Annotated in this window: 59 protein-coding genes, 1 tRNA gene and 1 pseudogene (2 of these 61 only partly in view); 38 read left to right on the top strand and 23 right to left on the bottom strand. The window is 46.9% G+C overall.

Going from position 1 to position 57251, the window contains the following annotated elements:
• Window positions 1-1528, top strand: partial view of a DUF11 domain-containing protein gene (locus tag CZ360_RS01575; protein WP_077532443.1) — the 3' portion only. It extends 566 nt beyond the left edge of the window; the window shows 1528 of its 2094 coding nt (coding positions 567-2094); its start codon lies off the left edge, out of view; it ends in the stop codon at window positions 1526-1528.
• A gap of 186 nt (window positions 1529-1714) precedes the next feature.
• On the opposite strand, the gene CZ360_RS01570 is transcribed toward CZ360_RS01575, so the two are convergent.
• The 8 genes from CZ360_RS01570 to CZ360_RS01535 form a co-directional block, all read right to left on the bottom strand.
• Window positions 1715-2098 carry a zinc ribbon domain-containing protein gene (locus CZ360_RS01570; protein ID WP_077532442.1) on the bottom strand — a complete coding sequence of 128 codons (384 nt, stop codon included), beginning with the start codon at window positions 2096-2098 and terminating at the stop codon, window positions 1715-1717.
• A 21-nt stretch (window positions 2099-2119) separates the two neighbouring features.
• Window positions 2120-2605 carry a hypothetical protein gene (locus CZ360_RS01565; RefSeq protein ID WP_077532441.1) on the bottom strand — a complete coding sequence of 162 codons (486 nt, stop codon included), beginning with the start codon at window positions 2603-2605 and terminating at the stop codon, window positions 2120-2122.
• A 19-nt stretch (window positions 2606-2624) separates the two neighbouring features.
• Window positions 2625-2942: a hypothetical protein gene (locus tag CZ360_RS01560; protein ID WP_077532440.1), complete on the bottom strand. Its 318-nt coding sequence runs from the start codon at window positions 2940-2942 to the stop codon at window positions 2625-2627.
• A 69-nt stretch (window positions 2943-3011) separates the two neighbouring features.
• Window positions 3012-3890: a zinc ribbon domain-containing protein gene (locus CZ360_RS01555; protein WP_077532439.1), complete on the bottom strand. Its 879-nt coding sequence runs from the start codon at window positions 3888-3890 to the stop codon at window positions 3012-3014.
• Between the two features lie 33 nt (window positions 3891-3923).
• Window positions 3924-4511, bottom strand: coding sequence for a hypothetical protein (locus CZ360_RS01550; RefSeq protein ID WP_143530114.1), 588 nt, complete (start codon window positions 4509-4511; stop codon window positions 3924-3926).
• 36 nt (window positions 4512-4547) lie between these two features.
• On the bottom strand, window positions 4548-8099 hold the full coding sequence (locus tag CZ360_RS01545) for a lipase family protein (RefSeq protein WP_077532437.1): 3552 nt from the start codon (window positions 8097-8099) through the stop codon (window positions 4548-4550).
• A 73-nt stretch (window positions 8100-8172) separates the two neighbouring features.
• A complete protein-coding gene (locus tag CZ360_RS01540; RefSeq protein ID WP_143530113.1) occupies window positions 8173-8430 on the bottom strand; it encodes a hypothetical protein in 258 nt (85 codons plus the stop codon).
• Between the two features lie 21 nt (window positions 8431-8451).
• The gene (locus CZ360_RS01535) at window positions 8452-10779 is read right to left on the bottom strand and encodes a zinc ribbon domain-containing protein (RefSeq protein ID WP_077532435.1); all 2328 of its coding nucleotides are present in this window, start codon (window positions 10777-10779) and stop codon (window positions 8452-8454) included.
• A gap of 271 nt (window positions 10780-11050) precedes the next feature.
• Here CZ360_RS01535 and CZ360_RS01530 point away from each other — a divergent pair, with 271 nt between their 5' ends.
• The 5 genes from CZ360_RS01530 to CZ360_RS14215 all read left to right on the top strand — a co-directional run bounded on the left by CZ360_RS01530 (window position 11051) and on the right by CZ360_RS14215 (window position 15577).
• Window positions 11051-11743: a lipoprotein gene (locus CZ360_RS01530; RefSeq protein WP_077532434.1), complete on the top strand. Its 693-nt coding sequence runs from the start codon at window positions 11051-11053 to the stop codon at window positions 11741-11743.
• Between the two features lie 232 nt (window positions 11744-11975).
• A complete protein-coding gene (locus tag CZ360_RS01525; RefSeq protein ID WP_077532433.1) occupies window positions 11976-13616 on the top strand; it encodes a hypothetical protein in 1641 nt (546 codons plus the stop codon).
• The gene (locus CZ360_RS01520; RefSeq protein ID WP_077532432.1) at window positions 13613-14644 is read left to right on the top strand and encodes a sensor histidine kinase; all 1032 of its coding nucleotides are present in this window, start codon (window positions 13613-13615) and stop codon (window positions 14642-14644) included. Before CZ360_RS01525 ends, CZ360_RS01520 begins: the two co-directional genes overlap by 4 nt.
• On the top strand, window positions 14641-15264 hold the full coding sequence (locus tag CZ360_RS01515; protein WP_077532431.1) for a response regulator transcription factor: 624 nt from the start codon (window positions 14641-14643) through the stop codon (window positions 15262-15264). Before CZ360_RS01520 ends, CZ360_RS01515 begins: the two co-directional genes overlap by 4 nt.
• 70 nt (window positions 15265-15334) lie before the next feature.
• The gene (locus CZ360_RS14215) at window positions 15335-15577 is read left to right on the top strand and encodes a hypothetical protein (protein WP_229407959.1); all 243 of its coding nucleotides are present in this window, start codon (window positions 15335-15337) and stop codon (window positions 15575-15577) included.
• Between the two features lie 607 nt (window positions 15578-16184).
• Here CZ360_RS14215 and CZ360_RS14415 read toward each other — a convergent pair.
• The 5 genes from CZ360_RS14415 to CZ360_RS01490 all read right to left on the bottom strand — a co-directional run bounded on the left by CZ360_RS14415 (window position 16185) and on the right by CZ360_RS01490 (window position 19602).
• Window positions 16185-16628 carry a hypothetical protein gene (locus CZ360_RS14415; protein WP_456085444.1) on the bottom strand — a complete coding sequence of 148 codons (444 nt, stop codon included), beginning with the start codon at window positions 16626-16628 and terminating at the stop codon, window positions 16185-16187.
• A 12-nt stretch (window positions 16629-16640) separates the two neighbouring features.
• Window positions 16641-17411, bottom strand: a complete 771-nt coding sequence (locus CZ360_RS01505; protein WP_077532430.1) for a R.Pab1 family restriction endonuclease — start codon at window positions 17409-17411, stop codon at window positions 16641-16643.
• Window positions 17412-17418: 7 nt separating this feature from the next.
• A complete protein-coding gene (locus tag CZ360_RS01500) occupies window positions 17419-18552 on the bottom strand; it encodes an Eco57I restriction-modification methylase domain-containing protein (protein WP_077532429.1) in 1134 nt (377 codons plus the stop codon).
• Window positions 18553-18627: 75 nt separating this feature from the next.
• A tRNA-Pro gene (locus CZ360_RS01495) sits at window positions 18628-18703 on the bottom strand.
• Window positions 18704-19062: 359 nt separating this feature from the next.
• Entirely contained in the window at window positions 19063-19602 is a 540-nt protein-coding gene (locus CZ360_RS01490; RefSeq protein ID WP_077532428.1) for a helix-turn-helix domain-containing protein, read from the bottom strand.
• 159 nt (window positions 19603-19761) lie between these two features.
• Here CZ360_RS01490 and CZ360_RS01485 point away from each other — a divergent pair, with 159 nt between their 5' ends.
• Entirely contained in the window at window positions 19762-19944 is a 183-nt protein-coding gene (locus CZ360_RS01485) for a helix-turn-helix domain-containing protein (protein WP_324612695.1), read from the top strand.
• On the top strand, window positions 19937-20827 hold the full coding sequence (locus CZ360_RS01480; RefSeq protein ID WP_077532426.1) for a LysR family transcriptional regulator: 891 nt from the start codon (window positions 19937-19939) through the stop codon (window positions 20825-20827). Before CZ360_RS01485 ends, CZ360_RS01480 begins: the two co-directional genes overlap by 8 nt.
• 62 nt (window positions 20828-20889) lie before the next feature.
• On the opposite strand, the gene CZ360_RS01475 is transcribed toward CZ360_RS01480, so the two are convergent.
• On the bottom strand, window positions 20890-21432 hold the full coding sequence (locus CZ360_RS01475) for a TetR/AcrR family transcriptional regulator (protein ID WP_077532425.1): 543 nt from the start codon (window positions 21430-21432) through the stop codon (window positions 20890-20892).
• Between the two features lie 125 nt (window positions 21433-21557).
• Between CZ360_RS01475 and CZ360_RS01470 the strand changes: the two genes are divergently transcribed.
• From CZ360_RS01470 to CZ360_RS01445, 5 genes are all read left to right on the top strand, one after another.
• A complete protein-coding gene (locus CZ360_RS01470) occupies window positions 21558-21926 on the top strand; it encodes a hypothetical protein (protein ID WP_077532424.1) in 369 nt (122 codons plus the stop codon).
• A 6-nt stretch (window positions 21927-21932) separates the two neighbouring features.
• Window positions 21933-22580, top strand: coding sequence for a hypothetical protein (locus CZ360_RS01465; RefSeq protein ID WP_077532423.1), 648 nt, complete (start codon window positions 21933-21935; stop codon window positions 22578-22580).
• A 1-nt stretch (window position 22581) separates the two neighbouring features.
• The gene (locus CZ360_RS01460) at window positions 22582-22797 is read left to right on the top strand and encodes a hypothetical protein (RefSeq protein WP_077532422.1); all 216 of its coding nucleotides are present in this window, start codon (window positions 22582-22584) and stop codon (window positions 22795-22797) included.
• A 287-nt stretch (window positions 22798-23084) separates the two neighbouring features.
• Window positions 23085-24074, top strand: coding sequence for an aldo/keto reductase (locus CZ360_RS01455; RefSeq protein ID WP_077532421.1), 990 nt, complete (start codon window positions 23085-23087; stop codon window positions 24072-24074).
• A 348-nt stretch (window positions 24075-24422) separates the two neighbouring features.
• The gene (locus CZ360_RS01445; protein ID WP_077532420.1) at window positions 24423-24881 is read left to right on the top strand and encodes a helix-turn-helix transcriptional regulator; all 459 of its coding nucleotides are present in this window, start codon (window positions 24423-24425) and stop codon (window positions 24879-24881) included.
• A gap of 218 nt (window positions 24882-25099) precedes the next feature.
• On the opposite strand, the gene CZ360_RS01440 is transcribed toward CZ360_RS01445, so the two are convergent.
• Together CZ360_RS01440 and CZ360_RS01435 are read right to left on the bottom strand one after the other, a co-directional pair.
• Window positions 25100-25612: an OB-fold protein gene (locus tag CZ360_RS01440; protein ID WP_077532419.1), complete on the bottom strand. Its 513-nt coding sequence runs from the start codon at window positions 25610-25612 to the stop codon at window positions 25100-25102.
• Window positions 25613-25762: 150 nt separating this feature from the next.
• Complete coding sequence (locus tag CZ360_RS01435) at window positions 25763-26887, bottom strand: serine/threonine protein kinase (protein ID WP_159438069.1); 1125 nt, start codon at window positions 26885-26887, stop codon at window positions 25763-25765.
• 101 nt (window positions 26888-26988) lie between these two features.
• On the opposite strand from CZ360_RS01435, the gene CZ360_RS01430 reads away from it, so the two are divergent.
• The 16 genes and pseudogenes from CZ360_RS01430 (at window position 26989) to CZ360_RS01365 (ending at window position 43000) form a co-directional block, all read left to right on the top strand.
• Window positions 26989-27411, top strand: a complete 423-nt coding sequence (locus CZ360_RS01430) for a hypothetical protein (RefSeq protein ID WP_077532417.1) — start codon at window positions 26989-26991, stop codon at window positions 27409-27411.
• Between the two features lie 216 nt (window positions 27412-27627).
• Window positions 27628-27777, top strand: coding sequence for a hypothetical protein (locus CZ360_RS13950; protein ID WP_159438068.1), 150 nt, complete (start codon window positions 27628-27630; stop codon window positions 27775-27777).
• Between the two features lie 69 nt (window positions 27778-27846).
• Window positions 27847-28020 carry a hypothetical protein gene (locus CZ360_RS13945; RefSeq protein WP_159438067.1) on the top strand — a complete coding sequence of 58 codons (174 nt, stop codon included), beginning with the start codon at window positions 27847-27849 and terminating at the stop codon, window positions 28018-28020.
• Between the two features lie 26 nt (window positions 28021-28046).
• On the top strand, window positions 28047-28319 hold the full coding sequence (locus tag CZ360_RS01425; protein WP_077532416.1) for an EsaB/YukD family protein: 273 nt from the start codon (window positions 28047-28049) through the stop codon (window positions 28317-28319).
• A 2-nt stretch (window positions 28320-28321) separates the two neighbouring features.
• Entirely contained in the window at window positions 28322-29512 is a 1191-nt protein-coding gene (locus CZ360_RS01420) for a HesA/MoeB/ThiF family protein (protein WP_077532893.1), read from the top strand.
• 15 nt (window positions 29513-29527) lie between these two features.
• Window positions 29528-31276 carry an FHA domain-containing protein gene (locus CZ360_RS01415; RefSeq protein WP_077532415.1) on the top strand — a complete coding sequence of 583 codons (1749 nt, stop codon included), beginning with the start codon at window positions 29528-29530 and terminating at the stop codon, window positions 31274-31276.
• A gap of 19 nt (window positions 31277-31295) precedes the next feature.
• On the top strand, window positions 31296-32213 hold the full coding sequence (locus CZ360_RS01410) for a S1C family serine protease (RefSeq protein WP_159438066.1): 918 nt from the start codon (window positions 31296-31298) through the stop codon (window positions 32211-32213).
• A 30-nt stretch (window positions 32214-32243) separates the two neighbouring features.
• Window positions 32244-33101 carry an RING finger protein gene (locus tag CZ360_RS01405; RefSeq protein ID WP_143530112.1) on the top strand — a complete coding sequence of 286 codons (858 nt, stop codon included), beginning with the start codon at window positions 32244-32246 and terminating at the stop codon, window positions 33099-33101.
• Window positions 33098-34249, top strand: coding sequence for a LysM peptidoglycan-binding domain-containing protein (locus CZ360_RS01400; RefSeq protein WP_229407958.1), 1152 nt, complete (start codon window positions 33098-33100; stop codon window positions 34247-34249). Before CZ360_RS01405 ends, CZ360_RS01400 begins: the two co-directional genes overlap by 4 nt.
• 5 nt (window positions 34250-34254) lie before the next feature.
• Window positions 34255-34689 (top strand): NUDIX hydrolase, encoded by a 435-nt coding sequence (locus CZ360_RS01395; protein WP_077532412.1) that lies wholly within the window; start codon window positions 34255-34257, stop codon window positions 34687-34689.
• Window positions 34690-34851: 162 nt separating this feature from the next.
• Window positions 34852-35019: pseudogene (locus CZ360_RS01390) on the top strand (NAD(P)H-dependent glycerol-3-phosphate dehydrogenase); the annotation flags it as partial.
• Window positions 35020-35074: 55 nt separating this feature from the next.
• Window positions 35075-36190, top strand: a complete 1116-nt coding sequence (gene fliB / locus CZ360_RS01385; RefSeq protein WP_077532410.1) for a flagellin lysine-N-methylase — start codon at window positions 35075-35077, stop codon at window positions 36188-36190.
• Between the two features lie 112 nt (window positions 36191-36302).
• Window positions 36303-37466 (top strand): FprA family A-type flavoprotein, encoded by a 1164-nt coding sequence (locus CZ360_RS01380; RefSeq protein ID WP_077532409.1) that lies wholly within the window; start codon window positions 36303-36305, stop codon window positions 37464-37466.
• A gap of 288 nt (window positions 37467-37754) precedes the next feature.
• Window positions 37755-38456: an SAM-dependent methyltransferase gene (locus CZ360_RS01375; protein WP_229407957.1), complete on the top strand. Its 702-nt coding sequence runs from the start codon at window positions 37755-37757 to the stop codon at window positions 38454-38456.
• A 242-nt stretch (window positions 38457-38698) separates the two neighbouring features.
• Window positions 38699-41671, top strand: a complete 2973-nt coding sequence (locus CZ360_RS01370) for an acyl-CoA dehydratase activase (protein WP_077532408.1) — start codon at window positions 38699-38701, stop codon at window positions 41669-41671.
• On the top strand, window positions 41672-43000 hold the full coding sequence (locus CZ360_RS01365) for a 2-hydroxyacyl-CoA dehydratase (protein ID WP_077532407.1): 1329 nt from the start codon (window positions 41672-41674) through the stop codon (window positions 42998-43000).
• A gap of 20 nt (window positions 43001-43020) precedes the next feature.
• Here the strand turns inward: CZ360_RS01365 and CZ360_RS01360 are convergent, their stop codons facing one another.
• The gene (locus CZ360_RS01360) at window positions 43021-43242 is read right to left on the bottom strand and encodes a helix-turn-helix domain-containing protein (protein WP_077532406.1); all 222 of its coding nucleotides are present in this window, start codon (window positions 43240-43242) and stop codon (window positions 43021-43023) included.
• A gap of 159 nt (window positions 43243-43401) precedes the next feature.
• On the opposite strand from CZ360_RS01360, the gene CZ360_RS01355 reads away from it, so the two are divergent.
• Window positions 43402-44286, top strand: a complete 885-nt coding sequence (locus tag CZ360_RS01355) for an aldose 1-epimerase family protein (RefSeq protein ID WP_077532405.1) — start codon at window positions 43402-43404, stop codon at window positions 44284-44286.
• Here CZ360_RS01355 and CZ360_RS01350 read toward each other — a convergent pair.
• On the bottom strand, window positions 44281-44790 hold the full coding sequence (locus tag CZ360_RS01350) for an SLOG family protein (RefSeq protein ID WP_077532404.1): 510 nt from the start codon (window positions 44788-44790) through the stop codon (window positions 44281-44283). The two genes, CZ360_RS01355 and CZ360_RS01350, sit on opposite strands and share 6 nt — an antisense overlap.
• Window positions 44791-44834: 44 nt before the next feature.
• Here CZ360_RS01350 and alr point away from each other — a divergent pair, with 44 nt between their 5' ends.
• The 5 genes from alr (at window position 44835) to CZ360_RS01325 (ending at window position 52127) form a co-directional block, all read left to right on the top strand.
• Complete coding sequence (gene alr / locus CZ360_RS01345) at window positions 44835-46010, top strand: alanine racemase (RefSeq protein WP_077532403.1); 1176 nt, start codon at window positions 44835-44837, stop codon at window positions 46008-46010.
• Window positions 46011-46155: 145 nt separating this feature from the next.
• Window positions 46156-46419 carry a hypothetical protein gene (locus tag CZ360_RS01340; RefSeq protein ID WP_077532402.1) on the top strand — a complete coding sequence of 88 codons (264 nt, stop codon included), beginning with the start codon at window positions 46156-46158 and terminating at the stop codon, window positions 46417-46419.
• 29 nt (window positions 46420-46448) lie between these two features.
• A complete protein-coding gene (locus tag CZ360_RS01335) occupies window positions 46449-47423 on the top strand; it encodes a D-2-hydroxyacid dehydrogenase (RefSeq protein WP_077532401.1) in 975 nt (324 codons plus the stop codon).
• Window positions 47424-47494: 71 nt separating this feature from the next.
• Window positions 47495-49717, top strand: a complete 2223-nt coding sequence (locus CZ360_RS01330) for an AMP-binding protein (RefSeq protein WP_229407980.1) — start codon at window positions 47495-47497, stop codon at window positions 49715-49717.
• Between the two features lie 277 nt (window positions 49718-49994).
• Entirely contained in the window at window positions 49995-52127 is a 2133-nt protein-coding gene (locus CZ360_RS01325; RefSeq protein WP_077532400.1) for a sodium-translocating pyrophosphatase, read from the top strand.
• A gap of 96 nt (window positions 52128-52223) precedes the next feature.
• Here CZ360_RS01325 and CZ360_RS01320 read toward each other — a convergent pair whose 3' ends face one another.
• From CZ360_RS01320 to CZ360_RS01310, 3 genes are read right to left on the bottom strand one after another with little or no spacing between them, the layout of a single operon-like run.
• Window positions 52224-52430, bottom strand: coding sequence for a DUF6199 family natural product biosynthesis protein (locus CZ360_RS01320; protein WP_143530111.1), 207 nt, complete (start codon window positions 52428-52430; stop codon window positions 52224-52226).
• 37 nt (window positions 52431-52467) lie between these two features.
• Complete coding sequence (locus CZ360_RS01315; RefSeq protein ID WP_077532888.1) at window positions 52468-52839, bottom strand: VOC family protein; 372 nt, start codon at window positions 52837-52839, stop codon at window positions 52468-52470.
• Between the two features lie 44 nt (window positions 52840-52883).
• The gene (locus tag CZ360_RS01310) at window positions 52884-53426 is read right to left on the bottom strand and encodes a hypothetical protein (RefSeq protein WP_077532399.1); all 543 of its coding nucleotides are present in this window, start codon (window positions 53424-53426) and stop codon (window positions 52884-52886) included.
• Window positions 53427-53625: 199 nt separating this feature from the next.
• On the opposite strand from CZ360_RS01310, the gene CZ360_RS01305 reads away from it, so the two are divergent.
• The 3 genes from CZ360_RS01305 to CZ360_RS01295 all read left to right on the top strand — a co-directional run bounded on the left by CZ360_RS01305 (window position 53626) and on the right by CZ360_RS01295 (window position 55601).
• Window positions 53626-53967 carry a phage holin family protein gene (locus CZ360_RS01305; protein WP_159438065.1) on the top strand — a complete coding sequence of 114 codons (342 nt, stop codon included), beginning with the start codon at window positions 53626-53628 and terminating at the stop codon, window positions 53965-53967.
• A gap of 190 nt (window positions 53968-54157) precedes the next feature.
• Window positions 54158-55036 (top strand): M23 family metallopeptidase, encoded by an 879-nt coding sequence (locus CZ360_RS01300; protein WP_229407956.1) that lies wholly within the window; start codon window positions 54158-54160, stop codon window positions 55034-55036.
• Window positions 55029-55601, top strand: coding sequence for a zinc metalloprotease (locus CZ360_RS01295; RefSeq protein ID WP_077532396.1), 573 nt, complete (start codon window positions 55029-55031; stop codon window positions 55599-55601). Before CZ360_RS01300 ends, CZ360_RS01295 begins: the two co-directional genes overlap by 8 nt.
• A 31-nt stretch (window positions 55602-55632) precedes the next feature.
• On the opposite strand, the gene CZ360_RS01290 is transcribed toward CZ360_RS01295, so the two are convergent.
• Together CZ360_RS01290 and CZ360_RS01285 are read right to left on the bottom strand one after the other, a co-directional pair.
• Entirely contained in the window at window positions 55633-56901 is a 1269-nt protein-coding gene (locus CZ360_RS01290) for a replication-associated recombination protein A (RefSeq protein ID WP_077532395.1), read from the bottom strand.
• A 19-nt stretch (window positions 56902-56920) separates the two neighbouring features.
• On the bottom strand, window positions 56921-57251 hold the 3' end of the coding sequence (locus CZ360_RS01285; RefSeq protein ID WP_077532394.1) for an alpha/beta hydrolase. Its footprint extends 467 nt past the window's final position; only the last 331 of its 798 coding nucleotides appear in the window; its start codon lies beyond the right edge, outside the window; its stop codon occupies window positions 56921-56923.

Genomic DNA, 57251 nt, shown 5'->3' with positions numbered 1-57251 from the left:
TTTGAGTAAGATAATTGGGCGGGACGAAATTGTGCAATCTATCTGCGACAAGCTAAAAAAGGAGCGGAAACACATACAGCTACGTGGTATGGGCGGTATCGGAAAATCTGAAATCCTTCGCAAAGTTTATAGTTGGTTTCTCGAAAACCCCGGAGAGCACTTTTACGCCCACATAGCGTACCTTTACTACTCGGGAAAATTCAAATCAGACCTCGATAGCGCAATTGACTACCCTGGGAAAGAAACCAGCGCCAATCCCATTGAATATCTGAAACATTTGGCAAACACATCTAAGGTTCTGCTGTTTATCGACGATGTCCGAAATCAGAAACCGGATAAAAGTGAAATCTATGAGGAAGACGCTTCATTTGAAGAAATAGTTGGATCGAATATTTCCATCTTATTTGCCTCGCGAATTATGCGCATGGATTTTTTGCTTATAAGCGTAAAGCCTCTTCCCATAGAATCATGCATTGATATTTTCTTGCGGGAATACAATGCCAATATTGATGACGATGTCATGACAGCAGTTGATACTGAATGTTGTGTTGCCGAAGCCTTAACCGCAGAGGACAAAGAGCGACTCGTTCAAATAATTGATGGACGCGCCGGACGCAATACGCTGGTTATTAACCGCTTGGGCGCATTGGCGCGAGACTACGGTTGGACGATTACGCAATTAGAAAAAGAGCTCATTGATAGAAACTTTAATATTCGACAAGGCCTGTCTGAGAACAACGCAGAGTATATTGATGAGCAAACATTGCAAGATGAGCTAAATAAACTCTATGACTATAACGAGATTAAAGATGCCGCAGAGCGCAGTATCTTAGAGGGCTTCACGCTATTAGCGGATGTTCCTACGGATATCGCTACCTGCGCCAAATGGTTTAGCCGAGATGCCGAAATTGACGAGGATCGCTGTCGCATTGCGCTAATGCGCTTAATGCGCCGTAGTTGGTTACTGAGCGCAAAATCAAAACAGAATGAGGCCATCATTGATAATTATTCTATGCATAACATTGTACGTGCGGCGATCAAAGCCCAAGTTGAAGTAGATAGAGAGGAGCATCAGGATTTAGTGATGAAAGTTTGGACGAATTTAACAATGGAAGTACGGAAGAAAGATGAGAGCGAACCGAAATGGGCGGATAAAGTATACGCAGTGCCGGGCGAATGTGTTCGTTTCCGCATTGGCATCAGGAATATGAGCTCGGAGATGTTTAGAAATCTGACCCTCCGCAACATTTTACCAACCGGCTTATCCTATATAAACGGAAGTACCCAGATATATAACGCAAAACACCCCCAAGGAGTAACGCTCAGCGACAATATTATCACAGATATGGGTGTTAATATTGGAGACTATGCGCCGGGTGCTAATGCGTGGATTTATTTCGATGCTACTGCATCTGAAATACCAAGCAGTAAAAATGTAATATACCGGAATATCATTCAAGCGTGCGGCGGCTATGGCGCAAAGGAGCAATCGGCAGATGTCATTATGGATACATATGAGGCGCTTTAAAGGACGAGTTTCTTAACCCTCTTTTGGGCTATGAACAAGAAAAATCCTCAGCACCATTGCAGGTGTTGAGGATTTTTCCGTTGCAGAGAATTTTTGTTTTTATTACTATGTCGGCGAACCGAATTAGGCCAAGATTGCAACAGAAAAAGCCACATTGCTGCGGCCTTTTCTGTTCGGGTTTCGTATTCAGTTCTTTTTCAGTTCTGCTCCGCATTTTGTGCAGAAAGCGCTGCCGGGTTTTACCGCAGCGCCACATTTGGTGCAGAAAGAAGCCGTCTGTCCCTGAGCGGAAACTACCTGGATATCGGCAGGGTTACCGGGCTGAGGCGAAACAGGCTGCGGGGGCGGAGTCTGGTTGGACTGGACAGCCGGGGGATTCTGCCCGGGAACGCCCAGCCGCTCCGCCAGGCTTTGGTTGCCCGTAGCGCGGGTACCCGGCTCAATCTGCCGCAGCTTGTTTTCAATGGCATCTGTTCCCTTGTAGACCACCTTTGCGATGATATACCGGATCAGATATATAAGCGCTACAACACCAACGGCGCATATAATAAGCAACAGATTTTTATTCATGGTTCTTTCCTCCTGGTTCCATTAGAAAAAGCTGGGGTTGGTTTTTACTTTGATGGGGATGTTCTGGACCTGGGCACCTGGGTCAATGGAAAGGAACATTTTCTCGATTGCGGTAATCAAAATGTTCATAGGGATGTGCTCCTGCACCATACCCCGGTAGGTTTTCCAATTGGTGAAATGGAAATACCACACGTTCTGGTCGCCCACATCGTTCTTCCGATACATTTCAGCCTTCCAGTTGCTTCCGGTAAAGAAGAATGCCTGATTTGTATCATTCCTTTGAACGGATACGCCGCTTCCTCTTAAATCAGCATCCTGGATACCCTGCAGAACACGGGCAAAATCTGCACCCCGCAGGGTGAACTCCTCCGCCTGCTCCGTGATGACATACTTACGTTTTACGATTCTTCCTTCATCCAAAAGCTGGTTGTTGACCTTTCCTTGGCGAAGTCCAAAGAACAGGCCAATGGCAACCGCTCCAACGGAAAGTAAAATTGCAAACCACATAATCAATTCCTCCTAAATTTTATTTTTCAAATTCTGTGCCGCCGATGTTGATCACATTTCCCGACTGCGAAAAGGATTGCTCCCAAGTGTATTCCTGACCAAACAGGGAATACGTGATGATGATTTGATCACCCTCGATCCGATATGTGCCGCTGGCATTGACGCCGAAAGCAGACATGGTCACCTGGTCTCCGTCAAAGGTAAACGATTGGGAAATAAGACCCTGAGAGCGATATGTGCCATCGAGCTTTGAGCCTCCGCAGGCGGTCAATATAGTGGCACATAGGACAACCGCCAGTAGTACGGATAATAGACGTAATTTTACATTTGTTCTCATAATTTTCCCTCCTGATTTTTTGTAAAAGTCTTTTTGTTTGTCACTATAAAAAAGCGATGCGCCCGGTTATCATACCGGATCGTTTTTTAGTCTTGCGCCGCATTTCGTGCAGAACATGGAATGGCTGTCCATAGCAGCGCCGCACTGTGTGCAGTAAATTGTTTCCCTCGCAAAAGACGGAGTCTGTGCCTCCTCCGGTATAGCGGAAGGCTGCTCCTGCGGCAGTACGGTTGTTTGAGGCTGTTCGGGCGAATAATACATCATTTGTGGATTGAGGGTATTTGCACTTCTGTTGACGCTCTGCACGAAGGTATGATTTTGCGGGGCATTTTTTCGATAAAGCATGAAAACCTGTATGGCAAAAACGGCAATAAAACCAATCCATGCCAAACCGTACAGGGCAAGCTTAAAGCTTGTCCGCAGAGCGAGCAGGACATATATGACCTCGTATGCGCCAAGCACACAAGAGATGACGAAGAAAACAAGCCGAAGGGTATTTTTATTTTCGTCTTTTTTCAATGCCAAAATCCATGCCATAGTAACCAATGCATACAATACAAGCTGAACGATTACTCGTTCCGCCCCACGCCAGCCGGAGAAATAATATTCGCCGTAACTGATAATCTGCTGAATTGCATTAATCAGGGTGGCAACGCTAAACAAGGAATATGTAAAGGCCATGGAGAAGGATTCTACCTTCACCTTCTTCACACACATCCAAAGTTGCAAAAGACCGGCAAGCACACACATCCAGATATATATCTGGCCATTGAGATTGATCAGCAAAAAAAGCGAGCTGACGGCAGAAATGATTGCCAAAGTGCGCTGAAGCGGATTCAGTTTCCAGCTTTTCACAAGTGAGACTATATAATTCACCGCAGAGCGAAAGCTGCCGTCTATCAACTCTTCCGTTTCGGAAGTACCGGGACTGTATTTTTTGTCATTCATAAGTAAATCCTCCTTGTTTTTAGTATCTGCGTATCATGATTCCACAGGAATCTCCTGGTACGTATATTCCAATTCATAATAAACACCATTTGAATCGCAGAGTTCCATTTTCATTAGCTGACCAAATTCATTCATTTTGAAATGGTTCCCGGGCTGACCATCGCTAAAAACGGTAATTTCACGGATGATATCGTTTTCTACGTCATAGACCTCATAATGGTCTTCGTAATACACCGTATTTCCTTCCACCTTTACGACGCCGTCTTCTCTCGGTACAAAGTCAAAATAATTGTCAAATAAGAATACAGAATCCTTCTGACCGGATGACTGTTCCTCGCGGCTGCCTACCGGTTTCCCGTCCGGTGTATAGAGCCATTGCACACTATGTTCTTCATCCCCGCTTTGCATTGTTCCGCGAACCTCAATATAGCCGTCATCATGGACGATGACTCTGTCATGTGAATAGGTTGTAATGGTTTCTGTCCCTTGATCAGTTACGCGTGCGGTTTTGGGAAAGCTGACCGACAGCGTTCTTTTCTCTGAAAATCTTCCGCAGGCAGTCAGCATTGCGGCCGCAATGAACAGTATGACAAGCAATGATATAAACCTTTTCATTTTCATCGTAAAATACCTCGCATTTAATAATTCATTTCCTCTTTATAAATCAATGGTTTCATCCTGCAACAGGTTTGGCCTGCGCGTACCGCAAACGCAGCAGAAATCCTCATCCGGCGGAAGCTCCCTGCCGCAGCCGGAGCAGAAAACCTTTTGATTTGCAGTATCCGGTTCGGCCCGAGACGGTTCCGGGCGTCTGGTACCGCAGCCTGCGCAAAACATCTCGTCCGGCAGCAGTTCCCGGCCGCAGCCAGAGCAGTTTACTTTCTGAGCAGCATCAAAAGTACCAACGCTCTGATAGACCGGCTGTCCATAAGGCTGCGTAACGGGCATTTGATAGACAGGTCTTTCCTTTTTATACGGATGCGTCAGCCACCAGCCCAGAAGGAACGCCATAGGAATCAGGAACAGGACAGACAAACAGTATAAGTCGCTGCGCATAAAATAGATGTTTCCCACAAGATGCGCAAAGGCGATAAAGATGCCGAGTATGCCAGGCAGGAACCACAGCCTGTGCAGCCCACGCTTGTGCTCACCGTCCCCGGCGCACGGCGTGATCGTCATGAGGGTAAGGAGCAGATAGCATAGAATTTCCAGCACATAACAGCCGCAGATGCCAATTGCCCACATCATCGGGCCAAAATGAAGCTCATACTCATACACATCAAAAAAGCCCCGGGAGCCGCAGTTCAGAAGAAAACTCGTAAGCGTAAAAGCGGGCAAAAGTGCTTGGATTGCCAGCGCGCCTGCCAGAAGGCTGTTCCGCTTCCGCATGAACAGCAGAACCGCCAGCAGGATCATGCTGCCGATCAGCAGGACTTGGTAGAGGATATGGAGAACAGAGTAGGTGCTGCCAAACTCCACCACCATGCGGTAGCCGATTTGACTGTCCATCCAACCGCTTCTGACCCGCAGCCGATATAAATTGGTCAGGAGACCAAAGGCCAGGATCACCGCAAAAATAGATGCGATCGGAAATTTTAGTTTTTTTGTTTCCTTCATTTTTCTTCCTCCCAGGAATGTGATTAGAACACCAAGAATCGCGACCGCAGCCAGCAAAGCAAGCTGCAACCAATTTCCTGTCCCATTGACCGGAGAGATACTTCCGTCCGGGTTGACCTTTCCGCTGATTCTGTCTCCATCCATGACCAGCAGCTCCGGCGTCTGCGGGTCGCTTCCGGCTGAATCGGCGGCAGGCAGCTCCATGGAGAACACCTGACCGGTTTCAATCTCCACATTGGGGTATTCCGCGGCACCATAGCTTTCGCCGCTATCGTCAAAGGATACCGTGGATACCGACATTTCACCGTCGTCTGTCGCCGTAATGCGCAGGGAATACGCCTCCGGGCTGTCAAACACAGCGACGCGCTTGGAATCCTCCACCACCATCAGCGCCACTTCTGGATTGGCAGAGATGAGAGACTCATCTACCTGATTGTCCGTGATCCGACCAACAACTTCACCGTTTTTTATAACCTCAACATCAACGGGGCAGTCCACTTCCCAGCATGAACATGGCTTTGAACACGATACGGCGCCCTCCACAATTGCCCTCAGATAGTTATCGATAATATGGTTTTCTGATGTTCTCAAGTCGTTCTCCCAGGAGAACCGATAGGCAAATTTATCGATATGTCCAAACTTTCCTATCATGGAATTTCCCGCAGCGGTCAAAGTTTCCCTTCCGTTCGGACCGAAGGTGTCAAAGTAATTGTAAATGTTATGGATATTATCATAGCCGGTCGTCACAGGAAAGTCCTCTTTACCGTCGTCCCAAATGGAGTCGATCGCACCATAGGTGTAGGAAAAGATACGGGAAGTATCGGTGTCCATGAAAATCCAACTGTCCCCCGTCTCTGGATTGTTTGCCAGTGCGGCAATCAGATTTGCCGCAGCGCCGCCAAGGCTGTGCCCGGTAATGAAAAAGGCACGTGGCTTATCATACAGATCCTCATGGGCATTGGCGTACTTTTTCACGTCCTCCCAAACCTTTTTCTCAAAGTCTTCAATATAGTCGTAGGCCGTATAACCCAGAACATCTCTGTTCGCTTCCGCATAGTGATCCCCTATAAACTCATTTACAGTAACGGAGCCCCGGACAACAATGAAGATGAGATTTGTCTCTTCACCGTTAAGCCGGATTGGCCTATGCGCTATGCTGTACGCATTGCCATCGCCAATTTCCTGACCCATGATTTCAACGCTGTTATCATAGTTGGAAGTCCAGATATTATCATCCTCTATGCCCATCTGATAGAAGAGCCGGCAGATTTCCTGCTCACCTCTTCCGGCTGCCATACAGAGCATCGCGCCGAGCGTTGCCAACTCGTTATCGTATTCATCGGCTGATTTCTCAAACATCCATTCTTTAAAATCTACAGTTGCTCCGCCATAACTGACCGGAACCCCCGGGATATATTCGCCAGCACCATCCACGTCCGACACCCATTCATATGTCCTGTCCGGCCACCAGCCATCCGGGTAATCCACAACAATTCTGTCGTTTTCCCAATGATAATGGATAGAGTCGTTACCGTTCTGGAACGGCTCCGAAGCCGTACTGCTGTCATCCTTGTCCCATACGAAAGCCCGGCTGTCATATTCGCCGTCCGCTTTGCGGAACACATAGACGCCGCGCACCTCGCTGGCGTCTGACTCCTTGACGATATACAGCTCTCCCTGATCTCCATCGTCGTATCGGTAAGTGCCGAGCCAGTCCGCTGAGCTTATTTGCGCAGATAGATATTCAATCTGATAACCGCAGGCTTTCAGGAAATCTCCCCATCCCCCGCGAATCGCTGTAAAAGGCTGCAGCGGCATGGCGTTAAGATCTTCTGTTGTTGCGGTACGCAGATATTCAACCTGCCAGTTTTCGCTGAACGTATAGATATATGCCCGGGAGGATTGCCCGTCTGCCGCCCCGTTGGTGATAATTAACTCCGGGTAATCGTCCCCCGCGACGTTGAAAAGACAGGCCTGCATTTCTGTGTCGTCAAAATATTCCTGTCCCATGTTCCGAAAGCGCCCGTTCAGGAGGAAATTCGCGAATTTGAGGTTCCAGGGATTCGCGTCCACATCCTCCAGGTATACATCGGAATCCGGCGTCATATATCCGGCAATTTTCAGTGCCTCTTTTTGCACAGACACCGGAGCAGAATCTGCATACTCCACAGAAAGGATCATGAGCTTCGACAAGTCGCCCCAGCTATAAAAGGCCACAATGTCATTTCTGGTCGGCTGGAACAGCTCATAAAACAGGGGATCGCCCATTCCGTAACGATAATCGCTGTCGTAGTAGTACTGACGGATGCTGAACAGGTATCCCTTCTCCTCATCCGCTAACTCATAACTGCTCTTTCCGCCTGATGCATCAAATTTGGAGCGATCGTAGAAGTGTATCCAATTGGCTCCCTCTAAGCCGCCCTCTGACCAGCGGTATTTCTCCGCAATGGATCCTGGTATCGTAATATCAAAACCGCTGAAGATTTCTGTTTGTATGGTAACTTCCTCGGACTCAGACGCCGCCACGGCAGAAACCGGCAGACAGAGCATCAGCATAAGCACCGCCAGAATCATGGATATTTTTTTCTTCATAGAATCCCCTCGCTTTCAGACCTTTTACGAGACACTTGGATTGTTCGCAGCTGGCTCCTCACTGGCTTGATACTCAATTTACATCGTTCTCCTCGGAAAAGATTAACTTATCTCCATCGATCACATAAGTGCCACTGGACGAGAGGCCAGTCCCTGTGTAGGTGAACGAAAAATGTGTTGCATCTATCGTATAGGTATAATCAAGCCAGCTTCCGTCCTCGGCTCTAAAATTCATCGTGCCGTCTGCATTCAATCGGATAAGATAATGGGGGACATATTCGGCGTCTGGCTGGGATATTTCCAGCGTCCATTCGTCCAGCATTGACGTCACGTCAAATTCAGAGTTTCCGGCCTACGTTGATGAATTTGCAGGTACAAAACAAAACTCCGTTGTCCCAAACGCCTCCGAGATTTCACGATCATAATAAAAAATCCGATCTTCAAAGCTGAAATACAAATTCCCTGCTTCGAAGCGTGCCGTTCCCTGAAAACCGCCGTAATCAGAGGTGACCGTTCCTGTATGATCGGGCGACATTGTAATGGTCAACTGATCGCTGAAAAAACGATAAAAGCTAAGCTCGCCGGAAAGCGTAGATTCATCGGTGGCTTTTAATTGCAGCGAAGCAGTCATGTCGCTGTCTTCCTGCTGCCAAGTCCAGTTGCCTTCATAGTCGTAGGCGGAAAACGTATTTCCCGAGGAATTCTCAGGCATGGCGATCCCCAGCTCATTCAGCATATACTCCATATCCCCCTGGAGCGATTCTTCCATAGTTCTTTTCTGGCTCTCATATGCATCGACGCCGCTGAACTGCGCATTGAAGTAGAAACTGAACGTGTTACATCCTGCAAATTTCTTCCCATCCGGGAGCTGGTTCATATAAAAAGCGTTGTTTTCATATTGATAGACTTCTCCAAAGTTCCCGTTCTCATCGAAGCCATATAAATGAACATACACGGGGTTATGGTCCAGAGAATCATATACCGGTATGTAAAAGCAACCGGCATTTTCGTATAAGCTAAAGGTTATTTCTGACTCTTGAGACTCATTTTTGGATCTTCCGGAGAAAAGCTGTATGGCCTCGCCATTCTGCACCGTCCATACATCAATAACCGGGAAGACGCCTTCTCCTTCCGGGGTATAGAGCATCACCAATTCGTCGGTGCCATCCTGATTAAAGTCCTTCAGGTCTAATTTGATTACGCCTTTTGCGTAACATTCATATTCGGAGCCGCCAAAGGAGAGGCTGCCATACCTTTCCAGGGCACTCTCTACGATACTCGCATATAGCTCGGTGGTATTGACTGTCTCCTGCTCCTCCGTTGAGGCGTCCTGACCGGATTCTACCGCTGCGTTCGATTCTTCCCCGAAATATGTATAGGAGCCGCCTTGCTCATCCTGAAGGAAACAGTTATACCGTTGACTGGTTGAATCACTCTGCATCCAGCACGCATCATTGGCACCGGCATGAATAAAGTTAGGGATCCCTTCAACCTTGTCAAAAATCGTTTCCTCCAGAGTCTCTGTATTGAGGAAGTGGAGGGTCATATCCTTATAATAGTAGAGCCCGTTCTCGGAAAGGCAAAATCTGTTATATACGTCATCATCATAGGACGCAAGGGTTTCCGTGTTTCCGTCCTCGATGTTTAACCGGTAAATATTGTCTAAATCCGCATAATATAGATAATCCTCTTTGGAAATAAAGGAGAAATACTTCTCCACGTCATCATCGTCCTGGGATGGCACTCTACCGATTTCCTCTTCCTCAGAATCTACCGCTTTTCGATACAGAGTTTCGCCCATGAGATTATTCTCGATATCGGGAACAAGGTAATAATAGTATCCGTCGTTATACGCTACAAAGCAGGCAGACCCCTCAAGGTCAAGAAAATCCTCCTGTTCGCACAGCTCACCGGTATTCAGATCCAACCGGTAGAAGAATTGCCTGTTCCCGAAGATGAGATAGTCTTCAAAGAAGTAACAGCCTTCCATTTGAGACAGCAAATCGCCATATGTATTGAGTTGCTCATAGCTTACAAGGGTGCCGTTTTCCTTGCCGTCTTTGCTGAGCCAGTGAATTTCGTATTCTTCATCGCCCTGTTCTGTGGCTTTTGTGATTTCGATAAAGCAGATTTTTTCGTTCCAGAGGAAAATACAGCCCATGGGATACTGACTCCACCCATCGCCTTTAATTTCTTCTGCTTCGTATAGAATCTCCGGCTTCCCACGCAGATCATTGCTAACTCGCTTAATGCAGGGCTCCCAGGTTTCGGTCTCGCTTAGAAAATATGTGTACTGGTCATCATAAACAACCGTGGAGTATCCCAGAGGGATAGAACTGCCGTCGCCTTTGGAGCCGCCTTTAATGCAGAACACAAAAATCAGCGCCACGGCAAGAATGACCGCAAGCAGCACGCCGCCGAGAGAAAGGCCGATGATAAGCCCCTTTTTAGATTTCTTTTGAACCGGAGTCGCCGCACCATAGCCCATTTGCCCATTAAAATTAGGCTCCTGCATCAGTGGCTCCGGTTTCGGCGTTTGGATGTTTTCCGTTTCATCCGATATACCTGCCGGTTGCTGCGGCACCGGCGAAGCTTCTTGTGATATCTTTACAGGTGCACCACACACACTGCAAAATCTCGCGTCATCCGACAAAGGATTTCCGCACTTTGAACAGAACATAATCTCTACTCCTCTCGCTTGCCGGAGACAAAAGCAGCTCCAACTTATTTTCTATCTCATTTTACCTGAAGCAGTAAAAAAGCACCCCACACAATCAGGTAGTTTTCAGAAAATAATTTGAAAACATTCCGTACACTACCCTTTTGTGTGGGGACAAAGTCCTGTTCTGCAAATATAATATTGAACAAGGACAAGCGTCACGTATTGCCGATATGGCGTAAATTCTGAAATGCGGATATTTATCAGATTATGTACAGGAGGAGACAACCATATGAAGAAGAAAAGTTTGTTAGGGATTTTGGCAATACTCATGGTTATCGCCCTGGCTCTTACGGGCTGCGGGCAGAAAGGCGAGCAGAACACGGGAGCAACTGGTTCTGAAGGTCAGAATGAGACCGTGGAGAACGGTGATGGAGTTGTAGAGTCAGATAATGACGATGTAACCGATGTGGATTCGCCTGTGGGCGACACGCCAACGCAAGATGCTGATGGTAACTACGTCTATGTTATTACATTAGACGGCGTGCAAACCGAGATAAGGACCTGCGTAAATGTTTGGGATTACATCACGGACGATACGCCATACGATCGCGTGGAACTTACCAGAATGGCCGAGGATCTTGGCTGGGAGCGCTTGCCGGCAGGCTTTGGAGCAGCAATGTACACTAGGAATGATGGCACATGCGCATCGATTACTGGTTCTCGTACTGATAAGAGCTACGATCTTGCTACTGGTGAACGTAGACTATATCAGGTGGAGGCTCATTGCATCGATGAGAATATGGATGTGATTAAATTTTCGGCAACCACCATCAGTGCACTTTCCGTATCCGATGCTCCATACTTGATTGGCGAGAGTGAGACATATGTTTCATTTGAACAAATCGTCATGTATGCCTACTTGGTAGATTACTATCGTTACAATAACGAAAGGTTATATCTTAAAGGAATGATGGGACCTTAACACGTATTCCTGATAAAAATACCGCGTGCAACCCACGCGGTATTTTCATTAGATAGCATAGTTACGTTGACGATGCTCGTTTATAAATAGTTCGAAAGGAAGGCCTGTCTTCAGAAAAATCGTTATCCCTACCCTTTTGTGTGGGGCGAATTTGGCTTATTGTGCTATAATATCCTTATCCTGTTCTAACTGTATCCATCGGCTGGAACCATCTTTTGTAAGGGGGGATTCGATGGGCGAGCGCAAAAAATCCGTTGTCCGTCTTTTTGCGGCAGCAACGCTGTTGTTTGCAGTCTCCGCATACCGGCAGCTCAGCATGCGGTATTGGCCGGAGGATTTTCTACAGCCATATCTTGTCTGGGCGGTCTATATGCTGCTCCTCTTTGGCTGGCAGCATACCATTACAACAAAAATCATGCAGAAGTCCATGCGCAGCCACCTGACGGCGCAGAATATCGTCAGTATCCTGTATTTAACGGTTCGCTTCGTCCAGGACGCCTTCCTCTACACCGATATTCCATGGATGCGCTTTACCGGATACTTTATCAATATAGCGGCTGTCTTCATACCACTATTCGGGCTTTACGGTGCATTCTATCTCGGCAAGGCTGAGGATTACCGAATTGATAAAAAATGGTATCTGCTTCTGATACCGGCTTGTTTTTTGAGTGTGATGGCACTGACTAACGATTTACATCATTTTCTATATTATATTGTGCCGGAGGAACCCCAGCCGAATTTGTATTTTCACCCATACATCGGTACCTATCTCATCTATCTTTGGGGATTGTGGATGATTGGGCATCAGGTATATGTGATCTATCAGCGAAATGGTACAACAAAGTCCGATCCGCTTTATCGAAAGATGATTCCCTTTTATGAGCCGATTTTACTCTTTCTGTTCAGTATCCCGTATGCTGCGACGGCCTACGTGGTTCGGTTTGAGCTTGTGGAATATTCAGCAGGGCTGATTTTTATTCTTGTGCTTTGCTGGGAGCTTTATATTCTGACCGGACTGATCCCGGTAAACACGCAGTACGAGGAAGTGTTCCGACGGTCTACGGTGGCGATGCAAATTCTTTCACCGACCGGTGAGCGGATTGCAGTATCGGAAAACGCGGCGGATCTCACGCCGGTTATACTGGAATCCCTGAAGCAGAATCAGCATTTTTCTGTTATGGAAGATGTTATCATGCACCTGCACCAAATCCCGGGCGGATATATGGTCTGGCAAACCGATCTCTCGCAGATCCATCAGGCTTTACGAGAGATCCAGAGACTGAATGCAGAATTGGAAGAAAAACAGGATCTACTGGCGCAGGAAATTCGCATTCAATCGGATGAAACAAGTATTCAGGTGCGCAATGATATTTACGACAGCTTATCATCGGACGTGGCCGGGCAGCTTTTTCTGCTGACAGCGATTTTATCTAAGGAATCTCTTTCGACGGACGACTGGAACCGCATTTGCCTCATCGGCACGTATATCAAGCGGTTCTGCAATTTACGGCTTACTTATCAGGAGCAGCAGACGATTCCGATGGGTGATTTGGCCATCAGCTTGCAGGATATGGCGAAATGTATGAAGAATCTTGAAATCAGGACAAGCTTGGATTTTTGCCCCACATCGAATTTAGCACCAGAGCTGATTCTTCTCATTATGAAAACCTTGGAAACGATTCTGGAAGATGCGGATTTCCGCCTAACCTCTATGGCAATCCGAATCAGCGACACGGTTTGCTTTGAGATTACCGGTACAGATCACGAGTTTATTCCTCGCTTTTTAGAGGGAGGATATCGTCTTCAGGCAGAAAAGGTTCCGGCAGGTTACCGGCTTATGCTTTTGAAAGAAGGAGAGGTGGTGCAGTCATGAAAAAGAATACATCAGCTAAAATGATTAAAAAAGCCATCGACTCTTACCCCGGCGGGATCTGCTTCTCCGCATTGGATGGGCGGGTCATTCTCGTCAATGAAAAGATGAACAGACTGGTACTGGAACTGACCGGACACACGATTCTGAACGCAAAGGCGGCATGGGAGGAACTCGCAAACTTTGCTAATAACGGTAAGGCGGAAAAGCTAACCCAATCCTGGCTGCCGAAAGATACGGACAATGGTAATGAAAGCACCCACCAACAGTTGTTCTTCCGCTTCTCCGACAGCTCGGTCTGGCGTTTTGAACTGAGATTTCTTGATTCCAATACCGTTCAGATTGAAGCGGCGGAAATTACAGAACTCTACCGGCTCAGCGAAGAACTGTACGAGAACACCATCCGGCTGCAAGAGATGCAAAAGCGGCAGAAAACCTTGCTGGACAGCATCGTAGAAGTCAATTTGAATAAAGAGATTCTCGCTGCGAAAATGCATATCCATGATGAGCTGGGGCATTGTTTGCTGGCCACCACCAAAGCAATCACGGAAAACAGTCTGTCCGAGAACACCGACACGCTGCGGGAAAATTGGAACAGCACCATTCGTGATTTTTCCAATATTCCTACTGTGTGGACGGTTCCTGACTCCTCTCTGCAGTCTGAACTGATGCAGGTGGCAGAGCTGATTGGCTGTAAGGTTGTATTCCTTGGCGAACAGCCAAAAAACCGTAAGGCATTACAGCTTTTGTATGCCGCCGTCCGCGAGGCGCTCACCAATGCGGTACGCCATGCGGATGCTACGGAACTGACGGTAACGGTTGAGCAAAACAAGCAGGGTTATCACATAGAGATATCCGACAATGGCGATGTTACTGTTTCGAAGATTACGGAGGGTAACGGCCTCAGTGCATTGCGTCAGCGGCTGGAGCAAGAAGGAGCTTCCTTGAAGGTACTCTGTAACAACAGCGTTTCTCTCATTGTGAATATTCCATTTGATTTAGACGAAGCCCGGAAAGGAGGACGGAAATGATACAGGTTTTAGTAGTAGAAGATTCTCGGATTACCCGGGACGCCATTGAGAGCCAGATCGCCAAATCAGAAAAATATGTCCTGTACGCCTCCATAGAAAACGCGGCAAATGCAGAAATAGCCTGTCTGCGCAGGTGTGTCGATTTGATTCTGATGGATGTTTGTACTGCCGAGGAAGAATCCGGCTTGAAGGCTGCGGCAAAAATCAAGCAGTACAACCCAAAAATCAAAATCATCATCATGACTTCCATGCCGGAGCATTCCTTTATTCAAAAAGCAAAAGCCTGTGGCTGTAACGGCTTTTGGTACAAGGAATATGGCAGCACTGCTCTGACAGAGGTCTGCGACCGGGTGATGAACGGCGAATATGTTTATCCCGATGACACACCGTTGATTCGCATTGGGTACAGCAACAGTACCGAGTTTACCGGTCGGGAATTTGATATCATCCGGGAGCTGGCGCAAGGGAGAAAATACGAGGAGATCGCAGCGGATTTGGATATTACGCCAAATACCGTCAAGTACCACATCAAAAATATTTTGCAGAAAACGGGCTACCAGAACACCTTGCAATTAGTGGCCGAGGTGGTAGAAAAGCGGTTGATTCTGCCGAAGTATTAATTAAGAATCCGCTGGACTTCCTGCCAAATATGCCGTAAGCTATACTTCTAAAAAAGAAGGTGGGGTTATTATGGTTTGTACTTATGAAGAATATTTAAAGCAGTCAAAAGCGATTACATTTGAAAAAATGCAAACGATCCATACGGAAATGCTCGCCGAGATTGGCGCTGACGTGGAAGCGTTGGAGCTATATAACGAGTTAATGAAGGTTGCAGCTCGCTATGCTACGATTCGGGCAAATTGGCTGCTACTTAGCCGTGAAGAGAAAAACGAGCAGGACTTCCTGTCACAATTCCGTGATCATACATTTTAACATGCTGGCGCGTTATTTGAAAAAGAACGGCAAAGCCGCCGTATGGCGCGACGAACTCGGCTATGAAGAAGATGATCCGTATAACCGCAAAGCCATCGGAGACTTCGCCTGCTATTTGGCTTTCGTGAATGGAATAAATGCAAGATGATTTTAGACCGGTGCCTTTTACTCGCGTGAAACTTCTCGGCTCAATTCTGTTGCGGATCGATTTTTATGAGTGCCGGTCTAAAAGTATAAAAACATCGAACTCATGCTTTTAATGTTTTCTTATATAGGTTATCTTGTTTCTACAATTAATCAGGAGACTCGATATGCTCGAGAAAATAGGTTGGTGGATTGAGGCAATGTGGAGGCGTCATAAGCTAATTAGAAAACTGAAGAAGATGCCATAAAAATAGGCTCGCAGCAAAGCGAGCTTATTTTTATGAAAATATATTCATTAAAGTGTCGTTTTTCTAGATCAGTAATATTATACAGGTGCTCCATTGAGTTAAATGTTTCGTGTAGATTGCGTTTAGCGTTTTTTCCAACCAAGACCATCAGTAATCCAAACAAACCTGGGGCTATCTTTAGGCTAGGCTATTTGGATTTATACAAGTGTATTCCTCTACAACTTCGCAGTTTCAATATACTCGACTAAAAGACATGGATTCATTGAGACTCTCGAAGCAACCGTTAGCGGTGTGCCAGACGATGCTACGATACATTCCGACATTACATCCCTAGGCGCATCATAGATTCGCTTTATTTTTATCCAGCACTTTATTTTACTAGCCATATTCCTATAATATTCAGGAATAAATCTTTCCTCGGGGCATTGACGAGTGATTGTCTCAATTTCTGCCCAGTATCTTTCCGATGTTCCGCTTTTTATGAATAATACACGCGCGGGTTTTTCATTCATTACTTGGGTAACTACTTTTTTTGATATTGGGCAGCCAAATTTGCCATACCAAACAAAACCATAAGTAGAGATCAAGGATTTATGAGCAGACATGGTTCCGCAAGGAGGGGCAAAATTCTCTCCGTATCTAAGGGATAGAACTTTCATTTTATTGGTCAATTATTTTAAATATGTAAATAACATCTCTAAGATAGCCAACACATCGTGTCTGTGTTTAACGCTAAGCATCCCAAACATCCTAAATAGCTCGAGAGATAGCCTAGCCTCTTCTTCGCCAATAACCCAATCGCTTGATTCTTTAGCGTCCAAAGTTCGATTAATCGGGTTTCGCTCAAATTTAAGGCTGGTTATCGGAATGCAGACATAAAGCATAGGCTGAACGCCCACACCGCGCTGCTTCTCCCTATTCATTACTTCGGCGTAAATATCGTACTTGCCAAATTTATGAACAATAAGTGGGTAGGAAACCTTCATTTCAAAGAACATCATATCATTGATTGTTGTCTCAATTGGCGATGTCCTAAAAATACGCATCTTATCGATAACGTCAATCAAGTTATCGTCGGTAACGTTTTTTATCTTATTATATGTATCGCTAATATCTTTTTCGCTAATAAGCTTCAGTTTATGGGAATAATATATTATTTCCGATAATTCATATGCAAATTTCGTTTCTTGCTTGTAATTGGAAAACTTGAGGTGAGGCAAGCTAGTGTTTTTGGAATTAGCGGATGTAGCTAATAAATCATAGCCAATCTGCCATTCAATATAGCATTTCAAATCCAGGCACTCCGAACGTGATGCAACGGGCATTCCATATTCAGAAAAAAACGAACGCCTTTTAATACGAATTTTTCCGGTTGGTTGCGTCATTGGCAATTTAACCTTTAATGACGAACCGGTAAACACCACCGCTGCTGTTTCGGCCATAATACTCCTATAAACTTAAACTAGTAACTTTATTTATATATTTTATCACACTCTCTATTTCTGCATCAGTTGGAGCGTCATTACTGCCAAATACTTCTGGATGATTATGTTTCGCAATTTTCGTGACAGATTCAGATATCGAAGAAAACTTTTCTTTTATAAACGGAATATCGAAATTGCCCAAATAATATGGAGCGTTAGCATATTTCTTAAAACAGTCGATATAACAGTAGTAGGCCAACAGTTTGGGATCGACATCTATAGCATTCGCTATTCGCTCAGTAATAAATGTTCGACTTCGCTTCAATGCATTTACATCCCTTAGAGTATAGAACAATATCTCTTGATCGTAGCGAATGTTTCCTGGATATTTTCTAATATAGTCGCCTACATAGTCCCAGCAATTTATTGAAAAGGAGCATCCATCGGTTGTGTTGAAGACTATATTTTTTACTTTATCGAATGTCACACCATTTCCCTCATGCCTACGATATAGCGCCATTACAACCGGGAAACTAACGGTTTTTGAGGTATTAGCGAATTCGCTGCTCGGGAATACTATAATTTTCTCAATTTGATAATTATTAAAGAATTTACTTGCGGATTTAAAGTTCGCCTTCTTGATCAGATATGAAAGCGGATGCAATATACAGGCATAATCCGCTTTTAATTTATCATAAGAATTTAGAAAACTAATACCGAGATCGCGTGATTTTATATCATTATCAATCTTAATATCATTACCGCGTTTTATCTTCTGTCCACTCTGGGAGGTTGTGTCGTTATACGGGGGATTTCCAACAACAATTAGAGGATCATTGTCAGATATACCGAATGCATCTCTAGAGACCTGAGTAAGTGCATTCTGGCAGAAAAAACTAATGTCAGGATATACTGTCGCAGCTATAGAGACTGCATGTTCGTCAATATCATTTCCTATAAATCTATTTTCGTTAAACAAATCATGCAATTGTAGAAATGCGCCATAGCCACAAGATGAATCTAAAAAGATATACGAGGAGTCATGTATAAACTCTTTTATCCATCTACCTGCAAGTTCTACGAATTTCTCTGGAGTATAGAAACTTCCTTGGATAATAATCTGGCTTCTGTTTAGGTGTTCTGGTCTTTCTTGAGTCATTCTCTATTAATTATACCTCAAGTTTTATCCAGAAATATAAAAACGCTCATACATAAATCGTATGAGCAGGTTACCTGGTCGGGGTTAGCAGGCTCGAACTGCTGACCTCGCGCTCCCAAAGCGCGCGCGCTACCAACTGCGCCAAACCCCGGGTATAGAATATTATAACACCTTTCGATAATTTAAAAAATGCTTGACTTATTAGTATCCACGCAATCTACACTAAAGTTTTGGAATTTTATCAATTTTAACAGATTGATTTTTTGTTTTTGCTAATTTGCACTATTTGAAAACTTTGAATGTAAAAATTCAAAATACGAGATCTAGATAAGACGTTTAACATTAAACTATAATATTACCGCTCTCCGACTAATATAAAAATTGGTGCAAATTCTCATTTTCTCACGGCTTTTGTTTTAAGCGTAACCGCAAAGCAAAGCCGTGAGAAATGCATATTCCGCTATCAGAGTGACGTCCTAATACAGTCTGAATGACAGGACTTTAACTATCTTATTTCCTCGGATACTCCCAGCTTTTCCGAATATACACGTTATTCTCTTTTAGGATTTTTCGTACTGAGTCGACATTAATCCCGACAGCTTTGGCTATATCTGCTGGTTTAATATATTCTGAGTACATTTGTATGACTAATTCTACGACGCCCTTGCGTTCCATGAGCTGATTAGTAACTTTAATTCCCTGCTTTTTGAGGTTATCGCTTATGGTGCGGCGATGACAGCCATATTCTTTGGCTAACTCATATGTAGATTTTCCAGCCTTATATTTAGATATTATTTCTAAGACCTCATTATTCGATAAATGTTTTTGTTGCTGCTTTATCTCAGTTTTGATATTATAAGCGTTATCGGGATATTCAGGCATAGGACTATCTGAAACAGGAGTCATCGGAGTATATTTGACTTTGTCGAGAATTATATCGTAATTCTTCGAGTTGATTTCCGATAGTCCCACCAAAACAAATAAATCCGAACCTTGTGCCGATTGGCGACGGGTTCGGATTTGTTGTTTCTCTGGATGGATAAAGGGCAAGTCTTTTATATCACAAATTTAGATCCATACTTATAGGCATAAGTGTACAGTCCTATTTCAGATGGGATTGTACGCTTTTCTTTTGACTTTCTGTCATGGAAAAGTTATAATAGTATTCGGATAAACGAACTGTTGTGAGGAGAGAATATCGTGAAATTTATGTCTGTCCGTGAAGCCTCTGGAATGTGGAATTGCTCAGAACGATGGGTTCAAAAACTTTGTGAGGAAGGCCGTATTGCTGGGGTGCTTCGTTTCGGCCGTTCCTGGATGATTCCCAAATCTGCGAAAAAACCTTCTGACTTAAGATGTCAGAAAAAGAAGGACGGTGACCCAAATGTATAACCCACAACTGGAAACTTTTCTCTGCGTCGTGGAATCGGGAAGCTTTAATAAAGCGGCGGAAAAGCTGTTTATCTCCCCGCCCGCAGTCATTAAGCAGATCAATCTGCTGGAGGGTTCCCTGGGGCTTACCCTGTTTGAGCGTACCCATCGGGGGCTGATTCTGACTAAGGCGGGCCAGTCCCTGTACCAGGACGCCAAGTATATCATCCAGTACTGCAAGGATTCCGTTACGCGGGCGAAAAACGCCATGCAGGAGAGCGGGAAGGTAATCCGTATCGGCACCTCTCCCATGACGCCGGCCCAGATCTTGGTGGATTTATGGCCCAAGGTACAGGAATATTGCCCTGATATCAAATTTCAGCTTGTTCCTTTTGAAAATACACCAGAGAACGCCAGAGAGATTCTGGCAAACCTGGGCCAGAACATCGATGTGGTGGCTGGGATCTTTGATGAAACGATGCTGAATCTACGACAGTGCCAGGGGCTGGAAATTTCGAGGGAGCCGATTCGTTGTGCTGTTTCCATCCATCATAAGCTGGCCGGGAAGGATAGGCTGACCATCCGGGATCTTTATGGCGAACGTCTGATGCTCATGCGCCGGGAATGGAGTCATTATGTGGATTTACTGCGGGATGATCTGTGGAAGAACCATTCGCAGATACAGATCGTGAACTTTGATTTTTATAACGTAGAAGTGTTCAATCAGTGTGAGAACAACAATTGCGTGCTGATGGCCATTGATAACTGGCGGTATGTGCATCCGCTTTTAAAAATCCTGCCCGTAGACTGGGATTATACCATTCCCTTCGGGCTGCTCCATTCTTCACATCCATCGCCTGTTATACAGAAATTTTTATATGCAGTAGAGAAGGCTGCAGAGTGAGTAATATGCGGGCCTGTATAGAACATGAAAACAGCAAGATCTCCGCAGAGGTCTTGCTGTTTTTAGTCTTTTTGAAAGAATTCTGTTCTGCCTTTGTATTCGCTTTGGATGATTTCATTCATTTCTTCCGGCGTTTCTATGCATCCTCCTGCCAGCCACATCTTCACGATAGCATTGAATCCGCTTCTAAAAAACTCTATATGATAATGGACGAACCGGTTTTCAAAATGATTCGCCGCCAGCTTTGTATCATATTTTACGATTTTAAACTGATTATCGTATCCAAGCTTAAAGTATGTCTTATAGAACAGTTGATTGTCGGCGATATGCCGGAACAATTTTAAATAATCGTTGCTGTTAAAGCTGTTTTCCACCTCGTCGCGGTACAGCTCGCTGACACTTTGCTCTAAGCTCCCCCGCACTATATCCGCTAATTCATAAATATTCATATAGTTGGCGTAAAAAGTAGAACGGTTTAACCCTGCCAAACTGCAAATATCCGATACTGTAACTTGATCCAACTCTTTTGTCTGTAAAAGCTCCACAAAGACAGACTCTATTTTGGCTCTGGATTCTCTTTTCCTCTTGTTATTTTTTGTATTCATAACAACAACCCCATTATTCCAACACTTGGCTTGATATTGATGATTGTTTTTTTGTGCTGCTCTCATTATACTATAATTACAATAAGCAAACAAGTGTTGTTTTAATAAAATGGGAGGTACTGATTATGAAAAAAAGTAGTTTTGTAGCAATGGTTTTGGGAACGGTCAGCGGTGTGTTGTTTGCGCTCGGAATGTGTATGGCGCTTTTGCCGGAATGGAACGCTTTCAAACCGGGCATTATTTTCGGCTGCATAGGGGTGATTCTCGGAATTATCACTGTGGTTATTTGGCGCAGAATGGAAGGCAAACAACCTGTCCATCTCTCCGGAAAAGCAATTCTGACCGCAACTGTCGGAATTATCGGTGCTCTGGCGCTTGGCACTGGTATGTGTTTTAGCATGGTATGGGAACAGATGGTGCTGGGCATTATAGCCGGGCTTGTCGGTATCGTTATTCTGCTCTGCCTGATTCCCTTGACGAAGGGAATCAAATAACCTGCTATGTTACGGAAGGTGAAAGAAAAAGCGGTTATAAAACAGATACTGAAAGATCAGCATAACCGAGTTATCCTTTCTGCAGCTGCAGGATTTGGATTGAATCTGGCCTATGCTCTGTATCACGGAGTGATCGGCATCATGGCGGGTTCTCTATGGTTCTTGTTACTTTGTGCGTACTACATGCTCCTTAGCGTTGTTCGTTTTTCTGCTGTACTGTACGACCGCCAAAGCACTAAACAAAACTCCTCTTTTTCGGAACAGTTTTTGTTCCGATTTCTCGGAGGAATGTTGATATTGCTGGCGGTTATTCTGGCGGTTTCGTCATGGCTTAGTTTCCGATATGATGTAGCTGTTGTATATTCGGAAATTATGATGATTACTATTGCAGTTTATACATTTTACAAAATTATAATAGCAATTGTGAATGCGATTCAGGCCAGAAAGCAGCAATCTTTATGGTTGATTGCAATACGAAATATTGGCTGTGCCGATGCGGCTGCTTCGCTCTTAGCTTTGCAGCGTTCTATGCTGGTATCCTTTGAGGGGATGAGTAAGCAGGATATGGAACTAATGAATGCGCTGACCGGAGCAGGGGTATGTCTGCTGACCATAGCTTTGGGGCTTTATATGATTTTAGGGAAGGAGAAATAAAATGGCAAAATCAAAACTGGTAAAGGCAAATGAGAAAATCGCCGAAAGTGTAACTGGAAGCTTTCAGAAAATACAAGATGCCGTGATAGGCGGATATACAAAAATTGAGGACAAATTTGTGGCACAGTATTTAACCCACGAGGGAGAGTCCGTTACGGAAGCAAAGGTGCGGCTAAAGCAAGAACAAGCGGAACGGGAAAACAATAAAACAAAATAGGTGTTATAACCTATGGGTATAAACTGATAAACGAATCGAGACTTCTGCCGAGGCCTCGATTTTTTTATAATGTAAGTGTAAAGAAAAAGCGGAGATGATTCAATTTAAGAAAGCAACCATTCTTTTTATGATATTTTTTTGGCTTCCTGTTTTGCCGCCTGCTGTCCCAGCTCAAAGGAGATGGGCGTTATTTACGAAAAAGGCATTTATAAGGCCGGCACGATTAAGAACACAGCTGCGATGCAGGAAGCCTATAAGATGGGTAAAGAAATTTAAGGAGATATACTATGCAAAAAAGAAAACTTGGCAACAGTAATTTGCAGGTCAATCCGGTAGGTCTTGGCTGTATGGGATTCAGCCACGCTTCGGGAGACCCCGTGGATAACAAAACCGCCGTCAAAACACTGCGGCAAGCCTATGAGATGGGCTATGATTTCTTTGACACTGCTGAAGCATATACGGGACTTTTCCCGGACGGCTCCATTTCTTATAATGAAGAACTGGTTGGTCAGGCGCTGCACAATGTGAGGGATAAAGTAGTCATCGCCACCAAAATGGGCGTACATCACAACGACGACCTATCCCTGAGGCTGGACAGCCGTCCTCAGACCATCCGTCAAAGTGTAGAGAGCAGTCTGAAGAGGCTGGAAACCGACTATATCGACTTGTACTATCAGCATCGCATTGACCCAAACGTAGAGCCGGAGACGGTTGCGGAAACTATGAACCAGCTCATGAAAGAAGGAAAAATCCGCTATTGGGGAATATCGGAAGCTACAGGGGACTATCTGCGCCGCGCCAACGCGGTCTGTCCGGTAACAGCCATTGAAAACCGCTACTCCATGATGGCGCGGTGGCATGAGTCCATCTTCCCAGTCTGCGAGGAATTGAATATTGCCTATGTTGCTTTCTCTCCCATGGCGAATGGATTTCTGACGGGAAAGTATACGCCGGATACAAAATTTGAAGGGAAGCAGGACTACCGCGCTGGTATGCCGCAGTACACGCAGGAAGGATACGACAAGGCAAAAGCTCTTTTGGAACTGCTCACTGGTATGGCAGAAGAAAAGCAGGCTACTATGGGACAGCTTTCTCTGGCTTGGATGCTTTGTAAGAAACCCTATATTGTACCCATTCCCGGTTCCAGAAAGCCGGAACGGCTGCGGGAGAACTTCGAGGCGGGAAATATTGTTTTGACACAGGAAGAAATTTCAATGATTGATTCCAGGCTGGAAACCATGCGGTTTGAGGTTTTTGGCGGTCATAGCGCAAAATAAGTGAGGAAGGAGATTTGCCATGAAAACTTTACTTGTAAACACAAGTCCTCATAAAAAGGGGTGCACCTATACAGTATTCTGCGAGGTGTCCGAAGCATGAAATAAAAACGGTATAGATACCGATGTTTTCTGGATTGGCAACAGGGCTATTTCCGGTTGTATGCTGTATATTGTTCTTCTATTCGTTTTTTGCTGTTTCGATGCCCAGAGTAATCGTTCAAGGATTAAGGAAACAGTGTGTTTTGTAAACATGGAAAGAAAACGGGCGAAAGCGGTAAATATGGTTGGTAGATTTCTCCGTCTAAAGCAAGTATAATTTAACTACCGAATATGGAAGGAGAAGATGAAATGAATTTAGGAAATTGTTTATTTCATGCAAGAAAGAAAAGCGGGCTTTCTCAGGAAGCCGTTGCTGAAAAACTTGGCGTCAGCCGTCAGACCGTCTCCAAGTGGGAAACAAATGAAACACTGCCAGACATCCGACAATCCAAAACAATGGCAAAACTTTATCACACTTCATTGGACGAGCTTATTCAATTCGACCCTGATATTCAGGAAATTCAGGAGATGATCGACCACACGCCGGACTCAGTTACAGACAAAATTGACTGGACAAGTGCCTGGGGCAAGAAATATCCGATCTTGCTGCAATATCAGAGTCAGGTAAATATCCCGAATTTTGCGGTCAGATTAAATATCATGCTGGATGAACTCAAAAAAGAATACAACTATGATGAACAGGATGCCATGCTGGTTCTGAAAGATATTCTGGCTCAGGTTTGGAAAGGCAGAAAAAAGCAGAGATGATGTGGCGATTCATTTTTGCCTCCCTGTTTCCAAAGCGATCCCCCTGAAACAGCAAAATGGGGTTCATTTGTATCAAGATAAGAGACTATCGCCAAAGAGCAGCCGGTGAAACCCATTATAACAGGTTTCACCGGCTGCTCTTATCTATTATAAAAATAGCATTTCATCCAACGTCTCTCTTACTAAGGAGGCGTTGATATTTCTGCATTCTCTCTGCCTTATGCTTCTAGCTGGCATTTTTTAACCGATACGTTGACAACCTTTCCCTTACAGTTTCCGGTAATCGTGACCGCATCGCCTTCCTTCAGATCCGCAATAGAGTCTTTGTTTTCATCGTCAAAATAACACTGCACCCCAAGTATTGCGTATTCATTCCGTTCGTCGGCCAGCATTACATAAGCACGGTCGGCCGCATCAACACCAACGCTCTTTACTGTGCCGGTAATTTTCAGTACTTGGTCTTTATACTTTTCGTCTGCTGCCACTTCGTTTTCTTCATATGCTGTGATCAGGTCCACTGCTTTCACAGCCACTGCTTCGGCGGCCGAGCTGCTTTCCTCATCTTTGCTTTCTGCGCTGCTGGAAACGGACGAATTGGAAGTATCCGGCTTAGACGAGCCGTCATCCGGCGAACCGGAAACAGCGCCGATAATACCGCCTATGATAATCACGATAACCAGCCAAAACCACCATTTTTTATAAATTGGTTTTTTCCCATTTGTGTTTGCCATATCTCCTGAACCTTCCTCTCAAAATAGCCTATTTTAATTGATAGTTCATTCTAATAAAATAAATGTCTACTTTATCAGAATGTATGCTTATCATACCATCTGAGAGAGGTTTTGTATTATGCTGACGGCTTAATTTGATATATTTTCTGATTATTGGGCAGTGTTTGCTATTTTGAGAATCTCCTGTGCCTCTGGAGAATATAAGGCGTTTGCAATGGAATTCAGCAGGATGAGCACGACAAGAAAGGAGAGGCAGTACAGGATAATCCCAACCGCCTGACAGGGCTTTTTAGAAGAGCGCAGCAAGGGAAGTTTCTGCCATATATGAAACAGATTTAAAAGGAGGACAGCCGGAAAGAGAATGAACTGGAGATAAACCAGTTTGGACAAAATATAGTCAAGGACTGTCACCTCATGAGCCTGAGGAATGAGTATAACAATCGCCTGCATCCCAAAGACAACTCCCAAAACAATTTTTAGGACAGTTTTCCATGCTGTGGGCGGCGGGGAGATGCCGGCGGCCTGCTGAGGATGGTTGGAGTAGGACTGCCTCCGGGCAGGAGCCGGCCTTCCAGCCGCTCCGGCGGGCCTGAGGAGGTTCATACGCTGCAATTCATTTAGGATCTCCCTAGTTGAACGATATCGGTTGGCAGGATCAAAGGCAGTACAGCGTTGGATAATCGGCGCTAATGGATGGCGGGGATCGTTTCCGCAAAGCTCCCGCAGTACTACTCCGAGAGAATAGATATCCGAACGGCTGTCTGTTTGGGCAAATCCATATTGTTCAGGGGCAGCATATCCCTCTGTCCCCATGTATACGGTATCCTTACTGGTACTGCTGCGGTGTATTCTGGCAGCGTCAAAGTCGATTAGCACAACCTTTCTTCCGCATAAGATCAGATTGGAAGGTTTGATGTCGCGGTGTATAATTCCTCTGATATGAATCGTCTCCAAGGCTTCACAAAGCTGTGACAAAATACAGACAATATCTTCTAAGCTGAAGGGATTTCCCCTGGACAGCCAGTGCTCCAACGTTTCCCCCTGAATATATTCTTCTATTATGACGATGTCCTTTTGATCCCGTATTACCTGATAAATCCGCGGGAAATGCGGATTTACGATCTGCTTGAGTACTTGGTAATATTCAGCACTGGTATTGTAGAGGACACGGCAGACTACTTTCTGTCCGGTTTGCTGGTCACAGGCAAGAAATAAAACGCCTTTAAAGGTTTCCTGAATAGTTGCAAGCACCTGATAGCGCTCTCTCCAATCCAAAGCCGATGTCCCCCTTGAAATAATTTTCTGTATAGGATAGTATAGCATGGGATGCTTTTTAAAAGCAAGATCACGTTGAAATTAAAGAGGAGAAGCATAAAATGAAACGACGGACGAGTGAACTCATGAGGATGTTGAACAGCGAGGAAAGCCTGGAGACCTATTTGGCGCAAAATGAAGACGAGCTGCTGGATATTCCCCTTTGCGTTTACCTGAATCAGCTGCTCCGGGATTACCGGGTCAGCAAAAATGAGGTGATTAAGCGTTCTGGATTGAATGAAATTTATGGGTATCAGATTTTTGCGGGAACGAAAATGCCGTCTAGGGACAAACTGATTGCACTGGTCTTTGGTTTCCCGCTTCGGCTTGTGGATGCGCAGAGGGTTTTGCGTATAGGGAAGGCAAGCGAGCTTTATCCAAGAAAAAAACGGGACAGTGTGATCCTTTTTGGACTAAAAAAGGGACTGCAGGTGCAGGAAGTAGATGACCTGTTATTTGAACTGGGAGAAGAAACTATTTTGTAGAAGAAATTATATTCAAGAAATCGGGCCAGTGCGACATGATAAGAAAAATAATTTGTGGCTTTTCCCAAACAAAAATATTATATCCAAGGTTTATTTGTATCATATATGCAAAAATATTCGACATTTTCATGGTTTTCTATATTGACTTTGCCGGTATGAAAGTATAAACTTAAATAGAATCTGGGTATATTCTGACAACAGAGAGGGAAAGCGCTAATGGAAGAGAAACAAGCGTCTGGAAAGCTTTTCCCTTATGGCAGAACAGAAATTCCGGCAGGCGAAGAGACGGCGGCCTGTCCTGCGCGTGGGATTGCACATCATCTGGAATGCCGGAATGAAAATGGGAGTTGCTCTGCGTTTGGATGAGTCCGGGAAACGCAAGACGTTCTGCTTCAGAGTCTTCAGCGCGCAAATTGGACTTTACAGTCGGGCCGGGTGCGGTACACCTGTAGAGAAAAAGCAGCCGTTGGGGATACCTATGACGCCTATATCGATCTGCACGATTGTGTGATGGATCCCGGCGGAAACGATAATACCTGGACAGAGGAATCGGATGATGCTGATTCGGCTCTGGTTGATGATCTGGATGAATTAGATCAGATATATTAGGAATACAGGCGGGAGGAGACAAAATAATGGCAAAGGTAAATGTAGTAATTGTAGATGCGACAGGAAACAAAGAACAAAAGGTAGGGCTTCCGGATGATATTAAATGCGGAATCATTATGGTAAAGCTGGTGGAAAAAATCAAACTGCCTTCTGTCGGGCCGGACGGCAATCCAATCAGTTATAAATTTATCCATAAGGTAACCGGCCGTCAGCTGCTGGAGTCCCAGACATTGGCACAGGCCGGCGTACGGGACGGCGATGTGCTTCGGCTGCAGCCGGAGATTACTGCGGGGTGCTGAAGATGGAAGACAGCACAATTAGCCTTACCTCTGCCGATTTTGAGGAAGACCGGTACAGCCGGCTGCGGCTGATTCCCTGGTGGGATCAGGAGAAGCTGAAAAATTCTGCCGTCATGGTAGTCGGCGCCGGCGCCATAGGAAATGAGCTGATTAAAAACCTTGCTCTATTAGGGATCGGACGAATTTTTATTTTTGATATGGATACGATTGAACATACCAATTTGACCCGTTCGGTATTATATCGTGCACAGGATGTTGGGCGGTATAAAGCAGAAGTTGCGGCTGAGCGGGCAATGGAATTGAATCCTGATGTGAAAGCGAAGGCGTTTGTCAGTAATATCATTGATGATGTCGGCCTTGGAGTTTTTGCTGAGATGGACGTGGTGCTGGGCGGATTAGACAACCGGGAAGCACGTCTGGCAATTAACCAGTCCTGTTATAAGGTAAACCGTCCTTGGATTGACGGGGCAATTGAAGCATTAAGCGGATTTGCGAGGGTGTTTGTACCGGGCGAGGGAGCTTGCTATGAATGCACAATGACCGAAGCAGACTGGATGATGATTAACAAACGCAAATCCTGCGCCTTGCTCACACAGGAACAGATGGCAGAAGGGAAAACCCCGACGACGCCTACATCCTCCTCGGTCATTGCGGGAATCCAGGTACAGGAGATGCTAAAGCTGCTCCATAAAGAACGCGGACTGCCTACATTAGCCGGAAAAGGTTTTGTTTTTAATGGACTGACCCATGATTCCTATGTTGTGGAATATCAGAGAAAACCTGACTGCATGAGTCATGATACCTATGACGTGATCAAGAGCATGCCTTGGTCTGTCCGAACAATGACGCTGGGAGAGCTAGTCGGGCTGGTAAAAAGCGAACAGGGCGACCGGGCTGTTGTAGAGCTTGACCGGGAAATTGCCGCTTCAGCCCGCTGTACATGCGGCAGAGAAAAAGCCCTTTTTCTTCCGGTTCACAAATTGACCAGTGACCTGCTGGCCTGTCCGGAATGCGGAGCGCCCATGATCTTCGATTCGTTCCATTCGCTGAATGGAACAGAATATTTTCTGTCGAAAACATTATTTGAGGTGGGAATTCCGCTTATGCACGTTGTCGGTGGACGGGTAGGGATTGAAGAAACCATTTATTATGAATTTGACGGCGACAAGGAAGAGGTTTTCCGTGGATGTTAGGAAGGAGAACAGAAAATGACAGCGAGACAAAAACGCCTGATATCAGATTGGGAGCAGGTAAAAAAGGACTTTGCAGGGCATCAGAATATTGCGGTAACTCCTGTGGGAGAGGAACCATATGAAAAATATCAGGTTACCTATTTCGTCAATGGGATTTATCTGCTGCCGGACGGGAGAATTGTTGCGCTGAACCGGCATGAGGTAGAAATTATCCTTCATGCGGAATACCCGAGATACAAGCCTGTCTGCAGAATCAACACCCCGATTTGGCATCCGAATTTCCGTGACGGACAGATCTGCATTGGCGATATCTGGGGTGCGGGAGAATCCCTGAGCGATATTATCATTAATATTGGCGATATGATCCAATATAAATCCTGGAATTCCTACAGCCCCCTCTGTGCTGACGCGGCAGATTGGGCAATAAAGAATAAGCATTTATTTCCGGTGGGCAATGTGGAATTATATAAGGCTGATTATACTGCTACAGTGAGAGAAGTAGAGATCGATCTCTTTTCTGAAGATGGGCAATTGGTTAGCGATCAGCCGATATCCAATGAGGCGGGCGGCGTTTTGCCGACGGATCCGGTTGAGCGGCCGCCTCAAAGTAATGAAAATGACTTTGATATTACACCGGAAGAATTGGCCGGAATCTCTTATGTTCCTACGGCACAGAGGATGCAGTCTGCCGCTCAGGGCGGCATGGTAAAAGGGAACCGGATAAATTTTAAAACGATACTTGTAAAAGGAATTATCTGGGCGCTGATCGGTGCTTTTCTGGGATTTGGGATTTCAGAACTGACCGGACTGAATTCCAGAACGACAACCGTGCTGCGGTGGATGGGCGAGCCGGAGCTTGCGGATTTCTATGAAAAATATGATAGCTTAGACGAGAACGCTACTGAAGCCGATTTCCTGGAGCTGTATGACCTCCAAGACAAAATCAGAATATCAAATGAAGAGGCTGTTCAGATGTATGGCCAGGCAGTTAGAGTTTCTACGGCAATCTGGTCGGCGATGATTGCGTTGTTTGTCGGATTGTTTTTGGGAATTGGCGAAGGCGTTTATTACGGTTCAAAGGAAAAAGCAGTAATATATGGCCTGATCGGCGCCGGAATTTCGCTGGTGATTGGATTTATCAGCGGATATCTTGCTCAATGGATGTATTCCGTCATCCTGCCTGAGGATGCCGGCGCGTTTCAGAGCGCCTTGATTCGTGGCCTTGGGTGGGCAGTTATGGGACTGGGAATCGGACTGGCCGTAGGACTAATCAAGCCGGCGGGACGCAGAATCTTGTTTTGCTCACTCGGCGGATTGGCGGGCGCGTTTTTAGGCGGATTTCTGTTTGAGTATATTGTGGAGCTGGTTTCCTTTGGGGCAAATGATACCGGTACGATTGCAAGGGGAATTTCCCTGATTATAATGGGGCTTTTAATCGGACTGGGCGTTGGGCTGCTGGAACAATTTGCAAAGGCTGCCTGGCTCAAGGTGGTAAGAGGAGAGTTTGAGGGAAAAGAGTATCTGGTATTTGCCGGGACTACCAGCATCGGTAATAATGGCAAGAATACCATTGTTCTGTTCAAGGATAAACTGGTTGGGCCTCATCACTGTGATATTGTGCTCGAGGGCAGTAAATACGTCTTAGTTGACCAGGGTACACCGATGGGAACGGTTGTGAACGGGCAGCGGGTGATGAGACATATTCTGAGAAGAGGCGATGCAATCGCCGTTGGAAATTCCGTTTTGGTTTTTCAGACAAAATAAGCAGAAAGGCGGGACCGGCGTGAGAAAACTGGCTGTTTGGTTCAGTGCGGCCCTGGCAGTGCTGCTGTTCGTCTTTCCTGTCTCTGTGCAGGGCCTTTCTTTCGATGCAGAAGAACTTTATCATTCGGTTTTTGTCATTTATTCCGGGCAGAGCATGGGAAGCGGGTTTTCTATTGACAATGGTTGTATTATTACCAATGCTCATGTGATTCAGGACCGGGAACACGTCACTGTGAATAGCTATGACGGAGCGGCTTATGCGGCCTCTCTACTGGCGATGAATGAAGAAATGGATATTGCGGTGCTTGGGGTGAAGGAAAGCTCTTTTCCCAGCCTCGCGGTAGCTTCGGACGAGGGGATGCAGATTGGTGACGATGTCTATGCAATTGGTGCGCCAAATAGCCTGGACTATACGCTGACAAAGGGAATTATCTCCTCTGGGCATCGGATGATTGGAGGCTATTCGTTTATTCAGGCTAATATTGCTCTCAATTCCGGTAACAGCGGCGGGCCGCTGCTCAATGCAAAAGGGGAGGTAATCGGCGTTAATTCCATGAAGCTGTCCGACACAGAGGGTATTGGCTTTGCGATTCCGATGGAAACAGTGCTTGACTACCTTGAAGAAACCGGGCTTCATGGTTCTTCTGTTCAGAGTGCAGCCAATGAAACGAATGCTCCGGAGCCGGTCATATCCGAAACCGGGAGTCAAATTTCTGATGCGGACAGTCAACCGTTTCCTGAAAATGAGTCAACCCATGAATCTGGTTCCGGTATCAGAGTTGCTGTAATAGCTGTTTCTCTTGCAGGCGCTTGTATCCTGCTGTTAGCTGCGGTCATTCTGGTTTATCGAAAGAACAGAACACAGAAAAGGCTGGATGATCCGGCTGAAAGAACCGACTTTGAAATTGAAATACAGGATGATTCCAAATGGCGCTGACACATTGGGAATCTGTGACGGATGGAGTAAATGAGAATGGATAAATCCGCTTATATAGGGAAAACCTGCCCGTATTGCCGGACAGAGTTAAAGGCAGATGATGAAATTGTTATTTGCAGTGCATGCGAAATGCCGCATCACAAGGAATGCTGGATTGAAAATCAGGGCTGTACAACGTTTGGCTGTTTAGGAACGATCCAAAGCATCGGTTCAAATAGTGCTCCGCTTCCAAATCCGGGTATGACCTACTGCACGCAGTGCGGCCAGGAAAACCTGCGAACTGCTGTATTTTGCCGTCGATGCGGCCGTCTTTTAGGTACGTCCCATCAGAATGTACGACAGGCAATGAACGAACCGGCTTTTACACCGTCCCAACAGCCGGGGGTGTACGCGGTGCCATACCAACAAGCCCCGCATCCGTCAGCTTTCCAACCGGAACAGGAAGATGATTTAACACTGCAGATGCTGACAGGAAAAAATTACTATTATTATGCGCCGATTTTTCGGTCAATGAAAGGACAGGGGCGGATTGCTTCCTGGAACTGGGCGGCATTTCTTGCAACTGCGGCATGGTTTTTTTATCAAAAGCTTTATCTGGCTGGCGGAATCATAATTGCAATTTATCTCATTTGCATTTTGTGTGGATTGCTTGGGCTGTTCATAGTTTTGAGCGTCATGATTTTTTCGGGAATCATGGGGAATTACCTCTATTTTCGCCGGACAGAAAGAGAACTGTACCGGGTAAAATGGATGCCTGAGAGGGAAAAGAGCTTATATTTAGGCGTCAATGGACTGAAAAATATTCATGCCGCGGCAGGAGCGGGACTAGGAATAGGGTTTTGTCTCTTAATTGAGTGGTTGGGCATGATGGGGAGGCTGTTAGGATGAGCCGGGAAATAGAAATTGATATGAAAAGTGAAACACGAAGCCAGGCCGGGCAGGCTCAACTGCCGGTGAATTTTATCACCATCGGAGAGGTAGAACCGGAGGATTTAAAGGTATATATCCGGCAGGATGTTTATCAGAAGATAGAAAAATTTTCCCTGGAGGATACCAGCAAGGAGGTAGGAAGCATCCTGGTTGGGGATTATGCAGAGGAGCTGGGGAAAGCGCATGTTATAATTTCCGGCTTTATTCGGGCCAAGCATACGGATGCCTCAGCCTCGACACTGACCTTTACGCATAAGACATGGGAGGATGTTTATCAGGAACAGGAGCGGTTGTATCCGGACAAAAAAATTGTCGGGTGGCAGCATACCCATCCGAATTATGGTATTTTTCTTTCTAACTATGATTTATTCATTCAGGAAAATTTCTTCAGCCTCCCCTTTCAAACGGCTTATGTAGTTGATCCAATTCAGGGACTGCGCGGCTTTTTTCAAAATCGGGACGGAAAGGCGGAGAAACTGAAAGGATTTTATATTTATGATGAAATTGGGAAACCGGTTAAAATTAAGCAAACCACCCAAAAGGCAGCGAAGCCGGGGCATCGGTTCCAGATCATTAGTCTGGTTATGATCTGCTGCCTTTTGGTTTCCACTATTTCGCTGGCGTTTTTCTCTGTATCGGAACATGGCCGGTATCGGGATCAGCTTTCTGCGCGTTTGGAGCTTGAAACAGTGAAGGAAGACCAGGAACGTGTCATTAGCGACCAGGCAGAAGAGCTTGACCAGCTTCAAAGCTCGCTCCAGGAGGCTTTGGAGCCTGAAAAGAGTGTTTCCGCACTGGAGGATCTGATTCAAAAACTAGAGTCAAACGAAATTACTCTGGAACAGCAGGATACCGTTTTGACCGCGCTGAAGGAGTTTCTTGAGAAGATGGAGGAAGGCGGGGCAGGCAGCGTGTCATTCCTTCCGTATGAAGTGCAGGAAGGCGACACCCTAATCTCTATTTGCGATCTGCGCCTTCTGGACTATGAATCATACCGACAGATCATTTGTGCCGTTAACGGAATCGAAAACCCAAATTATATTATGCCTGGTCAGACGATTTTACTGCCGGTGTTTTATGAGGCGGACAATACCAGCGAGGATTGAACAGAATGAAAATCCGATTTTATGACTGTGCCTGTGACAAAAAGCTGAAGTTTGCGGTAATCGCCGCACAGTATGAAGGTAAATGGGTGCTCTGCAGACATTGTGAACGAGATACCTACGAGGTGCCGGGCGGGCATCGGGAACCAGGCGAGACGATTGAGGAGACAGCGGCACGGGAGCTGGAAGAGGAAACCGGCGCTGTGGATTATCGAATTAAGCCGGTCTGCGTCTATTCTGTAACCGGGAAAAACCGGGTTAATGCTTCTGGGGAGGAAACCTTTGGAAAGCTGTTTTTTGCAGAGGTCGCTTCATTCGGACGGGAGCTGCAAAACGAGATCAGTGAGATTGCCTGCTTTGATACCCTGCCTGAAAAGCTAACTTATCCGCTGATCCAGCCTTATTTAATCAGCAAAGCGGAAGAATTTTTAAAAGGGGAATAGAAGAATCCAGCCGGAATATCCGGCTGGATTCTTCTATTCCCGAATAATGATATTTACATTGGGTTTACTTTTCTCCTTCACAATATGGTATAATAACGTTAAACAGTTGCTTTGTAGTATAATAGAAAATCATATTGAGAGGACAGATGGAAAACCTTACAGGAGCTGGCGGAGGGATACGCGACGGTCAAAGCACGGATGGAGCTTTCAAAGCGTTATCATGTGGAGCTGCCGATTTGTGCGGCGGTTTATGAAGTGCTGTATCACAGGAAAGAGCCACGGCAAACATTGGATAAGCTATTTACAAGAAGTTTAAAAAATAAAATATAAACTTTTTGTATAATTTATAGAAGTCTGACTTTCCTATCAGAAAGGGGAACTGAAAATGCGGGTCATCAGGCCGTCTTACTGGAAAGAGTTTCGATGTATTGCCGCCCAATGCGGAGATAATTGCTGCATTGGATGGGAGATTGACATTGACTCTGAAAGCGGGCGGTTTTACCGTTCGGTGGAAGGAAGGTTCGGAGAACGGCTGAACCGTGAGATCTGTAACGAAAATGGAGAAGCTCATTTTCGTTTGCATGGAGAGCGGTGCGCGTTTTTGAATCATGAAAATCTCTGTGATATTATCCTGAATTTGGGAGAAACTAGCTTGTGTCAAATCTGTGCGGAGCATCCGCGTTTCTATGAGTGGTTTGGCGACGTGAAGGAGGCTGGGCTGGGGCTTTGCTGTGAGGCTGCCGGACGGCTGATTTTCGGAACCGGTGCGCTGGATCAATTTGAAACGGTCGAGGAGGAGGAACCGCCGGACAGCCGGCCGTTTGACCAGGCGCTTTACGAACGCCTTAGCCTGGCGCGGGAAACGGCATATCAGATCGTACAGGATCGGGCAAAGTCTGTTTCAGACCGGATGCTTCTGCTGCTCTCCTTCGGAGAAGCGTTGCAGGAGGCATTGGAGCGGAACGAGCCTGTCAAATCATCCGGCCTTGCACTGATGGAGCATCCGGAAGCAGATGTGCCGGACTGCTACCGTCATCTGCTTGCAGAGCTTCAAAGCCTGGAGCCGATGGATTCCACATGGCCCGCGAAGCTAAAGCAGATTTCCGCGCAGCTTCCGGAGCTGTTAGCAGTACGCCGGGAATTTATGGACAGCAGCCCGCGTGCCGAAACAGACTATGAGCACCTGCTGGTCTATTTCCTGTTCCGTTATCTTTCCAAAGCAGTCTTTGACGGTGATGCTCTGGCCAAAATAAAGCTTTGCGTCCTCAGCGTACTGGTTGTTCAGCTTTTAGATATTGAAAAATGGGCACAGGACGGCTGTCTGACGCTGGAGGATCAAATTGAAATTGCCAAAGGGTACTCTAAGGAGGTCGAATATTCTGCAGAGAATATGGAGGCACTGGAGGAGCTCTGCTGGAAAACAAACGATTTTTCCTCTGAGAGATTAGCAGCAATGATAAAATATGAGCTGTATGAATCAGCGGCATTAGATAAAAGATAGATATAAAAGAAGATTGTGAAATAAATATCGACTTTTTTGTCGTAAAATGATATACTATTTTTGAATAGAAAACCAGATAGTCAAAAAAGGAGAAAAACAAGGAGGGTTATCAATGAAAGATACACAGATTACAGAAGCGATACGCTATATTGGAGTAGATGATAAAACCTTGGACCTGTTTGAAAGCCAGTATCAGGTTCCAAATGGTGTGTCTTACAACTCCTATGTGATTTTGGATGATAAAATTGCCGTAATGGATACGGTGGATGACCGGGCAACCGACAGTTGGTTTGAAAATCTTGGGCAGGAGCTATCCGGGCGGCCGGTAGATTATCTCATTGTTTCCCATATGGAACCGGATCATGCTGCCAACATCAAGGCGTTGTTTGACCGCTATCCGGACATGCAGGTGGTTGGAAATGCAAAGACCTTCCAGATGCTGCCGCAGTTTTTTGACGCGGATTTTTCTTCCCGTGCCTATGTTGTAAAGGAAGGGGATACGCTGTCTCTTGGAAAGCATACTCTGCAGTTTATTATGGCTCCGATGGTGCATTGGCCGGAGGTTATGGTAGCCTATGAACAGTCTGAGAAAATCTTGTTTTCAGCCGATGGGTTCGGAAAATTCGGCACACTGGATACGGACGAACCATGGGATTGTGAGGCTCGCCGGTATTATTTTAATATTGTTGGGAAATATGGCATGCAGGTACAGGCGCTTCTAAAAAAAGCCGCCGCCTTGGATATCCGAATGATCTGCCCGCTGCACGGCCCAATTTTACGGGAAAACCTCGGCCATTATATTAACCTGTATGATATCTGGAGCAGTTACCGGCCGGAGGATGACGGTGTTCTGGTAGCATATGCATCGATCCATGGACATACTGCCGAAGCCGCAAAGAAGATGGCTGATATCCTTAGGGAAAAGGGCGCGAAAAAGGTGGCGTTAACTGACCTGACCCGGGATGATATGGCGGAAGCGGTAGAAGACGCGTTTCGCTATGATAAGATGGTGCTGTTGGCCGCTTCTTATGACGCGAATGTTTTCCCGCCAATGGAAGAATTCTTGCTTCATCTGAAAGCGAAAAATTTCCAAAGCAGGAAGGTTGCGTTAATTGAAAACGGTTCCTGGGCTCCGTCTGCCGGAAAATGCATGAAGTCCATTTTGGAAACGATGAAAAATATTACGCTCTACGACCCGATGATTACTATCCGTTCGGCAATGAAGGCGGAAAATGTTGCGCAGATGGAAGAAATGGCAGAAGGATTCTTAAAATAGATTGCAAATATCGTCTGGATCTGTTATAATAGCAGGCAGATGAAGGGTGGTGCCTTTTTGGCTATTGTTCTGTAAGAACACAAAAATCGTATGAGGAGAAAGCAATGAATTGCATTGCTTAGGTTTTTGTACTATTTTGAGTTTTTTCAGAACGTGCCGAAAAGAGCTGTAATGTGAGAATGACGGCACAGTAAGGCTTACTGTGCCGTTTTTGCTTTTCCTGATGCGGTTTGTGTTCCTTGTATGCGATTGCTTTACAAATATACAAAACGGAAAGGAAGAACATGATTGAAAAAGCAATATGAAACAATCGATTTAAAACCGCTGATGATGGGGCCGAACGCTCTGCGCATGGTAAAAGAGCTGACCGCCAAGCTGAACCTGAGGCCTGGTATGCGGATTATGGATCTCGGCTGCGGTCAGGGGATTACCTCCCTGTTTCTCGCTGAGGAATATGGGGTAAAGGTTTGCGCAGTTGATCTCTGGATTCCGGCGACAGAAAATTACCGGCGTTTTTTGCAGTGGGGAATTGATAGTCAGGTTATTCCGATTCATGCAGATGCAAACGCGCTGCCCTTCGCTGATGGGTATTTTGACGCGGTGGTTAGTGTGGATTCCTATCACTATTTCGGGCGGGAGGCAGGCTATCTGGAGGAAAAGCTGGCTCCGTTGGTTAAACCGGACGGCGTGATTGCCTTAGCCTTTCCGGGATTGAAGCAGGAAATGGAAAGGCCAAGCCCAGCGATGCTGCTGTCCTGGGATGAAGAAGCGATGAAAACCATCCGATCCGGACAGTGGTGGAGAGAACATCTGTCAAAGGCGCAAAACATTTCAGTGCTTGAGGTATCGGAGCTTGCCTGCTGTGATCAGGCGTGGCGGGACTGGTTGGCCTGTGAGGAAAACCCTTATGCTCAGAGTGACCGTCCAGCAATGGAAGCGGGTGCCGGCAAGGACATGAACCTGCTTGCCGCAGTGTTGAAAAGAAAATAAAAGGCAATATTTACAGAGAAGGGAAAGGGCTGGCAGAAATGTTATCCCTTTCCTCATTTTTTGTACAGGATCATAGAAGTTTTACCAAATTCTTCGTCAATGTTGATAAAAACGCACTTGCTTATTACAATACAAAAATGGTATAATGGATTATGTTTAGATTGTATCAAACATATTAATTTGGGTGGGCATTCCACCATTGAAAACAGATAGAGAATCAAAGAGAAAGGTTAGGAAGGTCTATGAGCATTTCCATGGGGATCGATATCGGTTCTACCACAGCGAAAGTGGTGATTACCGAGGATGACCAGATCCTGTTTGAATGTTATGAACGCCATTTCTCCCAGGTAAGACAGAAAACATTGGAAATTATCCGGCGGGCAGAACCGATTTTGGCCGGAAAGCGGTTTTCCGCCGCCGTATCCGGATCGGCTGGATTGGGGGTTGCCAAGGCGGCCGAAATTCCTTTTGTACAGGAAGTATTTGCGACCGGAGAATTGGTGCGGAAGAAAATCCCCGATACCGATGTTGTCATTGAGCTTGGCGGGGAAGACGCAAAAATTCTCTTCTTTGACCGTCGTACCGGTGCGTTCGAGGAACGGATGAACGGCTCCTGCGCCGGCGGTACCGGCGCGTTTATCGATCAGATGGCGACATTACTGGCAGTGGCGCCGGACGAGCTTGACCGCTTAAGCCAGGATCACAAATTTATCTATACGATTGCTTCCCGATGCGGGGTATTTGCGAAATCGGACATACAGCCGCTGTTAAACCAGGGGGCAAGCAAATCGGATATCGCGGCAAGTATCTTCCAGGCAGTGGTTGACCAGACTATCACCGGCCTGGCACAGGGAAGAAAGATACAGGGAAAGGTGCTGTTTTTAGGCGGGCCGCTGCACTTCTTCAAGGGCTTGCAGGAGCGTTTTGTCGAAACGCTGAGACTTGATGAAAACACATCCGTTTTCCCAGAATATGCGCTTTATTCCGTATCGCTGGGCGCTTCCATCTATGCGCAGGAAGAGAACAGTAGCTTTGATTATGACACACTGGTGCAAAAGCTGGAAACCGCCGCAGACGAAGCGGTAACCACCCTGCGTTTACAGCCGCTGTTCCAGAACCAGGAAGAATACGACGCATTTACCGCGCGCCACAATCAGGCGATGATCCCGATGAAAAATCTCGCTGATTACAGCGGGGACGCCTACATAGGGATTGACTGCGGCTCCACGACAACCAAGCTGGTGGTTGTCGGAGAAAATAACGACATCTTGTACAGCTACTATAATTCCAACCAGGGCAACCCGGTGGAAATTGTAAGAAAACAGCTCATGCGGATTCTCCATGAATGCGGTGAAAGAATTACAATTAAGGGGTCTGCCGTGACAGGCTATGGAGAGGATCTGATCTGCAATGCCTTCCATGCTGATACCGGCTTGGTGGAAACCATGGCGCATTTGAAGGCGGCCAGCTTCTTCAATCCGAAGGTCGATTTTGTGCTGGATATCGGCGGACAGGATATCAAATGCTTTAAAATCCGCAACGGCGTGATTGATAATATTGTCTTAAACGAGGCTTGCTCCTCCGGGTGCGGTTCCTTTATTGAAACCTTTGCCAAGTCGATGGGCTATGATGCGGCCAGCTTTGCAAAGCTCGGGCTCTTTGCGGAGCATCCGGTGGATTTGGGTTCCCGGTGTACGGTGTTTATGAATTCCTCTGTCAAGCAGGCGCAGAAGGAAGGCGCAACCATTGAGGATATTTCCGCCGGCCTTTCGATGAGCGTGACCAAAAATGCGATTTATAAGGTGATCCGCGCTGTTTCCAAGGAGGATCTCGGCACCAATATCGTGGTGCAGGGCGGAACCTTTTTAAACGACGCTATCCTGAGAAGCTTTGAGCTGGAGGTGGAACAGAACGTAATTCGTCCATCTATTTCCGGGCTGATGGGAGCGTACGGCGCGGCGCTTTATGCGAAGGAGCTCCGCCTTGACCGGTCTGAGCTGATGACGCTGGAGGAGCTGGAGCACTTTACACACTCCTCCAAAACAGTGAGCTGCGGACTCTGCAACAATAATTGCAACCTGACTGTGAATACCTTCAGCGGCGGGCGGAGGTTTATTTCCGGCAACCGCTGTGAAAAACCGCTTGGACGGAAGGAAAACAAGGAACTCCCGAATATGTTTGCCTGGAAACTGCAAAAGCTGCGTTCCCTGAAGGGTGTGGACGGGGGACTTGGAAAAATCGGAATTCCCATGGGGCTGAACATGTACGAGAACATCCCGTTCTGGTACGCGTTTTTAACCCGGCTGGGCTTTGAAGTAGTCCTGTCTGATGTATCCACCCGCGCGCTCTACCGGAAGAGCCAGGACACCATTCCGTCCGATACGGTCTGTTATCCGGCAAAGCTGATGCACGGGCATATTGTCAACCTGCTTGAAAAGGGCGTGAAACGGATTTTCTATCCGTGTATGCCGTATAACTTTGATGAGAAAAAGGGCGACAACCACTATAACTGTCCGGTGGTCGCCTATTATCCGGAGCTGCTGGATGCAAATATGGAGGTGCTGGAAGACGTATCCTATGACCACGGCTATTTTGGGCTGCACCGTCCAAAGGATTTTGAAAAGAAGGCTTACGAGCATTTTGGAAACAAATACGGCGTGTCCCGCCCGCTTGTCCAGCAGGCGGCCAGGGAAGCCTTTGCAGTATATGACGCATGGAGATGGGAAATCCAGCAGGAGGGCCAGCGGGCCATTGCTTACGCAAGAGAGCATGGCAAGAAGATCATTGTCCTGGCTGGCCGGCCTTACCATATCGATCCGGAAATCAACCATGGGATCGATAAGCTGATGACCTCGTTTGACCTGGTTTTGGTCACAGAGGACGCGGTGGCAGGGCTGGGCGATGTTGGAAAGGTGCATGTTTTAAACCAGTGGACCTATCACTCCCGGCTTTATAACGCCGCTGATTATGTTACCACCCAACCCGATATGGAACTGGTGCAGATTGTTTCGTTTGGATGCGGAATCGACGCGATTACCACTGACGAGGTGCGCGCGATTTTGGAATCCAAAGGAAAATTATATACGCAGCTTAAGATTGACGAAATTAATAACCTCGGCGCGGTTAAGATCAGAATCCGCAGCCTGCTGGCGGCGATCCGGGAAAAGGAAGCCCAGCAAAAACACGAACTGAAGATGGAGAGAGGAATATCCTAAATGGCAGAAATCATCAGAGATAAAACGGGCAGAATCCTGTTTACCAAAGAGATGAAGCAGGAATTTACCATTCTGGCGCCAAATATGCTGCCGACCCATTTTAAGCTCTTTAAAATGGCGTTTGCACTGCATGGCTATAAGGTGGTTCCACTGGAAACAACCGGGCGGGAAATCGTCAACGAGGGCTTAAAGAATGTACATAATGATACCTGCTATCCGGCGCTTTTAGTCATTGGGCAGCTGATTCACGCGTTAAAAAGCGGAGAATACGACCTGGATAAAACGGCGCTGCTCATCACCCAAACCGGGGGCGGATGCCGCGCCTCCAACTATATCCACCTGCTGAGAAAGGCACTGAAAAAATCCGGCTTTGAAAATATTCCGGTTGTGTCCCTCAACCTTTCCGGAATGGAGAAAAACCCAGGGTTTAAGCTGACCTTCGGACTGATTAAAAAGCTGGTTTACAGCATTGTTTACGGCGATTTGCTGATGCTCCTGGCAAACCAGGTGCGGCCCTATGAGCTGGAAGCAGGCGCGGCTGACCGGCTGGTAGACCGTTGGGTAAATGTCCTGAGCGAGGAATATAAAGAGGCCAAAAACGTCACCTACCGCAGAGTAAAGGAAAATATGCCCCGCATTTTGCAGGACTTCGCGGATATCCCGGTACATAAAACGGAGAAGATCAAGGTTGGAATTGTCGGGGAAATCTATGTGAAGTTTGCGCCGCTTGGCAATAATAATCTCGAAGCCTTCCTTCATGGCGAGGATGTAGAGGTGGTCGTACCGGGCTTGATGGACTTTGTTATCTTCAAGGTGGATAACCGGTATGTTGACCCGGAAATCTACGGCGGAGGTAAATTAAAGCACCTGATTGCGGGATGGTTCGAGCGCTATCTGATGGGATGGCAGGACGACATGATCGCGGCAATCAGGGAATTTCCGCAGTTTGACCCGCCGTCCCGCTTTAATCGGATTAAAGAGCTGGTGAAGGACTATGTCGGCTATGGGAACAAGATGGGCGAGGGTTGGCTCCTGACCGGAGAAATGCTGGAGCTCGTCCACTCCGGCACGCCGAATATCGTCTGCACCCAGCCGTTCGGCTGCCTGCCGAACCATGTGGCCGGAAAAGGGATGATGCGCAAGATCAAGGAGAAAAACCCGGCCGCGAATATCGTCGCCATCGACTATGATCCGGGCGCGACCGCCATCAACCAGGAAAACCGGATTAAGCTGATGATCGCAAACGCGAAACGGATGCAGAAGATGATGCAGTATAACGAATTGGTTGACATGGAACCGGAGATGAAGGAAACGGTTTCTGAAGCGTAGAGAACAAAAACCACCCCGGATTATGGGGTGGTTTTTTGCTCCTCTGCGGCAACATATTCAATAATATCTTCTACCCGGCAATCAAGAATCTGACAGAAGGTGTTGATCAATTCTGTGGAAATCCCATATCCATGTCTCAAGCGATAAATTGTATGGGTACTAAAGCTATAGTATCTGATTAGCCGGTAGGAGGACAACCCGCGCTTCTGCAAGGTTTTCCATAAAGGAGTATAAATAATCATACACTCACCTCTTTCCCTGATCTGAGTTCTATTATATCAAAATAAGAAAGAAAGAGTACGTCACATAAACGTATTGAAATATTTTACCTTGTTTCCGATGAAAAATTGAGCTATAATAAAAAAGAATACCATAAATTGTATGAGAAAGGATCAAAGCCTATGGAACTGACGATTCTCAGCACCTCCTGCTCAGCAACCATCGACACCCGCGGCGCGGAACTGAAATCCTTCCGCGATGTGACCGGGGATGAATATATGTGGCAGGCCGACCCTGCGTTCTGGGGGAAAACCTCGCCGGTTTTGTTTCCGAATGTCGGCGTCCTGCCGGGCGGCCAGGCAAATATCGGCGGAAAAAGCTATCCCCTGCGGCGGCATGGCTTCGCAAGGGATATGGAATTTCGGGTCATGTACCAGGAAAAAGACCGGGTAACTCTCTGTCTTTCCTCCAACAAGGAGACCCTTAGGGAATACCCGTTTCCCTTTATGTTCCGGATGACCTATGTGATTCGGGACTGCTTTGTTGAGATCAAATATGACGTGATGAACACCGGGGACGAAACCATGTTCTATAAAATCGGCGCGCACCCGGCCTTTAACTGCCCGCTGACCGAAGAGGACCGGTTTGAAAATTACGAGATCATCTTTCCGCAGGAGGAAACTGCCGCCTGCCCTGTGATGGATACGGAAACCCAGCAGTTTTACTCGAACCGCCGCCGGACGGTTTTAAACGGCGAGCGGAAATTCCGGCTCAGCTATGACCTGTTTCCGCAGGACGCGCTGGTGTTCGACTCCCTGAAATCCAGGAGCGTAACATTAGCGAGCGTGCTGACCGGGAGAGGGGTACAGGTTGACTTTGAGGGCTTCGACACCCTTGGCATCTGGACGCCGCCGGAAAAACGGGCGCCCTTTCTCTGTCTGGAACCGTGGGCCGGCTGCGCGGTGCGGTATGAGGACGAGGACGGAACCTTTGAGGGGATGCACAATATCCAGTCTGTTGAGCCGGCAGAAATGAAGAGCTATCTGATGCGGATTTCCCTGCTATAGCTGCCAGGGAATTACCGCGATGGATTTATTTTGCCGCTTCGCATAGCGGATTGTCTGCACTGTCCCGCCGTGGGATTCCTCAGGATTTATGACAGCGATAATATGGTCGCTGTGATCCACCATATACCGGTTGCGGAGGGCGAAACAGCCGCCGGCATAATTCTGTGCAATGGTGACCGCTTCATCGCAGCGATGGAGCACCTGGTTATAGCGGGCAACCCATTGGTTCTCCCAGTAATAGGGCTGCTTGGGATACGGGATGACGGCGATCAGCCTTATTTTGGGATATAGGGGCTTGAGTGACAAAACCGTTTCTCCCGCGAGCAGGTCTGCCCCGCGTGCCATCCCGCAGTAAAAGACAGTACACCCGCGGTCAATCGTGCGGATGACCTCGTCCGCAAGCAGGGACGACAGCTTCTGTTCCGACTTTCGGTATTGGTCCGGGCGGCCAAAGCGTTCCGGACGATGGCCGGTAAAGCAGGCGGATAGGATGGAATCTGCCATAATAAATTCTCCCTCTGTAATTTTGTGAAAAAGGAGCAAACAACATGACCGACTTTGTCAAACGGACATGGTGTGAAATCAATTTAGACCATATCCAGTATAACATAGATCTGATTCAAAAAACAGCACAAAAAGAGGTAATCGCCGTTGTAAAAGCAGACGCCTATGGCCATGGCGACAAGTATGTCTGCCGGGAGCTTGCAAGGGCAGGCGTCAAATGGTTTGCCGTTTCCGGGATCAGTGAGGCGCTGGTTTTGCGCAAAGAGGGATTCCGGCAGAATATTTTGATTTTGGGCTATACGCCGCCGGATTGTGCCGAGGCTCTGAGCGACAACAATATTACGCAGGCGGTTTATGACCTCGACTATGCGGTGGCGCTGGATCAGGCGCTGAGAGAAACAGGAAAGACAGTCAATATCCATGTAAAGGTGGACACCGGGATGCATCGGATCGGCTTTGAGCAGAGCGAAGCCCATTCTGCGGCCAGGGAAATCGTTAAGGTGGCGGCGCTCCCGTCCTTCCGCACAACCGGGATTTTTACCCACTTCTGCCATTCTGACAGCTTTGATTTATCTGCGATCTGCTACACCAAGGAACAGATGCATCGCTTGGATACGGTGATCCGGGAGTTGAAGGCATACGGCGTTTCCTTTGAAATGGTGCATGCCCAGAACAGCGCGGGGATTATCTGCTATCCTGATGATGAATATAACTATGTGCGCGCGGGAATCATCCTTTATGGGCTGGCGCCGAGCGATGAGCTGGAGCATATGATCGCGGTGAAACCGGCAATGAGCTGGAAAAGTATTGTTACCATGGTTAAGACGGTGCAGCCTGGTTCGGCAATCAGCTATGGGAGAACCTATACCGCGGAGAAGGAGATGCGCCTTGCTACCGTCGCAATTGGCTATGCAGACGGGTACAGCCGCCTGTTTTCCTCCAAAGCGGATGTGCTGATCCATGGAAAGCGCTGCCGGATTACCGGGAGGGTCTGTATGGATCAGATGATGGTAGATATTACTGATGTGCCGGAGGTACAGATCGGTGATGAGGTGACCCTGTTCGGAACGGACGGGGAAGAAACGATCAGCGCGGATGAGCTGGCCCGGATTGCGGGGACGATCAATTATGAGATTGTCTGCAACGTCGGGCGTCGGGTGCCGAGAATCTATCTTAAGGATGGGAAGCCGGTCGGCGTGGAGGATTACCTGCTGGGCTAAGTTTCAGCCTGTGAATTGACGGAGCAGGAGGATGGGCTCTGTCCTCCTGCCATAGATATTTCATAGAATGGTCACTTCTGTTTTGGGCAATTGTGCTACAATAAAATCATCAAAGCTAGAAAGATCTGGTAAGGGAAGGGTTTTCATGAATGTTTGGTTTCATCTGTTATTCGGAGGGATTGCGGTTTTGTTTTTCCTCTGGGAATTCTGGCGCCGCCGCCGGGCGTACCAGCTTGTTTTTGCCTGTTGGGTCGCTTCAACCTTTCTCACCTATCTCTCTGATGTGAAGTGGTTCCAGCTTGGGCTGGGCGTGGCGGAATTGCTGTTCTGCGCGGCCGCCCTGTTCACTCTTTGGCGTGCCCGGAAGGCTGACCAAAAGGCGGATCAGCAGAAGAAACAGGAAAATTAGGAAAAACCAAAAGAACAGGAGATTTGAAAATGAAGCTTGTGATTCTTGACACCTATGCGTCAACCGGAAAAGAGCTGAGCTATCAGCGTTTTGAAGAACTGGCGGAGCTGGCCTGGTATGAACGCACGCCATATGAAAGGATTGCAGAGCGTATCGGAGATGCGGAGCTGGTGATTACCAATAAGTGTATGCTTGACCGCTCTGTATTGTCGCAGTGCCCGAATGTAAAATATGTCGGTATCATTGCAACCGGCTATAATAATATTGATCTTGATTATGCCATTGAGCGCGGCATCACAGTTACCAATGTTCCGGCCTATTCAACCAAGGGCGTCGCACAGCTTGTTTTTGCCTATATCCTGGACGCCTATAATATGGTACGGGAGCATGACGAACGGGTTCACAGGGGTGAATGGCAGAATTGCCCGGATTTTTGTTTCTATGATGACCGAGTACAGGAGCTTGACGGCAAGACCATCGGAATTATCGGGTTTGGCAGCATTGCCAAGCGGGTGGCGAAGCTTGCTGCGGCATTTGATATGAAGGTGTTAGTGCAGACGCGGACAATCCGTCAGAAAGATCAGGAGGACTATCCGTGGGTTCGCTTTGTCGACCAAACCCGCCTTTTCTCGGAAAGCGATATCATCACAGTACACTGTCCGTTGACGGTTGAGACAGAAGGATTGATCAACCGGGATACACTCCGCCTTATGAAGCCGGAGGCGATCCTGATCAATACGGCACGCGGGCCGGTTGTGAAGGAGCAGGATTTGGCAGAAGCGCTGAACCAGGATGTGATCCGAAGGGCTTATGTGGACGTGGTATCCGCAGAGCCGATTCAGCCTGACAATCCGCTGCTGTATGCGAAAAATATTGTCATTACCCCGCATATCGCATGGGCCTGCTATGACACGCGGGTTCGGCTGATTGAAATGGTATATCAAAATCTTAAGCATTACCTGGAGGGCGATCCAACCCATGTCGTCAGCCAGCCGAAAGCATAAAGGAGCGAACCAAATTGAACCAGAAAGAACAGCTTCAGGCCGTCGCTGACCGTCTGAAAGGATTACGGGAAATGTCCCACATTTCAGTGGAAACGATGGCAAAGGTCACACAGCTAACCCCCGAGGAATATCAAAAATGTGAAAGCGGAGAACAGGATTTAACCTTCGCGTTTTTATATAACTGCGCCAACCATTTGGGTGTTGACGTCGGGGAGATTATCACAGGGCTTACCCCGAGACTGCAGACTTATACTGTCTGCCGTGCCGGAGATGGAATGCCGGTAAAGCGCCGGGAGGGCTTTCAGTATTTTCATCTGGCTTCTGCTCTGCAAAAGCGTCTTGCAGAGCCATGTCTTGTGAAGGTAAGCTATGACGAACAAAATGAGAAAGCGCCTGTGTCGATGACGACCCATGCTGGGCAGGAGCTCGACTATGTGCTCAAGGGGACGCTGAAGATTGTCGTCGGCGGGTGGCATACTGAAATCCTCCATGCGGGCGACAGCATCTATTTCGACGCTTCGAAGCCGCATGGTATGGTCGCGATTGGCGGCGAGGACTGTGAGTTTCTGGCAATCGGGATGAAGGGCGCGGCGGAGCATTACGACCAGCCGAAGCCGGTAGATGACGGCGATGTAGTGATTAATACCCGCGACCAGCTCCTGTATAAGGATTTTGTAAATGAAACGCTCGACCAGAGCGGACAGCTCATTGGGATTGATTTCAGGATTCCGGAAAATTTTAACTTCGGTTATGATGTGGTTGATGCACTGGCAGGAAAAAATCCAGATAAGCTTGCCATGGTGTGGGAATCCAATCAGCATGAGGTCAGAAAATTTACCTTTGGGGACATTTCACGTTATTCCTCCATGGCGGCTAATTATCTGACCGGTCTGGGAATTAAAAAGGGCGATCGGGTTATGCTGGTACTGAAACGGCATTTTGAATTCTGGTTCACGATTGTAGCACTGCATAAGATTGGAGCAGTCGCGATCCCCGCGACCAACCAACTGACGGAAAAAGACCTTGCATATCGGTTCAATGCCGCTGGCGTGAAGGCGATGATTTGTACGGCGGACGGGGACGTGTCTCGTGCCGCAGAAGAAGCGTTTGCGGAATCGCCGACAGTAGAAATCAAAATTATGGTGCATGGCAAACGGGAGGGATGGCTTTCCTTTGATGAAGGAGTTTATTCCCAGCCTGATACCTTTGAACGCAGGGAAACACTGAAATCCGATCCAATGCTGATGTACTTCACCTCCGGGACAACCGGATATCCCAAAATCGCAACCCATGACTATACCTATCCGATCGGGCATATTGTTACCGCCCGGTGGTGGCATAATGTAGACCCGGACGGACTGCATTTTGCAATTTCCGATACCGGCTGGGGGAAGGCGGTGTGGGGAAAAATCTATGGCCAGTGGCTCTGCGAAGCGGCAATTTTCACCTATGACTTTGACCGTTTCCATGCGGACGATATTTTAAAAATGTTCGCGAAGCATCAGATCACGACTTTCTGCGCCCCGCCCACTATGTACCGGATGTTCATTAAAGAGGATCTGTCAAACTATGACCTTTCTTCACTGGAATATAGCTGTACGGCGGGTGAGGCGTTGAATCCGGAGGTATATCACCAATGGATGGCGCATACCGGATTAAAGATTATGGAGGGCTTTGGGCAGACCGAGTCTACCCTGATTTTGGGCAACCTGATTGGCTCAGAGCCGAAGCCTGGCTCTATGGGTCGGCCAAACCCGCAGTATGAGGTTTATTTGGTGGACGCTGGCGGCGAACCAGTTTGTCCGGGGGAAGTGGGCGAAATTGTCCTTCGGACTAAAAAAGGACGGCCCTGTGGAATGTTTACCGGCTATTACCGAAATGAAACGCTGACGGATGAGGCCTGGCACGACGACCTTTACCACACCGGCGACACCGCATGGTGTGACGAGGAGGGCTATTTCTGGTATGTCGGACGGACGGATGATATCATCAAATCCTCTGGTTACCGGATTGGGCCGTTTGAGATTGAAAGCGTTTTGATGGAACTGCCATATGTCCTGGAATGTGCGATTACCGGCGTGCCTGACCCGGTGCGCGGACAGGTAGTCAAGGCAACGATTGTGCTGACCCGTGGTTCAGTCCCGTCAGACGAACTGAAGGCCGAAATTCAGAAATATGTCAAGGAGCGGACTGCACCGTATAAATATCCCCGTGTCGTGGAATTTGTGGAGGAGCTGCCCAAGACCATCAGTGGAAAGATCCGGCGTGTGGAGCTTCGGGAAAAACATCAATAACAGGGAAAAAAGAGCGTCAAAGATCATCTTTTGGCGCTCTTTTTCTGCGCTTTAGTATGATAAAAAAATGTCAAAAAAACGCGGCTGCAAAAGGCTTTTTACTTATCCTTGACAAGGTTTTGACAAGGTGTTTAAAGTCCTCGACTTTTTGAACAATATTATTCATGGATAATTATTTATTGTCACAAAGTTTTCATATTTCGTTCATGGTTCTGTTGTGGCAAATCGGACAAAATGTTATAATTTGAATCGAAAGAATTAAGGGAGGAGTTTTTCAATGGACAATTACATTACTTACCTTGCCCCTGTCGGTTCAGTGATTGCGCTGATTTTTGCATTTTTCCTTGCAAAAAAAGTGCTTCGTGCTGATGAGGGTACCGACCTGATGAAAAAAATCTCAATGTCGGTTAGAAAAGGCGCAAACGCTTATTTAAAACGGCAGTATACTGGTGTTGCTGCATTCTTTGCCGTTCTGTTTATCGTGCTTTGCGTGATGGCGGCATTTGGATTTTTGACCTGGTTTGTTCCGTTTGCATTCCTGACCGGTGGATTTTTCTCTGGCTTATCCGGTTTTATCGGCATGAAAATCGCAACCGCTTCCAATGCGAGAACCGCGAATGGAGCGATGAAGAGCCTGAATACTGGACTGCGGATTGCATTTTCCGCTGGCGGCGTTATGGGCTTTGTTGTTGTTGGATTGGGATTATTTGATATTTCGTTCTGGTATTTCTTCCTGAAATGGTGGTTTGCTAATCCGGATCACCTGGTTGTAGCCGCAGGGCAATCTTTTGAAGCGGCACAGATCCAGGCGATTACCTCCGCTATGCTGACCTTTGGAATGGGCGCCTCCTCGATGGCGCTGTTTGCGCGTGTCGGCGGCGGTATCTTCACCAAGGCTGCGGACGTTGGAGCTGACCTTGTTGGAAAGGTGGAGGCCGGAATTCCGGAAGACGACCCGAGAAACCCGGCTGTTATTGCTGACAACGTCGGCGATAATGTCGGTGACGTTGCAGGTATGGGCGCTGACTTATATGAATCCTATGTTGGCTCGATTATCTCTACGGGCGCGCTGGCTGTGGCTGCCGGTATGGGCTTCAGCGGCGTTACAATTCCGATGGTTATGGCGGCTGTTGGAATTATTGCCTCTATTATCGGAACCTTCTTTGTCAAGACCAAGGAAGGCGCATCACAGAAAAATCTGCTGTCTGCACTCCGTCGAGGCACCTGGATCAGTGCGGCGCTGGTTGCTATTATTGCTTTCCCGCTGATTTATTTTGTATTAGGGAAAGAAAACGTCGGTCTTTATTTTGCTATTATCTGCGGATTGCTTGCAGGGGTACTCATTGGATTCTTTACCGAATACTATACCTCTGACACCTATAAACCCACCAGAAAGCTCTCTGCGACCTCAGAAACCGGACCGGCTACCATTATTATCGGCGGGCTGTCCCTCGGGATGCGTTCCACAGGGCTTCCGGTTATCATCGTTGGCGCGGCGGTTCTGATCAGCTACTTTGTGTCCGGCGGAGGCGCGGACTTTAACCTCGGCCTCTATGGAATTGGTCTTTCCGCAGTCGGAATGCTCTCTACACTGGGAATCACCCTTGCTACCGATGCCTATGGCCCGGTTGCTGATAATGCAGGCGGTATTGCTGAAATGGCTGGCCTGGGTGAGGAAGTTCGGGAACGCACTGACGCGCTTGATTCTCTTGGGAATACAACCGCTGCAACCGGAAAAGGCTTTGCAATTGGTTCTGCTGCATTGACCGCGCTGGCTTTGATCGCGTCTTATCTGGCGGAGATCAATGTGCTTGATCCGGAATACTTTGCAACCCTCAACCTGAATATTACAAACCCTGCTGTATTAATCGGACTGTTTATCGGCGGTATGCTGCCGTTCCTGTTTGCTGCTTTGACAATGGAAGCAGTTGGACGTGCGGCACAGGGAATTGTACTGGAGGTTCGCCGTCAGTTCCGGGAAATCACTGGGCTGATGGAAGGCAAAGCAGAGCCGGACTACGCAAGCTGCGTGGACATCTGCACCAAATCCGCACAGAAGGAAATGATTCTTCCGGCGGTTCTCGCGGTTGCCGTACCGATTATTGTTGGACTGATTCTCGGTGTCGCCGGTGTTGCCGGAATGCTTGCAGGCGCTACAGTGACTGGATTTATCCTTGCTGTTATGATGGCGAACTCCGGCGGGGCGTGGGATAACGCGAAGAAATATATTGAAAGCGGAAAACATGGCGGAAAAGGAAGCGAAGCGCATAAGGCCGCGGTTGTCGGCGATACAGTCGGCGACCCGTTTAAGGATACTTCCGGCCCGTCAATCAATATTTTGATCAAACTGTTATCTATGGTTTCGATCGTATTCGCTCAGGTTGTCCTGGCATTCTCCCTGATTAAATAAAAGAAATTAAAAATCCGTCCTGAAAAGGGCGGATTTTTGTATCCAGCGAAAAGAAAAAGCCTTGATGAAAATTTTTCATCAAGGCTTTCATTATCTTCATATAAAAAAGAGTAGAACAAATACCATCAAGGCCATGACCAGGAATACAATTCCGCCGATCCGGGTCACCTTGATATAAAAATCAGATGGATCGCCGGCGGAATAGGATTTCCAGGATTCTGTCAGCTGCCACCAGATGTCAGGTTTAATGGTCATAACCAAGCCGGCAATTAACAGGATGATTGCAAGAAGAATCATTTCCATATGGCTTCACAGCTCCTTTTTGCTTAAATATACGGCCTTAATCCCGTTTAGGAACAATTTCGATCCAGTATCCGTCCGGATCAGATACGAAATAAATTCCCATAGACGGATTTTCATAACAGATGCATCCCATCTTTTGATGCAATGCGTGAGCAGCTTCATAATCATCGGTTTGAAGGGCAAGATGGATTTCATTGTCGCCGAGGTTATAGGGATGATCCCAATCCCGCAGCCAGGTAAGCTCGATTAAATGCTCGGCCTGGGCGTTTCCAAGATAAACAATGATAAAGCTGCCGTCCTGCGCTTCCTTCCGCCGGGTTTCCTTCATTCCAAAGGCCTCCTGGTAAAAGGCAATACTTTTTTCAAGGTCATAGACGTTATAATTATTATGCACAATTTTAAAATTCATGATTATCATTACTGCTTTCGTTCTAACGAAAGCATTCCTTTCTCCTAGATTAAAGACGTTTCTACATTTTCACTGGTAAATTCTACTGTGAGGGTAATATTCTCGCCGCCGATTTTATTTTTGAAATCATCCTCTTCCCGAATTTTTTCAAAGATAAAGGAGAAGGGAATTTTTTTCCCTTCTTCCCAGAGCGGCTTGGTGAGTTCCTCACTGAGTTGGGCTAGTCCCTGGTCGTAAGACACTTTTGTAACCTTTTTATCGTACATGCTATAGGCAAAGATCACAGTAGTACTGCGTTTGGTTTCCTCGTTATAGCTGCAATAGGTAAAGGATAACGTACCCTTCTGGTTGGCGATATCCTCGTCTCCTTTAAAGACAGCCATAGCTTCGGTCAGGATTCCGTTTTCATCATAATCCTTTGCCAGGGCGTTCATTTCTTCTTCTAAATCAGCAATAGAATTTGGCTCTGACTGGAGGGTAACATCCAGTTCCTTTTCATAGGCTGTCCTTTCATAGTCCCGTTCGCATCCGGCAAAACAGAACAGAAGGAGCACCATTCCTAAAATCGCCGCTAATTTTTGTTTCATATCAATACCATAGCCTTTACTTTGCAAAGACTCCCTTTCTTACGGTGTTTAAGCCGGTTCCACAGGAAAGGCTCATTCTTTTTAGAAATCCTCCTTATTATACAAAAAATCCGTTTTATTGTAAAGATCAAAACCAGACAAGAAATCATATAATATGGCGGGAGCTTTTCACATGGCTTCCAAAAGGGGGGATTGGATAATGGATTTGATCGAGCTGCTGCGCTATTATATCCGCAGCGAACTTCTGGTAGTGATTCCGGTACTGTATTTGCTGGGAAGGATATTAAAACGTACAAAGTTAAGTTCTAAAAGGATTCCATGGATTCTGCTTGTCGTTTCTCTCGTTGTAACCGCGCTTTATACTTTTTCTGTCTGCAATTTGACTAGTCTGAAGGAATTTTATGCCTGCCTGTTTTCAGTCGTCACACAGGGGATTTTGCTGACCGGAGCAAGCATGTTCGTACATGAAGTGACGAAAGGCCTGTGCGCGTCAAAACCGGATGAGAAGTCCAAGTCGTCGGAAACGAAAGAGGAGAAGTAAAGTACTATTCCTGATGCCGGCCGAATATAAATAGAGTGAATTGGACAAAGGAGCAGGTCTGAAAGGTGAATCTTTCAGATAACGTTTTGCGGCTTTCGCCACCAGGATGGCGGTGATTTGGCAGGCAAAGCCAGCTCAAATTCAAAAAGAAAGGATAGCTTTCAATAGGGCGAAAGCTGAGGCTGTCATTATGATAAAAAACTGGAAAGAATTCGACTTGAGCGAAGAATTATATAATGAGCCAAAAGAAGGTGAGGAGAAGCCCTCGAAAGAAACCGGCTTCTTCAGCACGCTGACCTTCCAGGTGATATTGTGCCTGGCGATTGCAATTATTTTGGTGCTCCTTAACACCTTTTTCCCATCACAGTACCGTGACATCGACTCGGAACTGAAAACACTGATTCAGGAGGACGGCGGTTTTGCTGAGGATATGGAGGGAATCAAAGGCCAGTTTGAACGTTGGCTAAACAAGGAACAAGCAACCATCCTGCCGGATGTCGGTGAGAGCAGCACAGACACAAACAGTACAGAGGAAACAATCAGCAACGTAGTATCTGAAGACGCTGCTTCAGATACGGAGGATAACGTTTCCTCTGAAACAGCAGCAGCCGGCGGGGAACCGAACGGTGAAGCTCAGATTCCGGCGAATGTTTCCATGCAGAGCTACACTTTCCAAAACGATATCGCCTCGCCGCTAAAAAACTTATCAGTCACTTCTGCGTTTGGAGCGCGCACTCATCCGATAACCGGAGAGCAGGATTTTCACAAGGGCATCGACCTTGCAGCAGATGAGGGAACGGAGATTAAAGTGATTCTGGCTGGGACAGTCATGGAAGCGGAGGAATCAGAGGGCTATGGGAAGCACATCCGCGTCCGGCATGCGGACGGAAATGAAAGCTTTTACGCCCATTGCAGCAAGCTTCTGGTAAAAGAAGGCGACGCAGTGAAAAAGGGCCAGGTGATTGCTGAGGTGGGAAGCACCGGGATGTCAACCGGGCCGCATCTTCATTTTGGATACCTGATCAACAGTAAATTTGTAGACCCGGCTGCAGTACTGGATCGTGCTTGAGCTGCGGATTGGCAGGACAGTGATTGAATTCCGGTTTTTATTTCTGGCTGTCCTCACCCTTTGCTTTCTGGTGGATGAGACTGGAATTGCCGTACTGGGATTGCTGGCAGGCATCATGCATGAATGCGGACATTTGATCATGGTGCTTATAACTGGATACGCGCCCAAGCGGATCGCATTTGAGATGACCGGTATCCGGATGGATCAACCACAGGACGGCTTATCCGTTGGGAAAGAAACAGCGGTTTTACTGGCTGGAAGCCTGTTGAATTTTACTATGGCCGCGGTGAGTTTCCCGATTGGGTGGGAAGCATTTGGATCTGTTCATTTGGTGTTAGGAATTTTAAATCTCCTGCCGTTGAAGGGATTGGATGGGGGAAAGCTGTTGGTTTTGTTCTTTTCCCGTTTTACTGACCTATACCAAGCGGAAAATATCGTCTTTATAATACAAATAGTTATGAATATATTATTATCAACCTATTGTATTTATATGTTCTGGCATCAGCATGGGAACATTACCCTGTTGATATTCTGCGTTTATCTATGGACATCAATTTGGAAATAAGAGAGAGGCCGCTTTTGTTGCGGCCTCTCTCTTATTTCCCTTTGATTTTTTCCCAATAGATTTTTGCAGCCTGCTCGGTTTTATTTTCTCCATACTGATAATAAACAGTATCCTTTAAATCATCCGGCAGATATTGCTGCTTCACATAATGATTGGGGAAGTCATGCGGATAGAGATAGTTTTGTCCCTTTTCCTTACGTTCCGCACCGTCATAATGCTTGTTTTGCAGTTGACGGGGAAAGGTGCCGCCCTTTCCGGAGCGAATATCCGACATCGCATAGTTGATTGCCATATAAGAGCTGTTTGACTTTGGGGAGGTTGCCAACAGGACGGCAGCTTCTGCCAGGGGAATACGGGCTTCCGGCAGGCCAAGCTGCACAGCGCTGTCGACACAGGCCTTGACGATAGCAATTGCCATTGGATATGCCATTCCAATATCCTCGCTGGCTATGACGAGAAGGCGCCGGCAAGGAGAAAGGAGGTCGCCGGCCTCCAGGAGTCTGCCCAGATAATGGACAGCCGCATCTGGGTCGGAACCGCGAATAGATTTCTGGAGCGCGGAAAGCAGGTCGTAATGCTCGTCTCCCTGTTTGTCATATTTCATGGCAGATTTTTGCGCGAGCTCCCGGGCAGTGTCCATTGTAACGAAATAGGCGCCGTCCTGATCCGGGCGGGTTGCCAGGGCGCAGAGCTCTACCGTATTAATCGATTTCCGGACGTCGCCGCCGCAGGCCTGCGCAATAAAAGCGCTGACTCCATCCTCCAGTTTAAACTGGACGGAAAGTTCCTCTTCCATGGCGTGAAAGGCGCGCAGAACAGCCCGCTCCACCTCGGCAGGCTCCACTGTTTTGAATTCGAATACAGTACTGCGGCTCAGGATTGCATTGTAAATATAAAAGTAGGGATTCTCTGTTGTGGAGGCGATCAGGGTAATGTTGCCATTTTCGATATGCTCCAGCAGGGACTGCTGCTGCTTTTTGTTGAGGTACTGAATCTCATCCAGGTAGAGCAGAATCCCGTTGTATGAGGAGATGGTATTAACCTGCTCAATAATAGTCTTAATGTCCGCCGTAGAAGCAGAGGTTCCGTTTAATTTATACAGCTTTTTGTTAGTCTGGCCCGCAATCAACCGCGCCAGGGTAGTTTTTCCCACACCGGACGGCCCGTAAAAAATCAGGTTGGGGATTTGGCCTGATTCGATAATATTGCGCAGCGCTTTACCCGGAGCGAGCAAATGGGTTTGTCCCACGACATCGTCCAGCGTCTGCGGGCGAATCCGATCGGCTAACGGTGCTGACATAGGATCATCCTTTCCTGGATTACTTGATGTTGCAATAGTTCTCCGTTACATAGCGGGGGAAGAAGTGGCCGCAGGCAAGATGGAGGGCTTTGTTCCAGAGGTACCATTCGTGGATTCCGGCCCACTCCTGATAGGTGTAATCAAAGTCCAGACTGGACATAAAATCCCGGAACTGAAGGTTGATTTCATGCAAAAAGTCCTCTGTTCCGCAGGCCATAAAGATACGGGGCTTAAGCGGATTTTTTTCGCATTCTTTCGCAATCCGATAAAGATCGTTTTCTTCCATCAGCTCATAGTCCTGTCCGAAAACCGCTTTGATCTCCCGGATCGCGTGTTCCGGGCGCGGAAAA

The organism is Massiliimalia massiliensis, from assembly GCF_900155615.1.
Taxonomy (GTDB): Bacteria; Bacillota; Clostridia; order Oscillospirales; family Ruminococcaceae; genus Massiliimalia; species Massiliimalia massiliensis.
The sequence above is the reverse complement of the archived record's forward strand: the minus strand, read 5'-3'. Positions and strand labels throughout refer to the sequence as shown.

What these genes read in the sequence shown, in the direction of transcription:
- CZ360_RS01430 (WP_077532417.1), top strand. Translation starts at nt 26,989, where the DNA reads ATGAAACGACGGACGAGTGAACTCATGAGGATGTTGAACAGCGAGGAA.
- CZ360_RS01550 (WP_143530114.1), bottom strand. Translation starts at nt 4,511, where the DNA reads ATGAAAATGAAAAGGTTTATATCATTGCTTGTCATACTGTTCATTGCG.
- CZ360_RS01310 (WP_077532399.1), bottom strand. Translation starts at nt 53,426, where the DNA reads ATGAAACAAAAATTAGCGGCGATTTTAGGAATGGTGCTCCTTCTGTTC.
- CZ360_RS14215 (WP_229407959.1), top strand. Translation starts at nt 15,335, where the DNA reads ATGGTTTGTACTTATGAAGAATATTTAAAGCAGTCAAAAGCGATTACA.
- CZ360_RS01530 (WP_077532434.1), top strand. Translation starts at nt 11,051, where the DNA reads ATGAAGAAGAAAAGTTTGTTAGGGATTTTGGCAATACTCATGGTTATC.
- CZ360_RS01400 (WP_229407958.1), top strand. Translation starts at nt 33,098, where the DNA reads ATGAGCCGGGAAATAGAAATTGATATGAAAAGTGAAACACGAAGCCAG.
- CZ360_RS01290 (WP_077532395.1), bottom strand. Translation starts at nt 56,901, where the DNA reads ATGTCAGCACCGTTAGCCGATCGGATTCGCCCGCAGACGCTGGACGAT.
- CZ360_RS01370 (WP_077532408.1), top strand. Translation starts at nt 38,699, where the DNA reads ATGAGCATTTCCATGGGGATCGATATCGGTTCTACCACAGCGAAAGTG.
- CZ360_RS13950 (WP_159438068.1), top strand. Translation starts at nt 27,628, where the DNA reads ATGGAAGAGAAACAAGCGTCTGGAAAGCTTTTCCCTTATGGCAGAACA.
- CZ360_RS01425 (WP_077532416.1), top strand. Translation starts at nt 28,047, where the DNA reads ATGGCAAAGGTAAATGTAGTAATTGTAGATGCGACAGGAAACAAAGAA.
- CZ360_RS01570 (WP_077532442.1), bottom strand. Translation starts at nt 2,098, where the DNA reads ATGAATAAAAATCTGTTGCTTATTATATGCGCCGTTGGTGTTGTAGCG.
- CZ360_RS01420 (WP_077532893.1), top strand. Translation starts at nt 28,322, where the DNA reads ATGGAAGACAGCACAATTAGCCTTACCTCTGCCGATTTTGAGGAAGAC.
- CZ360_RS01465 (WP_077532423.1), top strand. Translation starts at nt 21,933, where the DNA reads ATGTTACGGAAGGTGAAAGAAAAAGCGGTTATAAAACAGATACTGAAA.
- CZ360_RS01350 (WP_077532404.1), bottom strand. Translation starts at nt 44,790, where the DNA reads ATGGCAGATTCCATCCTATCCGCCTGCTTTACCGGCCATCGTCCGGAA.
- CZ360_RS01555 (WP_077532439.1), bottom strand. Translation starts at nt 3,890, where the DNA reads ATGAATGACAAAAAATACAGTCCCGGTACTTCCGAAACGGAAGAGTTG.
- CZ360_RS01335 (WP_077532401.1), top strand. Translation starts at nt 46,449, where the DNA reads ATGAAGCTTGTGATTCTTGACACCTATGCGTCAACCGGAAAAGAGCTG.
- CZ360_RS01305 (WP_159438065.1), top strand. Translation starts at nt 53,626, where the DNA reads ATGGATTTGATCGAGCTGCTGCGCTATTATATCCGCAGCGAACTTCTG.
- CZ360_RS01560 (WP_077532440.1), bottom strand. Translation starts at nt 2,942, where the DNA reads ATGAGAACAAATGTAAAATTACGTCTATTATCCGTACTACTGGCGGTT.
- CZ360_RS01535 (WP_077532435.1), bottom strand. Translation starts at nt 10,779, where the DNA reads ATGTTCTGTTCAAAGTGCGGAAATCCTTTGTCGGATGACGCGAGATTT.
- CZ360_RS01355 (WP_077532405.1), top strand. Translation starts at nt 43,402, where the DNA reads ATGGAACTGACGATTCTCAGCACCTCCTGCTCAGCAACCATCGACACC.
- CZ360_RS01415 (WP_077532415.1), top strand. Translation starts at nt 29,528, where the DNA reads ATGACAGCGAGACAAAAACGCCTGATATCAGATTGGGAGCAGGTAAAA.
- CZ360_RS01470 (WP_077532424.1), top strand. Translation starts at nt 21,558, where the DNA reads ATGAAAAAAAGTAGTTTTGTAGCAATGGTTTTGGGAACGGTCAGCGGT.
- CZ360_RS01545 (WP_077532437.1), bottom strand. Translation starts at nt 8,099, where the DNA reads ATGAAGAAAAAAATATCCATGATTCTGGCGGTGCTTATGCTGATGCTC.
- CZ360_RS01445 (WP_077532420.1), top strand. Translation starts at nt 24,423, where the DNA reads ATGAATTTAGGAAATTGTTTATTTCATGCAAGAAAGAAAAGCGGGCTT.
- CZ360_RS01500 (WP_077532429.1), bottom strand. Translation starts at nt 18,552, where the DNA reads ATGACTCAAGAAAGACCAGAACACCTAAACAGAAGCCAGATTATTATC.
- CZ360_RS01460 (WP_077532422.1), top strand. Translation starts at nt 22,582, where the DNA reads ATGGCAAAATCAAAACTGGTAAAGGCAAATGAGAAAATCGCCGAAAGT.
- CZ360_RS01520 (WP_077532432.1), top strand. Translation starts at nt 13,613, where the DNA reads ATGAAAAAGAATACATCAGCTAAAATGATTAAAAAAGCCATCGACTCT.
- CZ360_RS01475 (WP_077532425.1), bottom strand. Translation starts at nt 21,432, where the DNA reads ATGAATACAAAAAATAACAAGAGGAAAAGAGAATCCAGAGCCAAAATA.
- CZ360_RS14415 (WP_456085444.1), bottom strand. Translation starts at nt 16,628, where the DNA reads ATGAAAGTTCTATCCCTTAGATACGGAGAGAATTTTGCCCCTCCTTGC.
- CZ360_RS01565 (WP_077532441.1), bottom strand. Translation starts at nt 2,605, where the DNA reads ATGTGGTTTGCAATTTTACTTTCCGTTGGAGCGGTTGCCATTGGCCTG.
- alr (WP_077532403.1), top strand. Translation starts at nt 44,835, where the DNA reads ATGACCGACTTTGTCAAACGGACATGGTGTGAAATCAATTTAGACCAT.
- CZ360_RS01515 (WP_077532431.1), top strand. Translation starts at nt 14,641, where the DNA reads ATGATACAGGTTTTAGTAGTAGAAGATTCTCGGATTACCCGGGACGCC.
- CZ360_RS01330 (WP_229407980.1), top strand. Translation starts at nt 47,495, where the DNA reads ATGTCCCACATTTCAGTGGAAACGATGGCAAAGGTCACACAGCTAACC.
- CZ360_RS01485 (WP_324612695.1), top strand. Translation starts at nt 19,762, where the DNA reads ATGTCTGTCCGTGAAGCCTCTGGAATGTGGAATTGCTCAGAACGATGG.
- CZ360_RS01380 (WP_077532409.1), top strand. Translation starts at nt 36,303, where the DNA reads ATGAAAGATACACAGATTACAGAAGCGATACGCTATATTGGAGTAGAT.
- fliB (WP_077532410.1), top strand. Translation starts at nt 35,075, where the DNA reads ATGCGGGTCATCAGGCCGTCTTACTGGAAAGAGTTTCGATGTATTGCC.
- CZ360_RS01505 (WP_077532430.1), bottom strand. Translation starts at nt 17,411, where the DNA reads ATGGCCGAAACAGCAGCGGTGGTGTTTACCGGTTCGTCATTAAAGGTT.
- CZ360_RS01525 (WP_077532433.1), top strand. Translation starts at nt 11,976, where the DNA reads ATGGGCGAGCGCAAAAAATCCGTTGTCCGTCTTTTTGCGGCAGCAACG.
- CZ360_RS01440 (WP_077532419.1), bottom strand. Translation starts at nt 25,612, where the DNA reads ATGGCAAACACAAATGGGAAAAAACCAATTTATAAAAAATGGTGGTTT.
- CZ360_RS01320 (WP_143530111.1), bottom strand. Translation starts at nt 52,430, where the DNA reads ATGGAAATGATTCTTCTTGCAATCATCCTGTTAATTGCCGGCTTGGTT.
- CZ360_RS01315 (WP_077532888.1), bottom strand. Translation starts at nt 52,839, where the DNA reads ATGAATTTTAAAATTGTGCATAATAATTATAACGTCTATGACCTTGAA.
- CZ360_RS01480 (WP_077532426.1), top strand. Translation starts at nt 19,937, where the DNA reads ATGTATAACCCACAACTGGAAACTTTTCTCTGCGTCGTGGAATCGGGA.
- CZ360_RS01300 (WP_229407956.1), top strand. Translation starts at nt 54,158, where the DNA reads ATGATAAAAAACTGGAAAGAATTCGACTTGAGCGAAGAATTATATAAT.
- CZ360_RS01340 (WP_077532402.1), top strand. Translation starts at nt 46,156, where the DNA reads ATGAATGTTTGGTTTCATCTGTTATTCGGAGGGATTGCGGTTTTGTTT.
- CZ360_RS01395 (WP_077532412.1), top strand. Translation starts at nt 34,255, where the DNA reads ATGAAAATCCGATTTTATGACTGTGCCTGTGACAAAAAGCTGAAGTTT.
- CZ360_RS01405 (WP_143530112.1), top strand. Translation starts at nt 32,244, where the DNA reads ATGAGAATGGATAAATCCGCTTATATAGGGAAAACCTGCCCGTATTGC.
- CZ360_RS01455 (WP_077532421.1), top strand. Translation starts at nt 23,085, where the DNA reads ATGCAAAAAAGAAAACTTGGCAACAGTAATTTGCAGGTCAATCCGGTA.
- CZ360_RS01360 (WP_077532406.1), bottom strand. Translation starts at nt 43,242, where the DNA reads ATGATTATTTATACTCCTTTATGGAAAACCTTGCAGAAGCGCGGGTTG.
- CZ360_RS01365 (WP_077532407.1), top strand. Translation starts at nt 41,672, where the DNA reads ATGGCAGAAATCATCAGAGATAAAACGGGCAGAATCCTGTTTACCAAA.
- CZ360_RS01325 (WP_077532400.1), top strand. Translation starts at nt 49,995, where the DNA reads ATGGACAATTACATTACTTACCTTGCCCCTGTCGGTTCAGTGATTGCG.